We start from the raw sequence: 57671 nt of genomic DNA, 5'->3' as shown, positions 1-57671 counted from the left end.
ATCTACAAGTACGCCGACGGCAAGATCTTCGCCCGCACCGGCAAGATAAACCGCGAGATCGTCGGCCTGGAGAAGATCCCCGACAAGGTCCAGAAGGCCTTCGTCGCCGCCGAGAACAAGAGCTTCTACCAGGACAACGGCATCGACATCAAGGGCACCACCCGCGCCGCCTGGTCGACCATCACCGGCAAGGGCAAGCAGGGCGGCTCGACGATCACCCAGCAGTACGTCAAGAACTACTACCTGAGCCAGGACCAGACGGCGACCCGCAAGCTCAAGGAAATGGTCATCGCCCTCAAGGTCGACCAGGAGACCGACAAGAGCGACATCCTCGCCGGGTACATGAACACCAGCTTCTACGGGCGCAGCGCCTACGGCATCCAGGCCGCCGCCCGCTCGTACTACGGCGTCGACGCCACCCAGCTCACCACCGCCCAGGGCGCCTACCTCGCCTCGCTGCTCCAGGCGCCCAACCAGTACGACTGGACCTCCGCCAGCACCACCGGCCGCAAGCTCGTCGAGCAGCGCTGGAACTACGTCCTCGACAACATGGTCGGCGAGGGCTGGCTCCCCGCCGACGAGCGCGCCGGGATGAAGTTCCCGGTCCCGCAGAAGCCCCGGCCCGCCCCCGGCATGGAGGGCCAGACCGGCTACATCGTCGAGGCCGCCAACCAGGAGCTGATGCGCCAGGGCGTCAGCGAGGAGGACATCAAGGCCGGCGGCTGGACGATCACCCTCAACATCGACGAGAAGAAGCAGAAGGCGCTCGTCAAGGCGGTGAACGACGAGCTGGAGGCCAAGCTCGACCGCGAGGGCGACAAGAAGGACGCCACCGTGCAGGCGGGCGCCACCTCCGTGGACCCGAAGACCGGCGCGGTCGTCGCGATGTACGGCGGCGTCGGCGCCACCGAGCACTGGCTCTCCAACGCCACCCGCCGCGACTACCAGCCCGCCTCGACGTTCAAGCCGATCGTCCTCGCCTCCGCCATCGACAACGGCGCCACCACCCAGGACGGCCGGAAGATCGGCCTCGGCACCGTCTACGACGGCACCAGCAAGCGCCCGGTCGTCGGCAGCACCATCCCCTTCTCCCCGGAGAACGAGGACAACCGCAGCTACGGCCCCGTCACCGTGCAGAAGGCCACCAACAGCTCGATCAACTCGGTCTTCGCCCAGATGATCGTGGACGTCAGCCCCTCGAAGACCAAGAAGACCGCCCTCGCCCTCGGCATGAAGGACGGCCAGGACTTCGGCCAGACGCCCGCCATGTCCCTCGGCACCATGGGCGCCTCCACCCTCGACATGGCCGGGGTCTACGCCACCCTCGACAACCACGGCGTGAAGGTCACCCCGACCCTGGTGAAGTCCGCCGCCCACCGGGACCGCACGGTCACCCCCGCCCCCGCCATCGGCGAGCAGGTCATCAGCCGCGAGGCCGCCGACACCGTCACCAAGGGCATGACCGGTGTGGTGGAGAACGGTTCCGGCCTCCGCGCCGCCGGTGACTACCAGGCCGCGGGCAAGACCGGCACCTCCGAGAACAACCGTTCCGCCTGGTTCGTCGGCTACACCCCCGAGCTGGTCACCGCCGTCGGCCTCTTCGGCGAGGACACCAAGGGCAACCAGGTCACCCTCACCGACACCATCAACCCGGGCCGCGCCAACGGTGGCCGTACGCCCGCCGAGATCTGGGGCGCCTACACCACCGGCGCCCTCGGCGGCGGCTCCGACGCCACCTTCGACCTGGAGACCGACGGCTCGGCCCCGGTCGAGCCCGACCCGGACCCCTCCCTCACCACCCGGGCTCCCGAGGAGCCCACGGAGGCCCCGACCACCGCGTCGCCGCACACCACGACCCCGCCGACGACGGCTCCCACCACCGTCCCGCCGACCCGGCCGACGACCCCGGAGACCACGCCCCCGCCGACCACCGAGCCCCCGGCGACCGAGGAACCGACCTCCCCGCCGCCCACGACCGGTCCGCCGGACGGCGGAGGCGGCGGCGAGCAGAGCGGTACCCGCCCAGGACAGTGACGGCACGCCGAGGGCCGGACCCCGATCAGGGGTCCGGCCCTCGGGCGTACGGCCGTGGCGCCGGGTCAGCCGACGCCGACCTCCTTGGCCACCCGGTCGCCGAGGGCCCGGTCCACGTTCCGCCAGTAGCCCACCGCCCGCTCCAGGACCGGGGCGCTCACCCCCGCTCGGAGGTGTCCGGCGATGTTCGACACCAGCCGGTCGCGGGCCGCGTCGTCGAGGACCTCACGGACCAGGGTGCCCGGCTGCCCCCAGTCGTCGTCCTCCGCGTGGAGCGTGTACGCCTCCCGCACCAGCTCGCCCGCCGCCGCCCAGCTCGCGGGCTCGCCGAAGCGCCCGTAGTCGGCCGAGGGACCGCCGTACGAGTTCGGCGCGTACGGCCGGGCGGTCGTCGAGGCCTCGTACCGCATGGCCCCGTCCTTCGCGTACGAGTGGACCGGCGCGTGCGGCCGGTTCGGCGGCAGCTGCGCGTAGTTCGGGCCGATCCGGTACCGGTGGGCGTCCGGGTACGAGAAGAGGCGGCCGAGCAGCATCTTGTCCGGCGAGGGGCCGATCCCCGGCACCAGGTTCGAGGGCTCGAAGGCCGCCTGCTCGATGTGGACGAAGTAGTCCTCGGGGTTCCTGTTCAGCGTCATCCGGCCGACCTCGATCAGCGGGAAGTCGCCGTGCGGCCACACCTTGGTCAGGTCGAACGGGTTGAAGCGGTAGTCCGCCGCCGCCTCGAACGGCATCACCTGCACCTTGAGCGTCCACGAGGGAGCGTTCCCGGACGCGATCGACTCGTGCAGGTCCCGGCGGTGCACGTCCCCGTCCGTACCGGCCAGCGCGTCCGCCTCCGCCTGCGGCAGGAAGTCGACGCCCTGGTCCGTCAGGAAGTGGTACTTCACCCAGAAGCGTTCACCACCGGCGTTGATCCACAGATAGGTGTGCGAGCCGTAGCCGTTCATGTACCGGTACGACTTCGGGATGCCCCGGTCGCCCATCAGCCACGTCACCTGGTGCGCGGTCTCCGGCGAGAGCGTCCAGAAGTCCCACTGCATGTCGTGGTCGCGCAGCCCCGTCACCGGATGCCGCTTCTGCGAGCGGATGAAGTCCTGGAACTTGGTGGCGTCCCGCACGAAGAAGACCGGCGTGTTGTTGCCGACCAGGTCGTACGTGCCCTGGTCGGTGTAGAACTTCAGGGCGAAACCGCGCGGGTCCCGCCAGGTGTCAGGGGAGCCCTGCTCGCCCGCCACCGTGGAGAACCGGGCCAGCATCTCCGTGCGCGCACCCGGCTGGAAGAGCACCGCCCGGGTGAACTGGCTGACGTCCTGCGTCACTTCGAAGAAGCCGTACGCGCCGGAGCCCTTGGCGTGCACCACGCGCTCCGGGACCCGTTCCCGGTTGAACTGGGCCATCTTCTCGATCAGGTAGTGGTCCTGGAGCAGGACCGGGCCGTCGGGGCCGACCGTCAGCGAATGCTCGTCGCTCTCGATCGGATTCCCGGCGTTGTTCGTCGTGTAGGTCACGAGCGTCTTCCCGTCGGTGGGGGGTCAGGGGTCGGGCCGCTGCGTCCACCACCGAAGTCAACTCCGCCGACGGAAGATCGGCAACCGCTGGCCCGCACGTGCGTACGGGAGGGTGATCCGGGTACGCGTACGGGAGGCCGACCGGGCGCGCGTACGGGAAGACGGCCCGACACACGCGAGGGAAGGGGCCGGGTGCGCGTACGGGAAGCGCCGGGCGGTACGGGCGGGGCCCCGGTCCGGCGGGACACACGGCGGCGCGCGCCCCGCATCCGGGACGCGCGCCGACACCGTTCTCCGTTCCGTTCTCCCGGGCCTCAGGGGGTCGCGAGTTCGAACCAGACCACCTTGCCGCTCGACAGCCGGGTCGCTCCCCAGCGCCGGGCCAGCCGGTTCACCAGGAACAGGCCGCGCCCGCCCTCGTCGGTGTCCCGGGCGCGCCGCTGCCGGGGCAGCTGCGGCGAGTCGTCGCCGACCTCGCAGCGCAGCACGTCCGTCCGCAGCAGCCGCAGGGTCACCGGCCGCTCCGCGTACCGCACCGCGTTCGTCACGACCTCGCTGATCAGCAGCTCGACCGAGTCCGTCAGCTCCTCGAGGCCCCAGCGGATGAGCGCCCGCCGGGCCAGACGGCGGGCCCGGCCCGGCGCCGCGTCCTCCGGTTCCAGGAACCAGTACGCCACGTCGCTGGGCGCGATCCCGTCGAAACGGGCCGCGAGCAGCGCGATGTCGTCGTCCCGGTCACCAGGACCCAGCATGTCCAGGATGTCGTCGCAGAGCGCTTCGAGCGGCGGCGAGTGGTCGGGACCCGTCAGCTGCGCGGTCGCCGCCAGCCGCTCCCGCAGCTGCTCGATCCCGGTCCACACGTCCCGCAGCCGGGACTCGACCAGACCGTCCGTGTACAGCAGCAGCGTGGCTCCCGCGGGGGCGTCCAGCTCGACCGCCTCGAAGTCCACCCCACCGACCCCGATCGGGGCACCGGGCGGAACGCGCAGCACTTCGGCACGACCACCCAGATGGAGCAGTATCGGCGGCGGGTGGCCCGCGTTCGCGACCGTGATCCGGTGCGAGACCGGGTCGTAGACCGCGTACATACAGGTGGCCATCCGGTTCTCGCCGAGCCGCTGCGCCTGCTCGTCCAGATGGTGCAGGACCTCCTGCGGCGGCAGGTCGAGCCCGGCGAGGGTCTGCGCGGTGGTGCGCAGCTGGCCCATGATCGCCGCCGAGGTCATCGAGTGGCCCATGACGTCGCCGACGACCAGCGCGACCCGGCTGCCGGGCAGCGGGATCGCGTCGTACCAGTCACCGCCCACCCGGGCCGTCTCGGCCGCCGGGAGGTAGCGCGAGGCGAGCTTGACGCCGGTCGGCTGCGGCAGCGAGTCCGGCAGCATCGTCCGCTGGAGCTCGTCCGCGATGTACGCCTCGCGCCCGTACAGCACCGCCTTGTCGATGCCGAGCGCGGTGTGCGTGGCCAGCTGCGCGGCCACCAGCAGGTCGTTCGGTTCGAAACCGGCCCGCTCGGCGCGGCGCATGAAGACGGCCGCGCCGATCACCCGGCGTCTGCCGCGCAGCGGCGCCAGGACCGCCCGCAGCCCGCCGGGCAGCGGGTGCTCGACCCCGAGCAGCTCCGTCAGGGCCGCCTTCGCGGCGGCGGAGTCGCCGAAGACCGGCCGCACTCCGCGCAGCACCTCGGCCAGCGCCCCGCCGGCCCGTACCTCGCAGAGTTCGGCCGCGGGGGTCGGGTCGGGATCGGGTACGAGGACCAGTTCCTCGCCCTCCAGGTCGCTCAGCCGCAGCCGGTCGGTGCGGCGCAGCCGCAGCACGAACGGTGCCACCGGGCGTTCGTCGCCCACCGGCAGCGGATCGCGGAGGTAGACGAGGATCTCGTCGGAGAAGGTCGGCACGGTCGCCCGGCAGAGGCCCAGGACGATCTCGTCCAGGTCGATGCCGCGCGCGATGCGCCGGGTCGCCGCCCCGACGAACCGCAGCCGCTCGCCCTCGCGCCGCATGGTGGTGGCGCCGCCGGGCGGCTGCGGCGACACGGCGACGGCGACCGCGCCGGGTGCCGGGGGAGGCGGCGGGGCGTCCGCCGAGGGGATGGGGGCGGGCGCCGGGACCGCTGGTCCGCCCGAGGGGGCGGGCGCGTCGGAGGGCAGGCCGACCGGCGCCTCCTGGCGGGGGCGCGCGTGTTCCTGCGGCCGGGCTGCCAGGGGCTGCCGGCCTTCGTGGGAGGTGGGATGCTCCGTCACGCGTGGGGTTCCGTCCGTCCGGGCCGGTGGTGCGATGCACTCGCTCTTCTCGCCGATGCCGCGCCTTCAGCGGGACTAAACCCCTGTTGGGCGGTGGATGTGGACGCTCCGCGAGCGGCGGCAACGGCAGGGGTGGGAACACCCGGGCACACGTCCGGCACTGCTCTCCCCCTCATGGGTGACTTCTGGTCAGGTCCTGCGCTGCGGTGGAACCTTGACGTGCCGTCGGTCCGGTCCGACGCGCCGTCAAGCCGGTCCGGAGTGCCGTCGGATCCGCCTCCGCCGTGCGGAGGACGATCCTACGTTTGAACCCCGGGGGCGCATCAAGGGTCTCACGGTGCCGTGTGCGCCGGTGTGCGGTCCCAGTCGGCCGGCAACTGTGGAACTTTCCACTCCGGATCGGGCCGCCAGTCCTCCCAGCCGTCGGCGAACGGCGCGCCCCAGGAGTTGATCCGGTCCACCGCGAGCTGCCCGGCGGTCCGCACCCGCCCGGCCTGCTCGGGACCCATCAGTCCGGACCGCTGGGCCTGCGCGAACTCGTCCTCGTCCCGCCACAGCCAGCTGCGGTCCGGATAGACGGAGATGTCCAGGAAGTGGTCTTCGGAGTCGACCCCGCCGGCCCACCGGACCTGCGGCTCCTCCAGGTTCACGTACCAGCTGCGGAACCGCCAGCCGCGGTCCCAGAACAGCCACACCGACCACGGCTCGCCGGGCCGGGCCAGTTTCAGCACCCCGCTGCCCGACCAGCGCGCGCGCTCCGTGGTGCGGGCGGCGGTGTAGCGGGTGGCGAGCGGCTCGTCGTGGACGGAGGTCCCGTCCGTGAGCACCGGCCGGACGCACTCGGTGCCGGGTGCCATCCAGACCGCGAGCAGTCCGGGCGTGTCGCGCACGACCGTCACCGGTCGGCAGATGTGCACCGCTCCGGTGCCGTTGCCGCGATAGCGCCAGAGGATGTGATCCCCCGGCGCCCAGTGCTGGGAGCCGTCCGATCCTGTCATGCGCAGATCTTAGGGGTGAGCTCCCACGACCGCTGCGGTACAGATCACGAAGGGGCTGCTACCGGCCTGCCCCTACCCACTGGTCACTTGCGTTCGGTGAGCGCGGGCCCGCACGTCCGGGTTCACGGCCGGGTCATGCGCAGCACGTCCAGCGCCTCGTCGAGCTGCTCGACCGTGAGGTCGCCGCGCTCCACGTGGCCGGACTCGATCACCACCTGGCGGATGGTCTTCCGCTCGGCCAGGGACCTCTTCGCGATCCTGGCCGCCTCCTCGTAGCCGAGGTACTTGTTCAGCGGGGTGACCACGGACGGCGAGGACTCGGCGTACTCCCGCGCCCGTTCGACGTTGGCCGTGATCCCGTCCACCGTGCGGTCGGCGAGCAGCCGCGACACCCGGGACAGCAGGCGCACGGACTCCAGGAGGTTCTTCGCCATCACCGGCAGCATGACGTTGAGCTCGAAGTTCCCCGCCGCTCCCGCCACCGCCACCGTGGTGTCGTTTCCGGTCACCTGCGCGGCCACCATGAGGACGGCCTCGGGGATCACCGGGTTGACCTTGCCCGGCATGATCGAGGAGCCCGGCTGGAGGTCGGGGAGGTTGATCTCGGCGAGTCCGGTACGGGGTCCGCTGGCCATCCAGCGCAGATCGTTGGCGATCTTGGTGAGCGAGACCGCGACCGTACGGAGCTGCCCGGACGTCTCCACCAGCGCGTCGCGGGCCCCCTGCGCCTCGAAGTGGTCGCGGGCCTCGGTCAGCGGCAGTCCGGTCGCGCGGGCGACCTCCGCGATGACGGCGGCGGAGAAGCCGGGCGGGGTGTTGATGCCGGTGCCCACCGCCGTACCGCCGAGCGGGAGTTCGGCGAGCCGGGGGAGCGCGGCGCGCAGTCGTTCGACGCCGTACCGGACCTGCGCCGCGTAACCGCCGAACTCCTGGCCGAGGGTGACCGGCGTGGCGTCCATCAGATGTGTGCGGCCGGACTTCACCACCGTCGCGAATTCGGCTGATTTTCGCTCCAGCGCGGTGGCCAGATGGTCCAGGGCGGGGATCAGGTCGCCGGTGACGGCGGCGGTGGCCGCGATGTGGATGGAGGAGGGGAAGACGTCGTTGGACGACTGGGAGGCGTTCACGTGGTCGTTGGGGTGCACCTCGCGCCCCTCCGGCAGCCGCTCGGTGGCGAGGGTGGCGATGACCTCGTTGGCGTTCATGTTCGACGAGGTGCCCGAGCCGGTCTGGAAGACGTCCACGGGGAAGTGCTCGTCCCAGCGCCCCCCGGCGACCTCCGCGGCGGCCGAGGCGATGGCGTCGGCGCGGTCCCGGTCGATCACCCCGAGGTCGGCGTTGACCCGGGCGGCGGCGGCCTTGATCCGGGCCAGCGCCTCGATGTGGGCGCGTTCGAGCCGCTGGCCGGAGACGGGGAAGTTCTCCACCGCCCGCTGGGTCTGGGCCCGCCACTTCGCGTGCGCGGGCACCCGCACCTCTCCCATCGAGTCGTGCTCGGTCCGGTAGTTCTCGGCCTGGTCGTTCTCGGTCATGTCTCTCAACCTCCCAGAAAAGATGAGCACTTGTCTTGTTCCATGTATTCCCATCGGGCGTACCGGCCAGTAAAAACCGTGGGTAACCCCACTTCCAGGAGGCGCAATGAGGCGCACCAGGTACAGACTCCGCTGGCCCATCGCCGTCGTCGCCGCAGCGGCGGCGGCCCTCGGCTCCATGACCGCGGCGAGCCCCGCCGCGGCGACGGGAACCGGCACTTCCGCGGTCACCGTCGCACCCCTCCCGCCCGATCTGGAGGCGATCCGCGCCGCCGAGGCCACCAGGATCTACGGCGACCCGGCCGAGCGCCCGCTCGCGCAGCGCAAGACCGGCCTGATCTCCCTCGGGGACAGCGAGATCTCCGGCGAGGGCGTCGGCAGCTACGAATCCCCCACGAACGGCCCGACCAACTGGTGCCACCGTTCGCCCGACGCGGCCATCCACCGCACCGGCATCCCCGCCGACCTCACGTTCAACGTGGCCTGCTCCGGCGCGTACACCGGCAACATCCGCATCGGCGGCTCCAAGCAGTACGCCGACGAACTGGTCCAGAGCGACAGCCTCGCGATCAAGGCCCGCAACACCCGGATCAAGATGGTCCTGCTCGTCGCCGGAGCCAACGACGACCTCCAGTTCGGTCCCGTCATGACCGACTGCGTCACCCGCTACCTGCTCAGCCAGGGCGCCTGCGAACCCAAGTACGCCTCCGGCTGGCAGGCGCGCGTCGACGCGCTCGTGCCCAAGGTCGAACAGACCGTCCGGGACCTCAAGACCGTCATGCGCGACGCCGGGTACGCCGACGGCGACTACAAGCTCGTCGTCATGGGCTACCCCAGCCCGATCGGCCCCGACTTCAAGGACAACCCCGACTTCCCCGGCAAGCTGATCTGCGGCGGCCTCGGCTACGACTCCGACACCGTCTGGGGCCGCAACACCGCCGTACCCGCCTTCGAGCGGGGGATGCGCGCGGTGGCCGCCTCCACCGGAGCCGTCTACCTCGACAACTCGCGCCTCTTCCACGGCCACGAGGTCTGCATGGAGGACACCTGGGCGCGCGGCCTCTACATCGACCTCTCCAAGCCGGGCACCCCGGACGAGAACTCGGTCCGGCAGTCCTTCCACCCCAACGCGCGCGGCCACGCGGCCTTCGCGTCCTGCCTCACCCAGATCTACGGCTCGGGTGCCCGCGAGGCGAGCTGCGCCGACGTCAACTCCTCCGGGACCCCGACGCTCTTCCCGCTCGCCTGGGACGACGTCTACCAGCCGCTGAGGAACCAGGCGACGGGCAACTGCCTCGACGTCGACTCCTCCTCCTCGGCCAACAGCACCGCCGTCCTCGGCTGGGACTGCCACGGCGGGCGCAACCAGGGCTGGTGGTACGACTCCGCCCGGAGCACCGTCCACACCCAGCTGACCCAGGACCGCTGCCTGGACGTGCCGGGAGCCGTCTACCAGACGGGCAAGGCGCTCATCATCTGGAACTGCAGCGGCGCGGCCAACCAGAAGTTCGTGCGTGACGGCGCCACGATCCGTCCCGCCTCCGCGACCGGCCTCTGCCTCACCCAGAGCGCCGCGAAGCAGCCGGTCCGCCTCCAGAACTGCGACGGTTCCGCGAACCAGAAGTTCGTGTGATCCGAGCGGGCTCCGCGGACCGGGAGTCCGTGTGACCCGAGAGGGTTCCGCGAGTCAGGAGTCCGTGTGATTCCGGCGGACGCCGTGGCCCCCGCCCCCTCACCGGGGGGGGGGGGGGGCCACGGCGCGTCCGGGCCCCGGGGCCTCGCGGGAGGGTTGGGTCCGTCCCACGGAGGCCTCGGGAAGGCCGGTCGGCCCCGTAGGGCTCAGGGGGCCGTCCTCAGGCTCGTACGGGCCAGTTCGTACGCCGGGAGCATCGCCTGGTGCTCCGCCGTGTCGAACCCGCCGAGGTGCACGATCACCGTGCCGCCCGGCGCGGTGACGGCGAACGCCCGCTCCTTCTTCGACTCCTGGGTGAGCTCGTCGAGGACGGTGTACAGCACCTCCGCGGCGAGCACGGACCCCGCCCCCGTCCCGGCCGTGGTCTCCCGGAGGGCGATCCCGTAGGGCTGCTCCCCGGCCTTGACGAAGCCTTCGATCGCGGACGCGGGGTTCCCGCCGCGCACCGTCCAGACCCGTAGGAAGCCGATGTTCCCGGCGGGCTTCGCGTCGATCTCGCAGACCATCTCGGCGGGCCCCTGGCGGAGCAGCTCGGCGAGGTCCGGGTCCTCGGGCGCCTCGACGGCCCGGGGCTTCCACCCGGCGGCGATCCCGAAGCTCACGGGCAGCGGGCAGGCGCTGCCGTCGGCCCCGACCCGTGCGACGGCACTCGCGCCGGACGGCGTGGAGGAGGGCGTGGGGCGGGGCCCCGGGGTGGCCCCGGCGATGGGCTCCGGGCCGCCGCAGCCGGTGAGCAGCACCCCCGCGAGGAGCACGGCGAGGACGGGGACGGTCCGGGTGGGAAGTGTCATGCGCGCCAGGCTAGTCACGGCCGGAGAACCGCCCCCCGGCCGCCCCCGGAACCGTCCCCCGGCCGCCCCCGGAACCGTCCTCGGTACCGCCCCCGGCCATCCCCGGAACCGTCCTCGGCCAGGACGGCTTCCCGTCGTGGTCCGGGAGTTCGAAGGTCCGCCGCCGGGTGGCCGGACCGCACCGCGGAGCCCTCCGCGCGGCGAGCGCCCACACGACGGACGCCCCTCCGTCCCGTGGGACCGAGGGGCGTCCGTCCCGCCGTCGCGGAAGGCGGTGACGGTCAGCCGAGACCCGGGCCGCGGACCGGGATGTGGGTGAACGTCGGCTCCGGGGCCGGGTTCTGGAAGAAGTCGTTGCCCTTGTCGTCCACCACGATGAACGCCGGGAAGTCCTCGACCTCGATCCGCCAGACCGCCTCCATGCCGAGCTCCTCGTACTCGACGACCTCGACCTTCTTGATGCAGTCCTGGGCGAGCCGGGCCGCGGGGCCGCCGATGGAGCCCAGGTAGAAGCCGCCGTGGCTGCCGCACGCGTCGGTGACCTGCTGCGAGCGGTTGCCCTTGGCCAGCATGACCTTCGAGCCGCCCGCCGCCTGGAACTGCTCCACGTAGGAGTCCATCCGGCCCGCCGTCGTCGGCCCGAACGAACCGGAGGCGTACCCCTCGGGGGTCTTCGCCGGGCCCGCGTAGTACACCGGGTGGTCCTTCAGGTACTGCGGCATCTCCTCGCCCGCGTCGAGCCGCTCCTTGATCTTGGCGTGCGCGATGTCGCGGGCCACGACCAGCGGTCCGTTGAGGGAGAGGCGCGTCTTGACCGGGTACTTGGTCAGCTCGGCGAGGATGTCGTCCATCGGCTGGTTGAGGTCGATCGTGACGACCTCGCCCGCCTCCAGGTGGGAGTCCTCGGTCTCCGGCAGGAAGCGCGCCGGGTCCGTCTCCAGCCGCTCCAGGAAGACGCCCTCGGCGGTGATCTTCGCGAGGGCCTGACGGTCGGCCGAGCAGGACACCGCGATGGCGACGGGCAGCGAGGCGCCGTGCCGGGGCAGGCGCACCACGCGGACGTCGTGGCAGAAGTACTTGCCGCCGAACTGCGCGCCGATGCCGATCCGCTGCGTCAGCTCGAAGACCTTCTCCTCCAGCTCCTTGTCGCGGAAGCCGTGGCCGGTCTCGGCCGAGCCCTCGGTGGGCAGCTCGTCCAGGTAGTGCGCGGAGGCGTACTTCGCGGTCTTCAGCGCGAACTCGGCGCTGGTGCCGCCGACGACGATCGCCAGGTGGTACGGCGGGCAGGCGGCGGTGCCCAGCGAACGGATCTTCTCCTCCAGGAACTTCATCATGCTCGCCTCGTTGAGGACGGCCTTCGTCTCCTGGTAGAGGAAGGACTTGTTGGCGGAGCCGCCGCCCTTGGCCATGAAGAGGAACTTGTACGCGCCGCCGTCGGTCGCGTACAGCTCGATCTGCGCGGGCAGGTTCGAGCCGGTGTTCTTCTCCTCCCACATGGTCACCGGGGCCATCTGCGAGTAGCGCAGGTTCAGCTTGGTGTAGGCGTCGTAGACGCCCTTCGACAGGGCCTCCTCGTCGCGGCCCGAGGTCAGCACGTTCTGGCCGCGCTTGCCCATCACGATCGCGGTGCCGGTGTCCTGGCACATGGGCAGGACACCCGCGGCGGCGATGTTCGCGTTCTTCAGGAGGTCGAGGGCGACGAACTTGTCGTTCGAGGACGCCTCGGGGTCGTCGATGATCCGGCGCAGCTGCGCCAGGTGCGCCGGGCGCAGGAAGTGCTGGATGTCGTGGATCGCCTCGGCGGCGAGCGTCCGCAGCGCCTCCGGCTCGACCTTGAGGAACGTACGGCCGTCGGCCTCGAAGGTGGAGACGCCTTCGGAGGTCACCAGCCGGTAGGGCGTGGTGTCCTCTCCCAGGGGGAGCAGATCGGAGTACGCAAACTCTGGCATGGGGGCCATTCCTCACTCGGCAAAGACGGCGCACCGCCTCCGTTGGCCGTGCGCCCTCCAGCGTAGAACGCGGGCCGCGGTGCGTTCCTGTGAGGTAAGGCTCACTTGGGGTCCACCGGCCTTTCCGGCCGGCCGAGGGCGGGGCCGGGGCCCCAGGGCCGGGGCAGGTCGGGGTCGGGGTCGGGGTCTGGGTCTGGTACGGCTCTGGGTGCGGTGGGTGCGGTGGGTGCGGTGGGTGCGGTGGGTGCGGTGGGTGCGGTGGGTGCGGTGGGTGCGAGAGGTGGGGGAGGTGGGGGAGGTGGGGGAGGTGGAGGAGGGGGCGTGAGAGGTGCGGGAGGCGGGTGGTTCCGTGTGGCCGGGCCCGTGGGCCGTCCGGGCCGGCCTTCGCGCTTCGAACGGCGGTGCGCGCGGTGGGTTTTCCACAGGCGGCGGCCCCGCCCCCTGGTCGCGATCTATCGCGTTTCGCTAGGCTGGGTCCGTGGACCTCGAAAAGAAGCCCGACCCCGACATGCAGCCGCAGCCGAAGCGCCCGGTCTCGCCCGCCGAGACCGCCCCGGCCGAGACCGTCTTCGCCGATCCGCCGGGCTCGCTGCGGGCCTCGGACGCGGACCGGGACCGGATCGCGGACATCCTCAGGGACGCCCTGGCCGAGGGCCGCCTCGACGCCGAGGAGCACTCGGACCGGATCGACGCGGTGTACCGGGCGAAGACCGTCGGTGAGCTGGAGCCGATCGTCCGCGATCTGCCCGGCGCCCGTACCCACCAGGAGTCCGAGCCCGCGTTCGCGTACGGCCCGGACGACTCCGAGGGCCCGGCGGACAACCTCGTCGCGATCTTCTCCAGCACCACCCGCAAGGGCCGCTGGCGGGTGGGCCGCCGGACGAACGCGTTCGCGCTCTTCGGGAACATCGAGATCGACCTGACCGAGGCGATCTTCGCCCAGCGCCTGACCACCATCAACGCCACGTCGATCTTCGGGAACGTGGAGGTGCGCGTCCCGGAGAACATCAGCCTGCGCGGGAACGGCAGCGGGATCTTCGGCAACTTCGAGGTCGTGACCCTGGAGGGCGTCGATCCGCAGGCGCCCGTCGTCGTCATCAACGGCTACTCGGTCTTCGGGAACGTGGAGGCCAGACCCAAGCGCGGCAAGTGGATCACCAATCTCCAGGACCGGCTGCGCAAGCACCTCGACTGACGGCCGGGGAGCCCCCTTCGGGGTGACCGGAATTCGTCGTCGGGTCTCCGCAGTGCGGAACGGCGCGGTACGCGGTGCATAGGCGCGCGTACAGCGGGTAGGGCTGGTGCATCGCCGCTCGCTCGCGAAGCCGTCGTCAGGAGTAGACCGTGCTGCAACTGCCGCATCAGCCCCTCCAGGTCGCCGCCGTCCCCCCACAGCGCGCCCCTGCCCGGGAGGACGAGGCCGGGCCCTGGCACGGTGAGGCGGCCTGCCGCCGGGACGAGGCGGGACTCTTCTTCGCTCCCTCCAAGGAACCCACCGCCGCGCGGCTGGCGCGCGAGGCTGCGGCCAAACGGGTCTGCGGACGCTGTCCCGTGATGATCGAGTGCCGGGAGCACGCGCTGCTCCAGCCCGAGCCGTACGGGGTGTGGGGCGGGCTGACGGCCGCCGAGCGCCGGGTCGCCCTCGCCCGGCGCAGGCGCCGCGAGGTGGAGATGCGGAAGGCCACGGCGGGCGAGCGGATCGCACAGGCGGGCTGACGACGGGACCGGCACCCGGCCCGAACCCGGTCCGAGGGCGTCCGACCCGTACGGGAAGGGGCGCCCCCACCGCACATGGGGGCGCCCCTCTTCGTACCGTCCGGCTGTCTTCCCGGTCGGTCCGCCGGACCCGTTCGTCCGGCCGGACCGTCCCGGTCAGTTCGCCCGGTCGAAGTCGATCTTGCTGTACGCGCGCAGCTTCGAGAGCCGGTGCGTGGAGTCGATCTGGCGGATCGTGCCGGACTTCGAGCGCATGACGAGGGACTGCGTGGTCGCGGTCTCCGCGCGGTAGCGGACCCCGCGCAGCAGCTCGCCGTCGGTGATGCCGGTCGCGACGAAGAACACGTTCTCGCCGCTGACCAGGTCGTCGGTGGAGAGCACCCGGTCCAGGTCGTGGCCCGCGTCGAGCGCCTTCCGCCGCTCCGCCTCGTCCTTCGGCCACAGCTTGCCCTGGATCACACCACCGAGGCACTTGATGGCGCAGGCGGAGATGATGCCCTCGGGGGTGCCGCCGATGCCCATGAGCATGTCGACGCCGGTGCCCTCGCGGACGGCCATGATCGAACCGGCTACGTCGCCGTCCGAGATGAACTTGATCCGGGCGCCGGTCTCGCGGATCTCCTTGACGATGCCCTCGTGGCGGGGGCGGTCGAGGATGACGACCGTGATGTCCTCGGGCGAGGAGTTCTTCGCCTTGGCGACCCGGCGGATGTTGACCGAGACGGGAGCGTCGATGTCGACGAACTCGGCGGCCTCGGGGCCGGTGACCAGCTTGTCCATGTAGAAGACCGCGGACGGGTCGAACATGGTGCCGCGGTCGGCGGCGGCCAGGACGGCGATCGCGTTCGGCATCCCCTTGGCGTTGAGCGTGGTGCCGTCGATCGGGTCGACGGCGATGTCGACCTCGGCGCCGGTGCCGTCGCCGACCCGCTCGCCGTTGAAGAGCATGGGGGCTTCGTCCTTCTCGCCCTCGCCGATGACGACGACGCCGTTCATCGAGACGGTGGAGATCAGGGTCCGCATGGCGTTGACCGCCGCGCCGTCCGCGCCGATCTTGTCGCCGCGGCCGACCCAGCGGCCTGCGGCCATGGCGGCTGCTTCGGTGACACGGACCAGTTCGAGGGCGAGGTTGCGGTCGGGGGCCTCCGGGGAGACCACGAGCTCGGGCGGCAGGTTTTGCTGCTCGGTCATCGGAACGCACCTTTCTGTACGGCGACGGCCGGAAAAAAAGAGGGTGCTGTGACTCTATCGCTAGGCCGATAAAATGAGCAGAGGGGCCCACGTATGAGCGCGACACCCTGATGCGACCATGGTGTGCGTGGCAGCTAAGCGAGGCAGGCAGACGGTACGCGGGATGATCCAGTCCCTCGGGGTGATCTTGGTCGCCGCAGGTGTGATGTATTACTTCATCCCGCACGACGAGGGCGCCGACCCGGTCCCGGCGAAGGACTACCGGGTCGAACTCCTGACGGCCCAGCGGGCGGCGCCGTATCCGGTGCTGGCCCCCGAGGGCCTCGGCGAGGGATGGAAGGCGACGGTCGTCTCGTACAAGCGCGGGGACGGCGACGCCTGGCAGCTCGGTTTCCTCTCCCCGGACACCCAGTACGTGGCGCTCCACCAGTCGACGACCTCGCCGGGGACGTTCGTGCCGAAGGTCACCCAGCAGGCGAAGAACACCGGGAAGACCCAGACGGTGGCCGGTGAGGTCTGGCAGCGCTGGGAGGGGCCGAAGTACGACGCGCTGGTCCGGACGGACGGCGGTGCGACGACGGTCGTCACCGGCACCGCCTCGTTCGAGCGGTTCGCCGAGATGGCCGGCTCGCTCCGGGCGAAGAAGGCGTAGGGACCGCCGGAGGGACTTCGGTTCTTCGGTTCTTCGGCTCTGCAGTTCTTCGGTATTTCGGTATTTCGGTATGGGGAAGGCCCCGCGCTCCGAGGAGTGCGGGGCCTTCTCCGCGCCGTCGTGGCGCCGCCGTCCGTGATCAGACGGTGGTGATGACCTCGTCGTACGAGAGGCGCGGGGAGCGCGGGAACCAGGCGTCCTCGCCCGGCTTGCCGATGTTGACGACCATCAGGGGGGTGTGGTCGTCGTCCAGGAACTCCTTCCGGAGGCCGGAGAAGTCCAGACCGGTCATCGGGCCCGCGGCCAGACCGGCGGCGCGGACGCCCACGATGAAGTACGCGGCCTGGAGGGCGGCGTTCATGACGGCGGACTGCTCGCGGACCGGGCGCTCGCCGAAGAAGAGGTCCTTGGCCTGCGGGAAGTGCGGGAGCAGCGCCGGGAGCTCCTCGTGGAACTCGTTGTCGGCGGAGAGGATCGCGACGAGCGGGGCGGCGGCGGTCTTGGCCTGGTTGCCCTCGGACATGTGCTTCACCAGGCGCTCGCGGGCCTCGGGGGAGCGGACCAGGGTGACGCGCAGCGGGCTCTGGTTGAAGGCGGTGGGGCCGAACTTGACCAGGTCGTAGATCGCCTGGACCTGCTCGTCGGTCACCGGCTCGTCGGTGAACGTGTTGGCGGTGCGGGCCTCGCGGAAGAGGAGGTCCTGGGCGGCGGGGTCAAGAACGAGAGACATGCGGCGTACCTTCCGGACTGCACAAGGGGGCGCTCGTGGGGTTCAAGCGATGTCCTGGACAGTACGCCCCTGATTGGTGAAACTTCAACTAACCCATCCGGATAGTGATCCGTTTCACGTTCGAGTCTACGGCAGGCGCGGGAGGGGGAGGGGAGGGGGCGCCGATCTGGTGTGGGTGTGGGGCAGGGTGGTGCGAGGCGAGGCGAGGCGAGGCGGGGCGGGCATGGGTCCTTGTGCCCGGCGGGCCGGGGTCCTCACTTCTCGTGCCTGATGGGGAGGCACGGCCACTCTCCGCGCCCGGCCCGGACGGCGGCTGTCGCTCCACGCGCCCGCCGGGGCCCGTTCTCAGGCCCGGGGGCGGGCGGCTACGGTCCTTCGCGCCCCCGGCCGGGGCTCGGACTCCCCTCGCGGCGGCCGTCGCGGGGTACCACTGCTCCCGCCCATGGGACGGGGCAGCCCCTCGTCGTGCTCGGAGGGGCGGGACTACCCGCTCCTGGCGCCATGCCGGATGCCACCGACCCTTCTGGTGGCGGGTGGCGGCTGTCACGAGGCTTCGCGGGGCCTTCGCCGCTGACGCCGATGGCGCGGCACGGCCCCTTTCCGCGAACGGCGGCGCGGGGCAACCACCCCCTGCGCCATGCCGGGCCGCCACTGACCCCTCGCGTCGGGCGGCGCGGGGGCACTGCCTCTTGTGCCCAGTGGGGCGGCACGGTCACTTTTTACGGCCGAGGGCCCGGGGCCGCGCCCTTCGTGTCGTGCCGGGCGCCGCTGACTCTCGCGTCCGGCTGCGCGGTCACTCTTCCTGTCCGGGGCGCGGGGCTGCCGCCCCTTGCCTGATGCCGGGTGTCACCGACCCTCCCCGCACCAGGTGGCGAGGGCCAGTCCTGTCCCGTCCGGACAGGGTGGCGCTGTCCCTCTTCGTGCTTCGTGTCCTGGGGGGCGCAGGCTCGCAGCCCCCCACGTCCGGCGGGTCGAGGCATCGCTTCCCGCGCCCGGTGAGGCGGCACGCCCCTTCATCGCGTCCGGGGCGCGGGACCGGCCCTCTGCCGCACCGGCCCAGGTGGCGCGGATCATCGCTTCTTCCGCCTGGCGGGGAGGCGCATCCCCCGTAGGGCTTCTGGCGGGGCGGCGCGACCCCCGGGCGGTACGGCCCCCGCGGGGCTACCGCTCCTCCTGCTCCCCGTCGGCCTCGGCCGCGCGCTCCGCCGCGAGGGAGGCGTCGAGCCGGGCCCGCGCCCCTTCGAGGCGACGCCTGCACACCTTCGCCAGCTCCTCACCGCGCTCCCAGAGCGCCAGCGACTCCTCCAGGGACGTGCCGCCCGCCTCCAGCCGCCGGACGACCTCGATCAGCTCGTCCCGCGCCTCCTCGTACCCGAGCACCGCCCCGTCCGCGCCCTCCGCAGTCCCCGCGTCCGCGCCCTTCGCCATCTGCCGCTCCCTCTGTCTCCTCCCCGGCTCCGCGCCGGGGTGCTGTCTCACGTAGATCTTCGGCCGCCCGCTCCGACCGGCCCCGACCGGATCAGGCCCGATCGACCGGATCAGGTCCGACCCGGTCAGGCCCGATCGACCGGATCAGGTTCGACCAGGTCAGGCCCGATCGACCGGATCAGGTTCGACCAGGTCAGGCCCGATCGACCGGATCAGGTCCGACCCGGTCAGGTCGCGTCCGGCACGCGGCGGACCGCGAACTCGCCCTCCGCGACCCGTGCCCGCAGGTCCTCGCCCTCCGCGACCTCCTCGGGGGAGCGGACCACCGACCCGTCCGCCCGCTGGAGCACCGCGTACCCCCGCTCCATCGTCGCGGCGGGCGACAGCGCGCGGACCCGCGCCCGGGTGTGCGACAGCTCCGAGTCCGCCCGGTCCAGCAGATGCCCCAGGACCCGTCTGCTCCGGGCGAGGAGTGCGGCGACCTCGTCCTCGCGGACCTCGACCATCCGCAGGGGCCGCTCCATGACCGGCCGCGCGAGCGCGTGCGCGAGCCCGCGCTCCTCCCGGTCGAGGAGCCCCCGTACGGTCCGCAGGCCCCGGTCCCGGAGCCCCCGTACCCGGTCCAGCTCCTCCCCGACGTCCGGTACGACCTTCTTGGCCGCGTCCGTCGGAGTCGAGGCGCGCAGATCGGCCACCAGGTCGAGCAACGGCGAGTCCGGTTCGTGCCCGATGGCCGAGACCACCGGCGTACGGCAGTCGGCCACGGCGCGGATCAGCTGCTCGTCCGAGAACGGCAGCAGGTCCTCGACGCTGCCGCCGCCCCGGGCGACCACGATCACGTCCACCTCCGGGTGGGCGTCGAGCTCCCGGACCGCCCCCACGACCTGCGGAACGGCCTTCACGCCCTGCACCGCCACGTTCCGCACCTCGAAGGCGACGGCGGGCCAGCGCCGCCGGGCGTTCTCCAGGACGTCCCGCTCCGCCGCCGACGCGCGCCCGCAGACGAGCCCGATCCGGTGCGGCAGGAACGGCAGCGGTCTCTTCCGGTCCTGGGCGAAGAGGCCCTCGGCGGCCAGGCTCCGCTTCAGCTGCTCCAGCCGGGCGAGCAGCTCGCCGATGCCGACCGGCTTGATCTCCGACGCCCGCAGCGACAGCTGTCCGCGCGGCGCGTACCACTCGGGCTTCGCGTGCACGAGCACCCGCGCGCCCTCGGACACCACGTCCGCGACCGAGTCGAAGACCTGGCGGTAGCAGGTGACGCCGATGGAGATGTCGTACGAGGGATCGCGCAGGGTCAGGAAGACGACCCCGGCACCGGGGCGCCGCGACAGCTGGGTGATCTGCCCCTCGACCCAGATCGCCCCGAGCCGGTCGATCCAGCCCCCGATCAGCCGGGAGACCTCGCCGACGGGAAGCGGCGCTTCGGAGGACGTAGTCAGAGCCATGGACCGAGCGTAACGGCGCGGTACGACAACGTCAGGGGTGCGGGACGGGGGAGTACGGGATGCGGTCCCCACCCGTCACACCGCCCCCACCGAGCCGAAGCCGACGTTCCGGTCCCGGCACACACCGCCCTCATCGGACTGCCTGACCTTGTCCGGTTCCGTCATACCGACCCGACCCGACCCGACGCGACCTGGCCCGACCCGATCCGACCTGGCCCGACCCGACCTGGCCCGACCCGACCCGACCTGGCCCGACCCGACCCGACCCGACCTGGCCCGACCCGACCTGGCCCGACCCGACCTGGCCCGACCCGATCCGGCGCGATCCGACCTGGCCCGACCTGACCCGGCCTCGGCCGCCCCCGCCCACTTGGCCCGCCCCCTCTCGCCGCCCCCCCGCTCACCGCCCCCCCCGCTCACCGCCCCGCCACCGGTCGTCTCACCGTCCCGCCGGTGTCCTGCCCGCGCCCTGCACCGCCAGGACCACCAGACCCACGCCCAGCCAGACCACGCCGACGACCTGTGCCGCCGGTGAGGCACCCACGATCACCGCGACCAGGATCGCCGCGCCGACCACCGGCAGGACCACGTGCTTGAGGACGTGCGGCGGCCCCTCCGCGCGCCGGACCGCGAACCAGCCGACCACGCTCGCGTGCAGCAGGACGAAGGCCGTCAGCGCGCCGACGTCGACCACCGACACCAGATGGTCGAGGCCGTCGCTCCGCCGGGCCGCCCACAGCGCCGCGGTCATCGTCACCACCGCCGACACGAGCAGCGCGACCCTCGGCACACCCCCGTCCGTCCGGGCGAGCACGTGCGGCAGACGCCGGTCGCGGCCCATCGCGAACAGCAGTCGCCCGCCCGCCGCCTGCCCGGCGAGCGCGGCGAAGGCCGCCCCGATCGCCTTCGAGGCCGCCACCAGGTCGTGCAGCCAGTTTCCCACCGAGGCGTTGACGGCGTCGTAGAAGGCCGTTCCCTGCTTCTCCGGGTCGGCGGCCAGCTCGGCCGAGGAGAGCGGTTCGAGGAGGGCGGCCAGCCAGGACTGCGCGACGAACAGCAGACCCGCGAGGGCCAGACAGAACAACACCGCCCGCGCGACCTTCGCCGACCCGCCGGTGACCTCCTCCGCGAAGGAGGCGATGGCGTCGAAACCCAGGTACGACAGGACGGCCACCGACACCGCCCCGATCACCGCCGCGGACGAGAACGAGGCGTCCCCGACGAGCGGCGACCACCAGTCGCGCCGTGCCCCGTCCCGTACGAGCACCACCACCGCGGACACCACGAAGACCAGCAGCACCACGATCTCCATCGCGAGCACGGCGAGGCCGACGCGGGCGGCGGCCCGGACGCCCCACAGATTGAGCAGCGTGGTGACGACGACGGCGATGCCCGTCCACACCCACCGGTCGACCGCCGGGACGAGGGACTCCATGGCGATGCCCGCGAAGAGGTACGCGACGGCCGGGATCAGCAGGTAGTCGAGCATCGCCATCCACCCGGCGATGAATCCCGGCCCTTCTCCCAGGCCCTTGCGGGCGTAGGCGAAGACCGAACCGGCCTGCGGGGCGACCCGCACCATCTGCGCGTAGCTGAACGCGGTGAACGCCATCGCGACCGTGGCCACGACGTACACCAGTGCGACGGCCCCGCCGGACCTGGCGTCGAGCGTCCCGAAGACGCCGACGGGCGCCATGGGAGCGATGAAGAGCAGGCCGTAGACGACCAGATCACGGAACCCGAGGTTCCGACGAAGCCCCGAATGTCCGGCGCCGTCACCGTGCGCCGCCACCTGCGAATCCTCGGCCATGGGCACAGTTTCGGCCACGATGCCGATCAAACCCTTCACCGACGCGGCCTTACGATGGGACGCATGACTGCAACGCCCGCGCCGACGCCCGATTCCGCCGCTGCGACGAACCGCCCGAAGCGTGTCCTGCTCGCCGCCCCCCGCGGCTACTGCGCGGGCGTGGACCGTGCCGTGATCGCGGTGGAGAAGGCCCTGGAGCAGTACGGTGCGCCGATCTACGTCCGCCACGAGATCGTCCACAACAAGTACGTGGTCCAGACGCTGGAGCGGAAGGGCGCGATCTTCGTCGACCAGGCGACCGAGGTGCCGCCGGGCAACATCGTGATGTTCTCCGCGCACGGCGTCGCCCCGACCGTCCACGACGAGGCCCGCGACGGGCTCCTGAAGACGATCGACGCCACCTGTCCGCTGGTCACCAAGGTCCACAAGGAAGCCGTCCGCTTCGCCAACGAGGACTTCGACATCCTCCTCATCGGCCACGAGGGCCACGAGGAGGTCATCGGCACCTCCGGCGAGGCCCCCGACCACATCCAGCTGGTCGACGGCCCCGGTGACGTGGCGAAGATCGAGGTCCGCGACCCCGCCCGGGTCGTCTGGCTCTCCCAGACCACGCTCTCCGTCGACGAGACGATGGAGACGGTCGACGCGCTGAAGGAGAAGTTCCCGCAGCTGATCTCCCCGCCGTCGGACGACATCTGCTACGCCACGCAGAACCGCCAGATCGCGATCAAGGAGCTGGCCGGCCAGGCCGAGCTGGTGATCGTCGTCGGCTCGAAGAACTCCTCGAACTCGATCCGCATGGTCGAGGTCGCCAAGCAGGCGGGCGTCCCCGCCGCGTACCTGGTCGACTTCGCGACCGAGATCGACGAGGCGTGGCTGGAGGGCGTGACCAGCATCGGTCTCTCCTCCGGCGCCTCCGTCCCGGACGTCCTGGTGCAGGAGGTCCTGGAGTGGCTCTCCGAGCGCGGCTACGCCGACGTGGAGATCGTCAAGACGGCCGACGAGTCCCTCACCTTCTCGCTGCCCAAGGAGCTCCGCAACAAGGACCTGCGGGCCGAGGCGGCGAAGCTCCTCGCCACCGCGCCCGTCAAGGAGTAACTCCGCGCCGCAGCCCTTACCGTGGGGTCCATGAACGTCTTCGGAGTGGACATCGGCGGATCGGGCATCAAGGGTGCCCCCGTGGACCTGGAGCGCGGCGCGCTCGCCGAGGAGCGCTACAAGGTCCTGACCCCGCAGCCCGCCACACCCGACGGTGTGGCGGGCTGCGTCGTCGAGGTCGTGGAGCACTTCGGCTGGACCGGACCCGTGGGGGTGACCTTCCCCGGGGTGGTCACCGGCTCCACGGTCCGTACGGCCGCGAACGTCGACAAGTCCTGGATCGACGTCGACGCGGGCGCCCTGCTGGGCGAGCGGCTGGGCGGCCGGCCCGTGACCGTCCTCAACGACGCCGACGCGGCCGGGACCGCCGAGATGACCTACGGCGCGGGCCGGGGCCGCGGGGGCACCGTGATCCTGCTGACCCTCGGCACGGGCATCGGCTCGGCGCTCTTCGTCGACGGCCGCCTGGTCCCGAACACGGAGCTGGGCCACCTGGAGCTGAAGGGCCACGACGCCGAGACCAGGGCCTCGACCAAGGCCAAGGAGGACGAGGACCTCACCTGGGAGCACTGGGCGAAGCGCCGTCTGACCAAGTACCTCGCGCACGTGGAGATGCTGTTCTCGCCGGAGCTCTTCATCATCGGCGGCGGGGTGAGCCGCAAGGCGGACAGGTTCCTGCCGCTGATCGAGGGCATCAGGGCGGAGATCGTCCCGGCGGAACTCCAGAACAACGCGGGCATCGTGGGCGCGGGGATGACGGCGGGGACGGGCTGAGCAGGGGCTGAGCGCGGGCTGCGCACGGGCACGGTCTGATCAGGGGAGCGCGGGGGTACGGGGTACGGGGCCGGGCATCGCCGGGCCGGGGCCAGAAGGTGCCGGGCCGGAGGCGGAACGGGGGGCGGGCCTGGTCGGACGGGCCGGTCCCGGGGGCGGCGGCCCGCCCGGGGGACGGGCCTCGCGTCAAGAGCCCCGGGCGAGCCCCGGCCCGGCCCCGGGCCCTGGCGCTGGGCCCGGTGCCCCGCCGCCGGGGTGCCTCTCAGATCACGGGACGACGGCGCGGGGCCGTATTGCGGGCGGCCTCCCCGGGCCCGGCACCGGGAGCGGCTCCGGATCCGGGCCCGGCACCCGTACCGGCCCCGGAAGCACCCCCGGGGCCCTTCCCGGCTGCGGCTGGGGCTGCTGCTCCGGCGCTGGGCGACGCGGGCGCGGGGGCGAGCCGGGCGGGGTGCTGGCGCCGCCCCATCTCCCGCACCTTCCGGACGCTGGCGATGAGCCCGGCGACGAGCGTGCCGCCGTACAGCCACCCGGCGTGGACGGCGAGCGCCGTCACGACGGCCATGGCCTGCCCGCCGAAGCCGCCGGTGCCCCCGGCGACGGGGACGACGCCGACGGCGAAGGCGATGGGCACGCTGATGGGGGCGGTGACCAGGTCGGCGGCCCGTACCCAGAGCGCCGTGAGGGCGCTGACCGGCAGGAACAGCAGCCCGTAGACCAGCGGGGAGCCGTCGAACAGCAGCAGGTCGAGGAAGCCGAGCGCCAGCATGACGGCGGAGGCGAAGAGCCCCGCGCCGAGCCCGGTCAGCCGGGGTGCCGGAAGGCGCCGCAGGGCGAGGACGACGGGCGGCACCGGACGGCCGCCCGGCGGTCGCCCGGCGGCTCCCGGGGCCCCCGCGCGCTCGACGCGGGCGCCGCCGGGGCCCCGCCGGGTCCTGCCGGTCACCCGGTACACGGCGGCACCCTCCACGAGCGCGCCGGGCGGCGTCGCGGGGGTTTGCGGCCGTCGGCGGCCTTGCGGCTGACTTGTCCTGTGCTGCTCCACCCCCCCAACGTAGGTCGGGTAGGGGCGGGAACCGGGTCCGGGACACGCCCTTTGGGTGACCTTGCCCCTGAGAACGACCGAAGGTCGGCGTCACTGGCCGGTTCGACCCGCCCGTAAACTGGGGGATCGGCCCCCCGTCCACACCTTCAGGAAGTCGCCACCGTGTCGCTCACGATCGGAATCGTCGGTCTGCCGAATGTCGGCAAGTCGACCCTGTTCAACGCCCTGACCAAGAACGACGTACTGGCGGCCAACTACCCGTTCGCCACGATCGAGCCCAACGTCGGCGTCGTCGGCGTCCCGGACGCCCGTCTGACGAAGCTCGCCGAGATCTTCGGGTCGCAGCGCGTCCTCCCGGCGACGGTCGACTTCGTCGACATCGCGGGCATCGTGCGCGGCGCGAGCGAGGGCGAGGGCCTGGGCAACAAGTTCCTCGCGAACATCCGCGAGTCGGACGCGATCTGCCAGGTCATCCGCGCCTTCAAGGACGAGAACGTCGTCCACGTCGACGGCAAGGTCTCGCCGAAGGACGACATCGAGACGATCAACACGGAGCTGATCCTCGCGGACCTCCAGACGATCGAGAAGGTCCTGCCGCGCCTCCAGAAGGAGTCGCGGATCAAGAAGGACGTGGCGCCCAAGGTCGCGGCGGTCGAGGCGGCCCAGGCGATCCTGGAGCGCGGTGACACGCTCTTCTCGCAGGGCATCGTCCAGGGCACGGAGAAGACGGAGCTCCTCCACGACCTGCACCTGCTCACCACCAAGCCCTTCCTCTACGTGTTCAACGTGGACGAGGAGGAGCTGACGGACGAGGCGTTCAAGGCGGAGCAGAGCGCGCTGGTGGCCCCGGCGGAGGCGATCTTCCTCAACGCGAAGCTGGAGCAGGACCTCGCGGAGCTGGACGAGGAGGACGCCATGGAGCTCCTCCAGTCGGTCGGCGCGGAGGAGCCGGGCCTGGCCACCCTCGCCCGCGTGGGCTTCGCGACCCTGGGCCTCCAGACCTACCTGACGGCGGGCCCGAAGGAGTCCCGCGCCTGGACGATCAAGCAGGGCGCGACGGCCCCGGAGGCGGCCGGTGTGATCCACACCGACTTCCAGAAGGGCTTCATCAAGGCCGAGGTCATCTCCTTCGCCGACCTCGTGGAAACCGGCTCGGTAGCCGACGCCCGCGCCGCCGGCAAGGCCCGTATGGAGGGCAAGGAGTACGTCATGCAGGACGGGGACGTGGTGGAGTTCCGCTTCAATATTTAATTGAAGCTTCAATCAAACTTCCTGCACTGGAAAGGTGCATGTCAAGTGGGGTCCATCAGTCCGAGATGGGCCCCTCTAGCGCCTCATTGCAGCCCAGTGGTGCGTTTTGGTGCTGGGTGCTGCCCCAGAGGGCCGGAAACGATCACCCCTCAGCACTTGTGGCCACCCCTGGGATGCTGTCCCGTGCTGACAATGCGATCTCGGTGCTTCCTCCGGAGGCAGCTCGCGGCAGAGAGCGCAGGCTTGGCGCTCGAGGCGGGCGCGCCAGTCTGACCCTGCGCGGGCGGCGGGCGCGCGGCAGTGCTTCTTGACTTGATCGGTTTATTCGTCAGAGCGGAGTCCTTAGTTAGGCATACGCTGAGAGGTCTTGTCACAGGTAGGGCCGGATGTGGCCTGGTCGAGGAGCGGCAGCGTATGAGCGGGCAGGCACGGCGTCGTGAGCAAGTTCCGGAGCAGCTGAAGGCAGCAGCCCGGAGGTCTCCCAACTTCGGGCGGCTCTACGCGTTGCAGCCCCTGCTGGCGATCTACGGAACACAGGCCGAGCAGTCCGTCTTCACCAACCCCAACGTCTCGTATGTCGCCTCCGGCCAGTTCGGCGAGGTGCTTGCCGAGGAGCTGGTGCAGCGGGCCGGTGTGCGCGTAGAGGGAACCCGGCAGATCGACCGGCTGGCCGGACTCCAGCGCGCTGGCCTGCTCCCCGGTCGAACTCGGGATGCCTTCGACACGCTCCGCCGGGGGCGCAACGACGCCGCGCACAATCACCTCTTCGACACCAGTAAGGCCCTCAAGGCCGTCGAACTCTGCTTCCAGCTTGGCCAGTTCTTTTCCCGCGCGATCGACAATGTACGAGAGATCGATGCGTTCGTGCCGCCCCAGCTGCCTAGCGAGGTGGCGGGCGGATCCGCCGAGCTGGCCGAGCTCCGCGAGGCGCTCGGTCGCTACCAGCGCACCCTCGCTGAGTCCCGAACCCGCCTCAGCGAGGTCGGTGACCGGCTGGAGGCCGAGCGGCGCGGTCGGGAGGAGGCCGAGAGGCTGACCGAGGCTGCTGAGCGGGCCCGTGCTGAGTCTGAGGCGGAGGTAGCCCGTCACCGGGACGAGATCGAGCGGCTCCGGCGCGCCCACCAGGACCATTACGACCAGGAGCGTCTCAAGCCCCGGCCGGTCAGCGTCAATGCGCGTGAGGCGATCGTCGCCCGCGCCCAGCGGCCCGAGCCGCTCAATGAGGTGCAGGCTCGTGTCCGGATCGACGAGATGCTCACCCGGGCCGGCTGGACGGTCCAGGACTACGGTGACCTCAATCCACTCGCTTCCCAGGGTGTCGCGGTTCGAGAGTTCAGCCTGGCCACCGGCCGTGCCGACTACGTGTTGTACGTCGACGGCGCGATCGTCGGTGTCATCGAGGCCAAACGTGAGGGCACCCCCCTGGCCGGCGCCCTCGCGCAGAACGAGCGGTACGCGGGAGGTGTCCTCAAGGAACACTCCATGGCGGTTTGGCGCGAGAGGGAACCGTTCGCCTTCCGCTACGCCACCACTGGCGCCGAGACGCTCTTTCTCAACCTCCTCGACCCGCACGCTCGCTCCCGCTCGGTTTTCGCCTTCCACCGTCCGGAGACCTTCGCTGCCTGGATGAAGCGGGCCACCGAGCACCCGGACACCCCCACCTTCCGGGCCGCCCTGCGTACCGCGCTGCCGGCACTGGAGTCGCACGACCTGCGTACGGCGCAGGAAGAGGCGATCGTCGGCCTGGAGAGTTCACTTGCCCAGGACAAGCCGCGCGCGCTGATCCAGATGGCCACCGGTGCGGGTAAGACCTATACAGCGGTCACCGAGTCGTACCGGCTGCTCAAGCATGCGCGTGCTCGCCGCATTCTCTTCCTCGTCGACCGCAACAACCTCGGCCGCCAGGCCAAGGCCGAGTTCGACCGCTACAAGACGCCGGATGAGAACCGCAAGTTCACCGACCTCTACAACGTCGACTCACTTGGACGATCCGGTCTCCAGGAGACGTCCTCCGTCGTCGTCTCCACGATCCAGCGCATGTACGCGCTCCTCAAGGGCGAGCCGCTGGAGGACAGTGCTGAGGCAGAGGACCGCGAGGACACCTCTACTCTCGACGAGAATTACATGACCGACAGCCCGGTCACCGTTGAGTACAACCCGGCCGTCCCGATCGAGTCCTTCGACTTGATCGTCATCGACGAGTGTCACCGCTCCATCTATGGCCTGTGGCGCGGCGTCCTGGACTACTTCGACGCCCACCTGGTCGGCCTCACCGCCACCCCTACCCGGCAGACCAAGGGCTTCTTCGACGGCAACATGGTCTCCGAGTACACCTACGAACAAGCCGTCGCTGACGGCGTCAACGTCGACTTCGACGTGGTCACCATGGACTCCTCCATACGGGAGGACGGCGGTGCAAAGATCGATAAGGGGACGACGGTCCGTATCCGCGACCGCAAGACCCGCGCCCAGCGTTACGAGGAGCTGGACGAGGACTTCGTGTACACGGTCGGCCAAATCGGCCGCACGGTGATTGCCGAGGACGAGATCCGGGCCGTCCTCACCGCGTACAAGAACAACTGGCAGCGCTGGTTCCCGGGCCGGACCGAACTGCCCAAGACGCTGGTCTTCGCGGCGAGCGATGACCACGCGGACGAAGTCCTCAAGCAGGTCAAAGAGGTCTTCGGGCGGGGAGACGCCTTTGCCAAGAAGATCACCTATCGCTCCCGGGACAAGGGCGACGACCCCGAGCAGCTCGTCAACGACCTGCGGAACTCGCCGTTGCTGCGGGTCGCCGTCACGGTCGACATGATCGCCACGGGTACGGACGTCAAGTCCCTGGAGTGCGTGATCTTCCTGCGGGCCGTTCGCAGCCCTGTCCTCTTCGAACAGATGAAGGGACGCGGCGCCCGCACGATCTACGCCGACGACCTGAAGGCGGTCACCCCAGACCCGGCCGCGGACCTGGCCAAGGACCGTTTCGTCCTGGTCGACGCGGTGGGCGTCACCGCATCGCCTCTGGTCGACACCCGCCCGATGCTGCCGCCGGACGGCGGCAGTCTCAGCCTCACCAAGCTGATGGACAAGGCGGGTAGCCGCTCGCTGACGGCCGAGCAGGCCGAGACGCTCGGGCGCCGGCTGGCCCGGCTTGACCGCAAGCTCACGAAAGAGGAGCGGGAGCGGATCGAGCAGGCATCGGGCGGGATGCCACTGGCAGACATCGTCCGGAAGATCACCGACGCGGTGGACGTCGACACCCAGGACCGGGCGTACCGGGAAGGCGGCGCGGACCGCGCGCGACGGCTGGTCCACGACTCGGTCGAGACTCTGACCACACACCCGGAACTGCGAAAGCTGATCATTGGCATCAAGCAGCAGCACGACCTCACGTACGACGCGACGACCGAGGTCACGCTGAAGCTGAATGAGGTCCCGAGGGAGGAGCGGGCAGCGAAGGAGCTGGCGGAATGGCGCCAGCTCCTGGAGAGCCGCAAGCACGACGAGGCGGCGGCGGAGGCCATCGCTCTCCAGGTGATCCTCGGTAGCGGCTCGCGGGTGCGGCCGCAGGAGGCGCGGGCCCACCTGAAGGAACTGATGGCGGCCATCAAGGCCACCAGGCGGAACTGGACCCCAAAGGTCATCTGGGACCACTACGAGCTGCTCGGCGAGGCGGCCGAATCGCTGACGACGTCAGCCGGCTTGGGTGACCTCATGAACCTGGTCCGCTACACGCTCGGCGCGGACGACCAGCTTCGCCCGTATCGTACGGTGGTCGAGGAGCGTTTCGATGGCTGGCTGCTGCGGCAGAGCCAGGCGCGTGCGGAATTTACAGATGACCAGCTGTGGTGGCTGCACCGGATCAAGGACGCGATCGTGGTCGATCTGGGAATGGAACGTGAGGACTTCGGCCACATGCCGTTCTCCGAAAAGGGTGGCGGCCCAGGTTTCGCGAACACCTTTGGCGGTAGGAACCAAGCGCTGGAACTGTTGGACGAGCTGAATCGGGAATTGGCTTGAGCAAGGGAATGGGCGGGTTGCCGGAGGGGTGGGCTTGGGCTCGACTTGGAGGCGTTGCTCAGTGGGGAAGCGGAGGGACGCCGAAAGCTAAGGCTTCGGAATACTACGGCGGCACCATTCCGTGGGCAGTGATCGGTGACATGGATGATGGAGTGCTTCGCGAGACGGTACAGACCATCACGGATGCCGGCCTCGCCGCCAGTTCCGCGAAGTGGATTCCTGAAGGCGCCATTCTCATTGCAATGTACGGATCGATCGGCAAGTTGGCGATCGCCGGAATTCCAGTCACTACGAACCAGGCGATCGCGCATGCGGTACCTTTCCCTGAAGTGTTGGATGCGAAGTATCTGTTCTGGTACTTGCGCAGTCAACGCGGTCGGCTCATTTCGTCGGGAAAGGGAGGGACGCAGCAAAACATCAGCCAGACCGTGCTCAAGCAATGGCCGATTCCTCTGCCCCCGCTCGCCGAACAAGAACGCATCGTCGAGGCTCTCGAAGAGCAGATCTCCCGGCTCGACGCAGCAAGCATGATGCTGAAGAAGGTGCGGTCGCAAGGGTCTGCCCTGCAGAAACAGATGGTCAGTGCTGTCATTAGTGGGCGGAGACGAGCTGCAGGAAGTGAGGATGACGCTGGCAATTTCCTCTCGCGAGTGGATGATCAAGTTGCGCGCGTAGCGGGAAAGAAGCGTTGGGCCCAAATCCGGAATCCTGAAGCAACCGAGCTCTATGAGATCCCTGCCGGCTGGGGCTGGCGCACCCTGGGGTCGCTTTGTCTAGATATTCAGTACGGGACGTCGGCGAAGACGTCGCCGAAAGCGAACGTTGACGATGTTCCGGTGATCAGGATGGGGAATATCCAAGGTGGAGAACTGGATCTAGAGGACCTCAAGTTCCTTCCTGCTAGCCACTCGGATATCGAAAAAACCATCCTTCAAGATGGGGATCTTCTCTTCAATCGGACCAACAGTGCTGAGTTGGTAGGAAAATCGGCTGTATTTCGAAATGAGATGGGGCGCGCAGTATATGCCTCATACTTGATTCGATGTCGTTTCGCTGAAGGTGTTGACCCGGACTGGGTTAACAAGGTGGTGAACAGTAATTTTGGTCGTCGATACATTGCTTCGGTGGTGACGCAACAGGTCGGTCAGGCCAATGTCAACAGCGCCAAAATGGCGTTGATGCCAATTCCAGTCCCTCCGCCAGCCGAGCAGCGGGAGGCGCTGACGGTCTTGCGTGACTGGGAGTCGGCGCTGACCCGCCCGCAATCGGCGGCTGGAGCGGCGGTGAAGCGCGCCGAAGGGCTGAAGTCAGCGATCCTGCGGAAGGCATTCAACGGAGACCTGGTTCCGCAGGACCCCTCTGACGAGCCCGCCGCCACGGTCCTTGCTCGCATCGCCGCCGGGCGCGAGGCCGCCATGCCCGTCCGCGAAGCGGCCAAGCGGGCTGCTCGCCCGCGTAAGGCGACCACTGTTGCCGAGGCGACGAAGGCCGCACCCGCACCAACCCCCTCCCCCTCCGACTCTGTTCAGCAGGAGTTGTTCGACCAGTGACCGCGCTCGCATCCGATACCGCCGCCGAGACCACCGCGGACGACGCTGTCATGCCCTCCGCCCACAACGTCCCCCTCACCGAGACGCCGAAGTCCAAGAAGGCTGCCGCGCAGACCAACACGCTGGTCGCCAAGCTCTGGAACTACTGCAACGTCCTCCGTGACAACGGCATGTCCACCATCGAGTACGTCGAGCAGCTTTCGTATCTCCTGTTCCTGAAGATGGTCGACGAGATCGAGAACGACGAGTGGGGTGGCCGCGACCTCAGCGCCGTTGTGCCCGCCGACTACAACTGGAAGTCGCTCGTCAGCAAGCGCGGTACCGAGCTCGAAGCGCACTACCGCGCCATCCTGGAGCACCTCGGCCGTAAGCCCCGCACCACCATCGGCACGATCTTCGCCGACGCCCAGAACCGGATCACCAAGCCTGCACTGCTTGAGAGGCTCGTCGTCGAGCTGATCGGCCGCGAGGAGTGGACGGTCACTGGTACCGATCTCAAGGGTGATGCCTATGAGGGCCTGCTCGCCAAGGGTGCCTCGGACACGAAGACCGGCGCCGGCCAGTACTTCACGCCGCGAGCGCTCATCGACGCGATGGTGGACGTGACCCGGCCGGGCCCGGACGACACCATCACTGACCCCGCCTGCGGCACCGGGGGCTTCCTGATTGCTGCCCACGCGTACGTCACTCGGCACCACGTCCGGGACATGGACATCGACGCACGCAAGGCGTACGACAGCGGATCCAAGATCTGGGGCAACGAGCTGGTCACCGGTACCGCCCGCCTGGCTGCCATGAACATGCTCTTGCACGGCATCGGCAAGAGCGACGGCCCGAGTCTGATCGACGTCGGCGACGCGCTTGCCGAGAAGCCGAGTGGCCGGCACGCGAGTCTGGTCCTCGCCAACCCACCCTTCGGCCGGAAGTCCGCGATCACGGTGATCGGCCAAGACGGCGAGCTTGAGAAGGAAGACATTCAGTACGACCGTGACGACTTCACGGCCACCACGACTAACAAGCAGCTCAACTTCCTTCAGCACATCATGTCGTTGACGGCAGTCAACGGCCGGGCCGCCGTCGTCCTTCCGGATAACGTCCTCTTCGAGGGCGGCGCGGGCGAGAAGGTCCGCCGCAAGCTCCTTGACGAGTTCGATCTGCACACGATCTTGCGCTTGCCCACCGGCATCTTCTACGCAGGCGGTGTCAAGGCCAACGTACTGTTCTTCGACAAGAAGCCCCCGCGCGCCGACGGCAAGCCGCACACCACCGTCACATGGATCTACGACTTCCGCACCGGCCAGCACTTCACGATGAAGCAGCGCCCGCTGACCCGCGCTCACCTGGACGACTTCGTCGCCCGATACAAGGCCGGCGAGCCACTGACTGCCCGCGTCGGGGATGAGGATGAAAACGGCTGCTGGAAGGCTTACGCGTACGAGGACTTGATTGGGCGCGACAAGGTCAACCTTGACATCACGTGGATGAAGGACCCGGCCTTGGAGGACGCGGACAGCGACCTGGAGCCGGAGGTCATCGCCGAGGAGATCGTGCGCGATCTCCAGTCCGCCCTCGCCGAGTTCGCTGCCATCGCAAAGTCGCTAGGTGCGGATGTGGACGTACCAGAGGTGGAAGAGGTCTAACGACGGCCGGAACGTTCGTTGTCAACGAGCCGGAGAGCTGCAACGCCAAGTGCCTTACAGCTCTCCGGCGTTATCGTGCGATGACTGTCGGTCATTTCTCTGGGGATGGCGATGCTGAAGCCTCTACGATGCACCAACCTCGACGATGAAGCAGCGGCAGCAGGTGCCACGGCGGATACCTCTGGGTCAACCGCCCCACTCTCCCTGAGGCGGCGCAGACGGCAAGTCCTGCTACGTCGTTGCCTGCTCCGGTAGTGAACTGGCCTGCTGTCAACCGCTCAGCGTACGGCTCTGCAACCGGCTGGGGTTGTCGGCCTGTGTCTCGGAATCTTGGGCCGATGCCTTGACGCGAGCCTGGCCGACCCCTGTACGTACGGAGGAGCGCTCCAGAACCCTGTTGTAAGGGGGTAAAGGGGCGGATCTTGGAGCCGAAGCGATTAGATCGAGCCACAACCGACCGTGATCCGCAAAGCCGCTTGACTGGCCTCTGTGCAGTGCAGGGAACATTAGGAGTCCACGTCCCGAAGCTCCCGTCCTTCCACGCGCCGCACAGAGGTATGCATGGCCATCGCACACCCTCAGACCCGTCAGTTCGAGTCGTTCGTCACGAACCTGTCGTACGCGCGCCAGATGGTGCGAGCAGGACAGGCACTGGAGGTGCTCAGTCCCAAGGGCATCGACACCGGCGATTTCTATCGGGCCGCCTGGGTGCAGTCCATCGCTGCTCTCGAACACTGGGTGCAAGAAGAGGTGTTGCGCCGGGTGGCCGAGGAAGCTGCCAAGGACGACCCTGACATGCCGCGGAAGCTCCGCGACTACCCGTTGCCGCTCTACTGCCTGGAGAGGGTGCAGCGGGGCGAATCGACCACCTCAGAGGTGGTCGCAGAGAGGGTGCGCCAGGACATCGCCCGGCAGACTTTGCAGAACCCGGATGCCATTGCGAAGGTGATGGCGCTCGTCACCGATGTCAAGGTGTGGCGGGAGGCTGCGAAGTGGGTCAACCGGTGGAGCCAGTACCGCACTTCATACGATGAGAAGCGGCTGCGCGGTAAGTACATCCTGCTGCTCCGCCGTCGAAACCAGATTGCGCACGACGCGGACCTGATCGACGGCGACCTCAAGCAGCGCCGGCCGATCGGCGAGGCTGATGTCACGGACGCGCTGAACTGGATCGAGCGGATCGCGCTCGCGCTCGCGTACGCACTGGAGGGAGAGGCTTCCAGCCCCTCTGGGCTTCCAGCTCCAGACCCGACTTCGGTGGAGGCCTCGGAAACGACGGGTGGAGATCAGTTGCACGAGACTGACTGATCGTTGTTGAGCCCTGCGAACTCGTCCTAGGGTCCTTGTCAGTCCTCTGGTTTAGCCTTCGGCCATGCGACCGCCTCTTGAGAACGTTCTGCGCAATGTGCTCGTAAGGAACCTGGAGTTGATCGAGCCGGGGCTCCGTCCGGTTCAGATTGAGGAGTACCCGCTCCCCAATGCCCATGGCACGAGGGGCAGCATCGACATCCTGGCTCGCGATCGCCATCAGATGTGGGTGGTCATTGAGCTGAAGCGGTCCCGGTCCAGCGCACGACAGGCCTTGCACGAAGTCAACAAGTACACGGAGCTTCTCTACCGGGAGAAGAACCTCGCGCCGGACCGCATCCGCGCCGTGATCGTGGCCATGCCGGATGACTGGGATGAGCTCCTGGTCGCTGTCAGTCACGCGGCACGTGACTGGAGCCATGATCTTCGCGGGTACCGGCTTCTCCTGGACGGTAGCGGTGCTCCTGCAGGGGCCGAGCGGGTGGAGCTACTGCCTCGGGCGTTCGAGCCTCGGGTTACCCCCATCCATAACCTGTTCTTCTTCGCCTCGGCGGAACAGCGCGATCAGGGCTGGAAGATCATCAGTAAGGTTGCGGACGAGCTTGGGGCGCTCGACCTACTAGCGGCGGATCTGGACCGGGTGGCGGAGAAGCACTACATACCTGCGCCTTTCGGCCTGTACCTTGCGGTAGGCCGGGTGAACGAGGAAATCGTCTCGGAAGAACTCCTGGACGGTTACGACGGGCCAGAGCCTTTTGCCGCCGAGTATCAGGCTGAGTACCTCGCCCTGTGCGCCATCTGCAATCTCCTTGCGCGCAGCGAGATGCGCGGCATGAACATGGAATCTGCTCAGCCAGGACTGCTTAAGAATCTTGCCGAAAACCCCAACTGGGCCGTACGAGGCTTCCGAGGTACCGGCGCTTACGACGATACTGCTGCCTTCGAGCAGCAAGACCTGTTCCGCTTCCTCACCGGGGACGAGCGAGGAGACAGTCAGGTCCTCTATACGGGTACCGCCAGCCCGCAAGTAGCCAGCCGCTGGAAGGCGTTTCGGCAGGAGATTCGGCAGAGCCTCGCCGGCAACCATGAGTGGGAGTCACTGGTGGAGAGCTGGCTAGACGAAGTGAGCCCAAAGGTCGGTGACGGAGACATTGGGCTGCACGTCTACAACCCGTGCAATCTCCTACAAGCAATCATCCACGGTTGGCCCGACCGGATGGAGGAGCTTCTGCCGATGGTCATGGGTGAAGCTGTATCCCGACACGGGCTGCGCAGTTCAGTGCGCGGCGCCCTTTGTTGGAACGGGCGAGGCATGCCGCTCCCCGATGCAGTACGGCTCGTATACCGAGACCCCTTGTTCCTCATGAGTAACATGTACGCGGGAACGGTGTGGGAACGCGACCGCGAGCTCCTAGATCTCCTCGGGCTGCACTACGTACTCCTGGAAAGCACCGGCCCCGCCCGGTCTGAGGCATCTGAATCCGACGAGCACCGCATCTGGGTGCAGCACGAGCAGGGTGCTCGATTCTATTCCGCAGCCTCGCATCCTCGCGAATACAGGCAAGCGTTCGCCAACATCGCGGCTGATGGCGAGATCGTCTCAGTTGGGCAGTACATCGCCAGGCACTCCCGCGAGGCTGAGATCGTGGCCAGGGAGTACCACGCTTTCATCCACACAATGTAGTGGACGCCGATCGCAACCAGAGTGACTGTGCGCCTTGGAGATGCGTCGCTAATGAGGTGGTAGCGGAGAGGCGCCTGTCGATTTATGTGGCTGGTTTCTGTCTGCACCGTCCGCGTGTCACCGATCGCGCGGATTCGCTGAGAAGAGTGGATTGGTAGCGCGCTTCTTGCACACATGCGAGGCGGTGGTCACGATCTCAAGGACAGCAGTCCGGCAGATCGGGGGTGGCGGTTGGCGAGCGTCTTTCAGAGGTGCAAGAGGGATGCCCGCGACGGTAACTACCCCTGCTTGCGTCCAAGGTGCGGTCATGCGTGGACCGTGCGGTATCGGGAGTTGGGCGGCAGACGGGGGCGGCAGCGGGAGAAGTCGTTTCCGCGGAGGGTCGGCTTGGACGGTGCGGACGCCTTCGCTGCCGCTGTGGAGCAGGATAAGCAGACTCGCGTGCGCGTCGATCCTGCTCGCAGCGCTGTGCCCTTGTCGGTCTGGGCCGGGGAGTGGCTTGAGCGACGAGTCATCGGTGAGGCGACCCGTTGTAACTACGAAGGGTTCGTTCGCAACCATCTCGTGCCGAGTCTTGGTCGTAAGCCGCTGGCTGGGTTGGCGCGGCGGGACTTTGAGAGGTTCGTCAAGGACATCTACCGAGGCGGTGCAGGGCTGGCTGCGTCGACAGTGAACGACCGCATGGTGATGGTGGCCGCCATCATGGAAGCGGCCGTCGTCGATAAACGCATCACTGAGAATCCTGCCCGGGGCATCCGGGTATCCCGTAGGGATGCTGTGGCGGTGGACGAGGACGCAGTGCCGACGCCAGCTGAGGTTGATCTCATCGCTGCGCACATCACGCCACAGTTCCGCCTAGCCGTCTACCTTCAGTCCGGCACCGGCCAGCGACCCAGCGAGGCCCTGGCCTTCTCCACCGAGTGCAGGCGGTCTAGCTTCGTCAGAGTCCGATGGCAGGTGAGTGCCAAGGCGCACCACGAGGACTGCCCGACACCCTTCGTCCCCCTGAAACATCGGCTGGAGAAGGAGTACCGAGACATCCCCACCGCCCTGTTCGTCGAGCAGGAGATCGATGCTCATCTCCGCAGGTGGAAGCCGGTGCCCGTGGCTTTTAGCGGGCAGAAGGGCAAGCGGATTCGGCTCGAGACCTTCTTCGCCCCGCGTCAGCCTGGCGCCGGGGTGATGCCGTCCATCGCGTCCTACGGCTACCAGTTCAAGAAGGCATGCCTCTTGGCCGGCCTGGTCGATCTGGACGGCAAGGCCAAGTACACGCCTCGTAGCCTGCGGCACTTCTTTGCCTCCACTGCCCTGGCCAACGGTGTGCCGATCCACGAGGTGTCGCGCTGGCTGGGACACCGTTCGGTCAAGACTACGGTCGATATCTACGGACATCTGCTGCCCAGCGCGTGGGAGCGCTGCCGGGAAGTCTTGCAGCGCTCCATGCGGCCCGTGACCCCGGACGTGGTGTCCCTGTCGTCAGAGGAGGCGAGCTCGAGCGCCGGCAACCGAGCTGTGTAGGCGTACGAGAGCTGGCTGGCCTGCGTGGTGCTGGGATAGAACGCCCGTGCTGGGACGCCCTCTATAAAACCCGTGTTTCTGCAGGTGGGAGCTCTGCGCTACAGGTTCCGCTTCAACGTGTAGTCGTGCCACTACTGCACGCCGATTGATCAGTCAAGCGTGCAGGTCAGAAGGGGTCGACTCCTGATGGAGTCGACCCCTTCGTCGTCACCGTGCTGGATGGCCACTTCCGGAACCGTGTTTCCGCAGGTCGGATCTCTAGAGCGTACGGCTCCTTGAGGTGCGGGTGGCAGCGTGAGCCGTCTGCTCAGCTGTTCAGTTTCCGGCGCCGTCGTTGTTGGCGTCCTCGTCGCGTGCGCGAGGTCCCGCAGGCCGGTGCGGGCTGTGTCCGGTGCCCCAGAAGTACGGGGGAGCCATGTCGTACTCGCCCGGCTCGTACCGGTCCTGGTCCTGTTCGCCCGAGCCGCTCTCCGTCGCCCCCGGGGCGGACGTGCCCTCCCACCCCGCGTCGCCGAACGGGGGGCTTCCGGGAGCCGGGAAGCGTGGCGACCACGGCCCCGTGGTGCCGTCCCCGACCGAGGGCCCGGTCTCCGGATCCTCGCCCTCGCCCTCGTCGGGCGCGGGGAAGAAGGCCCTCACGATCTCCTCGGCGGCCTCGTACAGCCCCGTCGCTTCCAGATCCCGGATCACCCGCCGTACGAACACCGTGTACGCGTCCATGTCCGGCTTCAGGCCCACCGCCGCGAGCAGCAGGAGCAGTCGATCCGCGGCTCCCACCTCGGCCTCGCGGCCGTACGTTTCCGTTTCCTGGTCGTGTCCGTCCCACGAAGGGCTCCCGACGGTCGCTTCGCTGCGGGCGGCCACGGGCGGGACGAGCAGGTGGCGGAAGAGCTCGGGCACCTCCTCGTCGTTGGCCGCCGCCGTGATCTGGGCGAGCGGGCCGATCATGGAGACCGCCTTCTCGATCTCGTTCTCGTGGCGGGCCAGCCACCAGACCACCGCGCTGCCCGCGCTCTTGAGCACGTCGTCACCGAGGTAGCGCCGCTTGTCGCGCTCGCGCTGGCGCTCGTACTCCCAGATCTCCTCGTCCTTGCGCAGCTCGTCCAGCTTCCGCAGGCGCTCGCGGTCGGCTGGGGCGAGGGTCAGCGTCACATCGGCGGCCATGGCCCTCACCCGTCCGCTCCGGTCCGGGAGCGGGACGCCCAGCTCCCCCTCCAGGAGGTACCGCGCGAAGCTCGCCCGGCCCGGCTCCTCCTCGCGTACGACCTCCAGCGCCCGGCTGACGACCGAGGACGCGGCGAGAGCCGCGAAGGTGCCGTCGTACCGGTCGGCGTGGTCGGGGCCCGGCCTCCACCACACGGTGGCGGAGAAGAGGAAGTAGTAGCCGTCCACCGCGCTCGGCAGCCCCGCGTCGACCACCCGGGTCTCCCGGTACGGCTGCTCCGCCGGCACCACGGTCGGCTCGGGCCCCTCGTGGTCGTACGGGTCGGCCGGGGCCCGTCCTCCGCCGAGGAGCGTCATCACGAGCAGCAGGGAGCCCGAGGCGGTGACCATGGACATGAAGCCCCACAGCCAGGCTGACCAGTGCTGGAGGTTTCCGATCACGGCCGGTGCGAGGCCGCAGAGAGCGACGAACAGCAGGCTGGCGACGCGGTGTCTCATCATGTCTCTTCCGTGGTCCGTGGTCCTGCGCCCGGACGGTTCGTACGGGCGTACTGCGCGTGGTCGATGTGCTGCCAGAAGTGGGCGGCGACCGCCGCCCGGGACGGGTGGCGCGCGTAGCGCACCCAGTCGCTGGCGATGACGTAGAGGCGGTGGAGGGCCACCGAGCGGCCGTGTGCCGCCCGGACCATCACGCCGAGCGCCATCCCCCGCGTGCTGTCGCCCGCCACGGCGTCCAGCCAGCCGCGCACCAACGGGTCCCAGAGCTCCGTCGGCGGCTGGGAGAAGACCGCGTCCCAGCCCTGGAACAGAACCGGCCACGGTGGCGGATCCGGTGTCCGTTCGCTCCCCAGCAGTTCGGTGAGCAGCCGGAGAGGGGACTCAGCCTCTCGTGGGTCCCGGCGGGCCCGGTTCCGCAGGTCCTCGAGGAGCGGCCGGTAGAGCCTGCGGTCGCGCTCGACCAGGTCGAGAAGGGCCTTCCGGGCCTCGTGCGCGGCTTCCTCCCGCCGTAGGGCGAGGTAGCGGAGACGGACCATCGCCTGATGCGGGTGGGTCGGGCCGAGGCTCTCGAGACAGGCGGTGCTCAGGACGCGGATGAGGCCGTTCGACAGGGAACCGGACCGGACGCAGTCGTAGATACGCCTGCGGAACCATCCCCCGAACTTCTCGTGCCCGATGCCGAGTCGGAGTGCCGTCAGGGCCCGTGGTTCGCAGGACGACCCGGCCGCGCCGTCCGCCCAGCGGACCACGAGGTCGAAGAGGTGGTCGGGCCGCCCGACGGCCAGGGAGCGTTCGCCGAAGCGGACGACGACGTTCATCCGCTCGTCGGCGGTCAGCCCGTCGAGCCCCGCCGCACGGCCGATCCAGTTCCTGAGGTCGTCGCGCATCCCGGGGAAGTTCGCCCAGAAGTACGTCCGTACCGCTTCGGCGTAGGCCAACTGCCCGAAGCGGAGCCGTCCGTCCGGATCCCGTTCGATGCCCAGCGTCGTCAGCCGCTCCCCGAAATCCGTCCGTGCGAGCTCGGTCGTCCCCTCCTCCTCGTGCCGCACCGTCCTCATCAGACCGTGCCACGCCTTGTAGACGGTGTCGGCGTGGACCTCCTCGAACATCGCCGTCGCGAGCAGCAGGGCCCGCTCGTGCGCGGTGCGGACCGCGATCACCTGGCGGCCCGCCTCGCCGACGCGGTCCGTCACCGCGTGCATGGCCTGGTCGAGCCACCCCGCGAAGTCGGTACCGAACCGGCCGCTGTCGCGGGCGGTCCTCACCAGCCCCGCGAACCGGGCCAGTTCCCGCATCGGGGAGCGCTCGCACAGCCGCCGGAGGTCGGCGCTCTCCAACTCCGCGGGACGGAAGGCGATCCGGTCCATCCGGAGGTACCGGGTGACGACGGCGATCCCACGGGGACGCCCGAGCCGCACCACGTGCGGTTGGAAGTCCGGCGCGAGGGCGTGCCCGAGCTCCGACGGCAGCACGGCGACGAGGTGCGCCCCCGCCTCCTGCACCTGGGACCGGCGCAGGGACAGGAGGCGCTGGGCCTGTACGTACTTGGTCTCTTCGGTGATGGCGGAGAGGTCGAAGAGGAAGCGGTCGCCTTCGCGCGGGGCGAAGCGGTCCTCGCCCTCGTCCAGGGCGGAAAGCTCCTCGAACCGGACGTCCTCCTCGGGGGCACCGTTGTCCTCACCCAGCCCGTGCAGCAGCATGATGGCCGCCGCCCGACGGCCGCTGCCCGGCGAGGCTGTCAGGAACACCGTTGATCCGGGCTTCTCCAGCCGCTCGGCGGCGACGCGGTACTCCGGGGGCGGGACGAACCGGTCCGCCAGGTACACCCGGTCCTCACGGACGATCCGGAGGGACTCGGCCCCGCGTCGGACCCTCCGGTGCGTACCAGTGGAGTAGAAGTGGTTGTGCTGGGCCCCCGCGCCGTTGTTCACCGGGCCGCTCGGATCGTTGACGGTGACGTGTTCCCACGCCCGCTCCCACGTCCCCTCCGGTTCCCGCCCCTGCTCCGTCATCGTCCGTCGTCCGAACGCCGACGCTCGCGCTCGAAGCGCTGGTGGACCGTGCCGCTGTTGTCGCCCGCGGTGAACTGGACGCCAGTGTTGTCGCCCTCGAAGTGCGGAGCGTTGTACTGGTGGCCCCGGCCGGTGTTCACCGGGCCCTGCGGCTTGTTGACGAACGTGCCGGACAGATCTCCGTTGAGGTTCCCGATACCGCCGTCCACCCGCTGGTCGACATCGCGCGTCCGCATCCTGGTGTGTCCTGAGTCCCGGGCCGACTCTTCCTGGAACTGTGCCTCCTTGCGATCCCGCGCCGCCTGGGCGTCGCGGTCCGACGAGTCCAGCTCGGGCAGCAGCCGGACGAGCGTGTCGCCGAGCGCCGTCAGGTCCGACTCCGCGTTGCGGTGGTCGAACCGCTTGTACTGGCAGTCCGCCAGTTCCCACAGGTCCTCCGGGAGGACCGTGCGGTCGATCCGCGTGGCCTTGCCGACGAGCACAGGGATCACCAGGGCTCCACGGTCCAGTGCGGTACGGATCTCACGACGGGTCCAGTCCTGCTCGGCTTCGAGGGCGGGACGGCCGTCGGCCCCCCGCACCTCTGCCCAGCGCGGGCCGATCACGGCGAGGAGGGCCTCGCACTTCTCCATGGCCTTGACCAGTTCTGAGGGGAAGCGGTGTCCGGGCGCGATCGAGTTGCTGGCGAAGAAGATCCGGTCCTCACCGAACCGCTGGGTGAGCTCCCGGGCGATCATGGCGGCTGCGGACTCCTCGTCGCCCGTCCGGTAGTTGACGAAGACGTCGGTCATGAGAGTTCCTCCGTGAGAGGTGGATGACGGGTGTGGACTGGACGTGGGGACGCCCGGCCATGACGCTCCGGCCGCGCGAGGGCATGGCGCGCCCGGAGGCTGCGTGGAAGGGGGCGGCGCGGGTGCCGGGGCCATGGCTGTGGAGCCACCTGGGGCGCCGGTCGCTATGTGGCGCGCCAGCGGGGAAGGCCCCGTCAGGGGTTCTGGATCCCGGAAGGCCCGGGTAACCGGCCGGTCCGGCGAGCCCGATGGCTCAAGCCGGTGCGGTCCGTGGCGGTGGTGTCAGCCGTGTGAGGGAGCGAGAGCCCGCGCCAGCGCCGGCTGCAGGTCGTGGACGGCCCGGCTGCTCCGGAACCGGGAGAGTTCCCGTGCGAGCCGCCGTACATCGCTGTTCACCGTCGCGGAGGGCACGGTCGGCATCACTCCGAGGAACTCCCCGGCGATCGTGCACGCGTGCTCGACCTCTCCGGAGGCGGCGTGGGCCAAGGCCCTGCGGAAGCCGTAGCGGGCGCGGGTCCGCAGCGCGTGCGGAGGGAGGCGGCGGCACTCCCGGTCGAGGATCTCGGCGGCGGCCTTGGGACGGCCGAGGTCGTACAGGCACCAGCCGGTCGTCATCGCCGCCGGATCGCTCACGTGGGTGGTGCCGATCACAGGCTCGGTACCGCTGCGGGCGTCGTCGGAGGCGAGTAGTTCCCGCGCTCTGTCGAGACTGTGGAGGCAGTCACGCTCGTCGCCGGTGAGCGCGTGTCCCTGTGCTTCCCGCTGGGCGGCGAGCCCCCGGATGCGCGGGGGAAGTCCGCTGCTCTGGGCCTGGCGGGCCAGAGCGACGGTGCCTGCGGCGTCCCCGCCGTAGAACGTGACCAGGGCGCGTCGCACGAGTGCGTAGGAACCGAGGTGCGGATCGCCTCCGGCGCGCGCGAGTTCAGCTGCCTCCCAGGTCCAGCCGAGTGCCGCGTCGCTGTTGCCGGCCTCCTGGGCCATCCAGCCGGTGAACTCCGCGAACCGGGAGGCGAGCAGGAGCGCGGGGGCCCGCGTGGCGGACGCGGCACTGGCTGCCAGCCCGGTCACTGTGCGTGTCTGCGCCTCCAGCAGGGGAAGCAGGACCTTCGGCGCGGTGGACTGCCCGAGCTTGCGCAACTGGTCGAACTGCATCCGGAAGGAGGGAAGGAGCGGGTCGGTGGTGGCGGGGAGCGCCTGGCCACTGAGCGTGAGGCCGAGGTCGATCAGCGCCCCGGTACCCGCCGCGAGGACCTCCCGGCGCCCGACGGCCCAAGGGCTCGGGGTGGCGGGGGGCTCGGGTGCGTCCGATTCCGTCTCGGAGCGGATGGCCAGACGCTGTAGCTCGCCGTTCGCACCGAGGAAGGCGTCGCACCGCCGTGCCAGTTCGGGGGAAGCGGACCGCTCCCCCCGTTCGACCTTGCTGAGGTGTCCTTTGTCGTAGTTGAGCGCCACGGAGAAATCGGTCAGAGAAAGCCCCGCTTCCTGTCGTAAGCGGCGAAGTTCTGGGCCGAAAGGCTGAGTTGTGCTCACCATTGACCTCCTCTTGAGCGGTGACTGTGAGAGCTGTGCGCCCTCACAGGGGACTTCCGTCCGACGTTCACTGGACTGACGCGACAGTCGACGCAGTGAACACCCTTGGTGACGTCGGTGTTGCGCTTCGCATCTGGAAGTGAGTCTGGCACGAGGGGCGCCTCAGGAATCGAGGTTCGACGGGGTTGCCCGTTGCCTCTTCCGTTCTTCGTTGCTTGCGATCTGCTCCCCGTCGCGAACGGATTCGGTCACGAGCGGAACGGAGTGATCGAGCGGGAAGGGGGGGGCGGGGGCATGTGGTTTCCGGTCGGTGCGGGGCCGGGGGCCCGTGGGAGCGTCCCGTTTTCGGCGTCCGTCCCCCGCTTGTGCCCGGTCTGTTCGGAGCCTTGTCCGGCGCCTGCCCGGGGGCTGTCCGTGGTGGGTGGCAGGATGCGCGGGACGGGAGAGAGGGGAGCGGTGTGGGGCGTAAGGAGCGGGAGGTTGTCGCTCGGGGGGTGCGGTTGGGCGAGGGGGCTCGGGCGGCCGTCGGGGATCACGGGCGGGCCGTCGAGGCCGTACGGGAGGCGCTCCGGCCGCTCCATGACGCCGCCGTCCGGCGGGAGCTGGACGCCATCCCCCTCGCCCGGCTCCAGGACGCCGCCGGGGGGCGCCTCCGGCTGGGGAACGTCGAGAAGAGCGGCCTCGGCACCGTCGGCCGCGTCCTCGCCGAGCCGCCCTACCGGCTCCGGCAGATCCCCGGTGTCGGGCAGCGCACCGCCGACCAACTGATAGCCGCCGCACGCCAGTTCTCCGAGGCCGTGCACGAGACGGTCGCCGTCCACATCGACGTGGACCGGCCCGAGCCCGGCACCACCGCGCTGCTCGCCGCCCTGCACGTCCTGGTCGAGGCCGGTCCCGACGCCCGGCGCGCGGTGGACCGGGCCACCGCCCTCACCGGCCGTCTCGACCCCCTCCTGGCCGCCGCCCGGCCCGTCGCCGGACGGCTCCGGATGCTCCTGGCCGGCCGGGAGGGGCGGGCCCGCGCCCTGGAGGCCGTAGCCGAGCTGCGTGTCCTGACGGACGAGGCCGAGGAGTCCGGCCTGCCCGGTCTCTTCGCCCAGGCCTCCGTGGACCTGCTGCGCGGGTTCCCCTCCGACACCGCCGCCCTGGTCGACTTCGAGCTGCGTTCCGCCGAGTACTACGGGCTCCTCGCGGAGGTCTCCAGTCGTCTGCCCGACCCGGCCGCCGCCGAGGGCTTCCTGCCGGAGGAGGTCGCCGAGCGGGTACGCGCCCAGCGCCTCGACGACACCCACCGCAGGGTCTCGCTGCGCGGCTACCAGGCCTTCGGCGCCCGCTTCGTCCTCGCCCAGCGCAAGGTGCTGCTCGGCGACGAGATGGGCCTCGGGAAGACCATTCAGGCCATCGCCGTCCTCGCCCACCTGGCCGCCGAGGGGCAGAGCCACTTCATGGTCGTCTGCCCGGTCGGCGTCCTGGTGAACTGGACCCGGGAGATCGAGGCCCGCAGCACCCTGCGCGTCACGCTCCTCCACGGCCCCGACCGCCACCGGGCCTTCGCCGACTGGAAGGGGCGCGGCGGGGTCGGCGTGACCACCTTCGACGCGCTCCGGGGCTTCCCCGCCCCGGGCGGCGGCGAGGTCGGGCTGCTCGTCGTCGACGAGGCCCACTCCGTGAAGAACCCCGAGGCCAAACGCTCCCAGGCGGTCGCCCTGTGGACCGAGCGCTGCGAACGCGGCCTCTTCATGACGGGCACCCCCATGGAGAACCGCGTCGACGAGTTCCGCAGCCTCGTCCGGATGCTCGCCCCCGGGGTCGCGGACTCCCTCGGCGAGCGGGACTCTCCCGGCGGGCGGGGGCCGTTCCGTGAGCGGGAGCCCCTCGCTGAGCGCGACGCCCTCCCCCACTCGGTCGCCTTCCGCCGGACCGTCGCCCCGGTCTACCTGCGGCGCAACCAGAAGGACGTGCTCACCGAACTGCCCAGCCTCCAGCGGACCGACGAGTGGGAGCGGCTGAGCGGTCCCGACGAGGAGGCCCACCGCGAGGCCGTCCGCGCGGGCGGCTTCATGGCCATGCGCCGGGCCGCGTACGCCCGTCCCGCGACCTCGGCCAAACTGGACCGGCTCCGCGAGATCGTGCGGGAGGCCGCGGAGAACGGGCAGAAGACGGTGGTCTTCTCCTGCTTCAGGGACGTCCTCGACGCGGTCGGCGGGGTCCTCGCGGACGGTTCGGCCGAAGGCCGCGGTGGTGCCACCGGCGACGCTTCCACCGGTGGCTTCGCCGACGCTTCCGCCGACCGTTCCGCCGGTGGCGCCTCGGTGTTCGGTCCCGTGTTCGGTCCGCTCGCCGGGAGCGTTTCCGGTATCCGGCGGCAGCGGCTCGTCGACGACTTCTCCGCCGTCCGGGGCCCCGCGGTGCTCCTCGCCCAGATCCAGGCGGGCGGTGTCGGCCTCAACCTCCAGGCCGCGTCCGTCGTCGTCCTCTGCGAGCCGCAGATCAAGCCGACCCTGGAGCACCAGGCGGTGGCCAGGGCCCATCGCATGGGGCAGGTCCGGCCCGTACGGGTGCACCGGCTGCTCGCCATCGGGGGAGTCGACGAGCGCATGGTGCGGATGCTGGAGGACAAGACCCGGCTGTTCGACGCCTACGCACGCCGTTCCGCCGTGGCCGAGGCCACCCCGGACGCGGTCGACGTCACCGACGTCGAGCTGGCCCGCCGGATCGTCGAGGACGAACAGGCCCGGTTGAGCGCGGAGACCGACGCCTCGGGAAGCTGAGGGCCGGAGCCCCGGCCTTCTCGGGGCCCGGCTTCCCAGGACTTCCGGCTTCCCACGGGCTTTCCGGCTTCCCTGGGCTCTCAGGCTTCCCTGGGCTCTCAGCCGGGCCTGGCTTCCCCGGGCTCTCCGGCTTCCCCGGGCCGGGCTTCCCCCGGACCCTCGGACCCTGAGCACGAGAGTCCCTGAGTATTCAGGACTCCGGGAATCCGAGTCCCCGGGAATCCGGGTCCCTGGTACCCCGACCCCGGGACCCCGAATGCCCAGGGATCCGGCCCCGGGGTGCCGGAACTTCGACTCCTCGGTTCCTTGTCCCTGAGAGGCCCTGAGGCCCCCGGACATCCAAGCCCCCGAGTCCCAAGCCACCCCGGGACCCGTGAACCCCGAGCCCGCCAAGCCCCGAGCCCGCCAAGCCCCGAGCCCGCCAAGCCTCGAACCGCCGCGCCCCGATTCCTTCACCCCCTCAGTCCTCACCCCCTCAGTCCTTCACCCCCTCGGACCCCGACCCCCAGCCTCCCCGTCCGTCCGCCTGGCCCCGACTTCCCAGATTCGCGGGATCTCGGCCCGGTCCCACACCCGAGTTCCGGGCTCCTGACCCCCGGCCCCCGCACCTGCCCGCAGAGGGTGCAAATCGCCCCGTACCGGCCCCGCGTCCCTCCCCGCCCCCCGCCCCGACCCCGGGCCGTGACCGCTCGTGAACGCTCTGGTACCGGAGTGCCCGGCCCCCTCCCGTTCACCTCCGTTGTCTTTCGGCCGACGCCGGTCCACCGGGGTCACCGGGGCGTGGGCGGCCCCCGTGTCCCACGTATCCTCGACTGCTGGGGAAGGGGACGGGGGAAAGACCGCGGAGGTGTATTGGTGGAGTTCCGGCTGCTCGGCTCCGTTGCGCTGGTGACGGAGGGCGGGGACGTGGCCCTGGGGCCCGCCAAGCGGTCCAGTCTCCTCGTGATGCTTCTGCTGCGCCCCAACAGCGCCGTGAACACACAGCAGTTGATCGACGCGTTGTGGGAGGAGGAGCCGCCCACCCATGCCAAGACGGTGCTCCAGGGGCATGTCTCACGGCTGCGGGCGCTGCTCGCCGAGCACGGCGCGGAGGCGTACGGCGTCGAGCTGGCCACCCAGGGCTCGGCGTATGTGCTGCGGATGCCCGAATCGCTCGTCGACGCCCACCGGTTCGAGGAACTCGTCGGGCTCGCCGGGGTGCAGCGCAGACCCGCCGACGCCGTACGGATGCTCCGCGAGGCCCTCTCGTACTGGCAGGGGCCCGCGCTCACCGGGACCGTGCACAGCCGTCCCCTCGAAGCCGCCGCCGGGGGTCTCGAAGAGCTGCGGCTGGCCTCGGTGGAGGCGCTGGCGGCGGCGTACGGGGAACTGGGCGAGCACGCCAGGGCCGCCGCCGTACTGCGGACCGAGGCCGTCGCGCACCCCCTGCGGGAGTCCCTGGCCGCCGCGCTGATGCTGGCCCTCGGCCGCTCCGGGCGCCAGTCCGACGCGATCGACTGGTACCACCGCACCCGGCGACTGCTCGCCGAGGAGCTGGGCGTGGACCCCGGCGAGACCCTCAGCGAGGCGTACGCGACGCTGCTGCGGTCCGCCGAGCCGGTGCCCGCGCCGGGCCCCGCCGCCCCCGCCGAGGCCCCCGCGCCGGAGGGCCTGCCCCGGGCGCCGCGCGGTTTCACCGGGCGCGGCTCCGAACTGGCCCTGCTCGACCGGACCGTGCGCGGCGGCGACGGTCCGGTCTGTCTGGTCACCGGGCCCGCCGGGGTCGGCAAGACGGCGTTCGCGGTCCACTGGGCGTACGAGCGCCGCTCCGACTACCCCGACGGCCGGCTCTTCGCCGATCTGCGCGGCTTCAGCGACACCCCGGCGCCCGAGACCGCCGCCGTGCTGCGCGAGTTCCTGCTCGCCCTGGGGGTCCCGCCGCGCCGCATCCCGGAGGCCGTGGAGGCGCGGGGCGCGCTGTTCCGGTCCCTGACGGCGGGCCGCAGACTGCTCGTCCTGCTCGACAACGCGCGCTCGTCCGAGCAGGTCAGGCCGCTGCTGCCGGGCGGCGACCACTGCGCGACCCTGGTCACGAGCCGCGACCGGCTCGGCGGCCTCGTCGCCTCCGACGCGGCCCGGCCCGTACCCCTCGGGCTGCTGCCCCCCGCCGACTCCGCCGCGCTCCTGACCACGGTCCTCGGCGGGGAACGGGTCGCGGCCGAACCCGTCGCCGCCGCGCGGCTCGCCGGGCTCTGCGACGGGCTGCCGCTCGCGCTGCGGGTGACGGCGGCCCGGCTGGCCGAGCGGCCGCGCTGGACGCTGGACGCGATGGTCGGTGAACTCGCGGACGAGCAGGGCCGGTTGATGCTGCTGGACATCGAGGACCGGGGGGTGTCGGCCGCGCTGCGGCTCACCGTCCAGCAGCTGCCGGAGTCCGCGGCCCGGCTGTTCCGGGCGATCGGTCTGCACACCGGCTCCGATCTGGACCGGTTCGCTGCGGGGGCGCTCGCCGGGACCTCGCCCGCGCAGGCGTCCGCCGACCTGGACCGGCTGGCCGCCGCCCACCTGCTCACCGAGTCGGTGCCCGGCCGCTGGATGCCGCACGACCTGGTGCGCCTGTACGCCCGGCACCTCGCCGAGGACGCCGACCCGGAGGGGCTGCCCCGGCTCTTCGACCACTACCTGTACACCGGGCTCGCGGCGGACGCCGCCGCCGAGCCGGGCTCCCAGCCCTGCTATTCGCTGCCCGCCGACGCCCGGCGGCCCGCCGCCGCCCGCGAGTTCGAGGACCGTACGGCGGCCCTCGACTGGTACGTGGCGGAGCGCGTCGCCCTGGAGGGCGCGGTGACCGCCGCCGCGGCCCTCGGCCTGCACGACCGGGCCTGGCGGCTCGCCCTGCTGCAGTGGCCGCTGATGCTGATGCGGACAGGGGACGGCTGGACACCGCTCCTGAAGGCGGGGCTGGCCTCCGCCGAGCACATCGCCGACCTGGACGCGCAGTCCCGGGTGCGGGCGCTGCTGGGCTGGATCCTGCACGCGGAGGGCCGGGACGCGGAGGCGCTCGTCCACCTGGAGAAGGCGCCCGGTCTCGCCGCCCGGGTCGGCGACACGATCAGCGAGACCATCGCGTACGTCAACTACGCCGCCGTCCTTGACGCGACGGGGGAGCACGAGCGGGCCGGGCTGCTGATGGTGCACGCCGTCTCCCTCGCCGACCGGATCGGGCACCCGTCCACCCAGGTGCTGTCCCTCCAGCACCTGGCGGCGCACTGCCTGAGGGCCGGGGACTTCGAGGCGGCGCTCGCGCACACCCTGCGCGCGGGGGAGCTCGTCGCGCCGGAGTCGGTGGTCGTCCAGGCTCAGCTGCAGATCGTCAGGGGCGAGGCACTGGCGGGTTCCGGACGCCTCGAAGAGGCCGCCGACCAGCTGGAACGGGCGATCGCGGCGTCCGAGGCGGCGGGTTTCCCGGAGGGGTCGGCGCGGGCCGCCGCGCGTCTCTCGCGGCTGACAGCGGATCGTTAGCGCCGCGCAAGCGGGACGGCAGCGCGGCGCCGGAAGCTGAAAGAGGCCCACCACCTGGAGGGCTCGTACCGCGTCACGGGGGAGAACCACCATGCGTCACCACCACAGGTCCGTCGTCCTGGCCGCCGTCGCCGCCGCCCTCTCGCTCGGCCTCACCGCCTGCGGCGGCGGGGACGCGGCGACCGGCGCCAAGGACGCGGGCAACGCCTCCGCGCAGGCGCCCACGGGCGCCACCGGAGACGGGGCCGCCGCCGAGGGCGCGACGGACCGGACCGCGGCGAAGAGCGGCGGCTCGGGCGCCACCGGCGCTTCGACGGGCGGCTCCACCACCACCGGCGGCAGCGGCTCGAAGGGCTCCACGGGCGTCTCCACCACCGGCTCGTCCACCGGCTCCACCGGAGGCGGCTCGTCCACCGGCAAGGCCCCGGCCTGCGCCTACGGCGACATCAAGGTCACGGCGGCGAAGGCCGACGAGGTCCCGACCGAGCACATCGTGCTCACCGCCACCAATGTCTCGGGCCGCGCCTGCACCCTCCTGAAGTACCCGCTGCTCGCCTTCGGCCCGATCCAGACCGCGAAGGACGTCCCGGCGGTCGCCAAGAGCAGGCCCGCCGCCCCGGTCGTCCTGCGGCCCGGCGCCCCCGCGTACGCCAACGTCCGCGTCTCGCTCGGCGGGGTCCACGAGAACAACAAGGTCGTGAAGGAGTTCAACGTGAACCTCTTCGCCGCCGACGGCCCGGCCGAGGGCAGCATCGTGGTGAAGGCCCCGGCCGGTGGCGTGGCCGTCGACGGGACCACCGCGAAGACGGGTTACTGGACCGAGGAACTGCGCAACGGCGCCGACGAGTTCTGATCCGGCCGTTCTCGTACGGTCGGATCTCGGCCGCCGATCCCGGCCCGCGTGGCGAACGGCGTCCGGCCCGTGCGCGCTCCGGCTCCTCGTCCCCGTCTCCTTCCCGTTCCTCGCCTCCGTGGCGCCCGGGGCTCGTCCCCGCCCTGCCCAGGGCTTGCCTCCCGCCCCGCCCAGGACCCGCTTCGGGTCCCGTGCGGGGCGGTGGCGCGTAACGCCCCCGTGAATTACCCCGTGACGGGTGTGACGGGAGCGGCGCCAGAGGGCTCGGCTGCGCCGGGTGTCCGGAGAGCGGTGTCGTGCGGTGAAGCGCCAGGTGAGCGCGTTCCCGGTGGGGCGGGTACAGGGACGGGGGTGCCCGCCGGTGACCATGCGCCACGTCATGTCCGTTGTGTGGCACGGGTGTTGCGGACTGTCGGGCGCTCTTGTGGGTTTTCTATGGATCAGTCAATCTTTCGGTCATCAGCCGGTCAAGCGAGTCGGTGCGAACCTCGCATCGCCTTGTCATGAGCCTGCTAAAAAGTGACCACCATGCCCGTGCGCACCTCTGGTTCCCCCCACCGCACGTCCTCATGGCGCCACCCCCCACCACACCCCACATGCACACAGCGACACCCAGCCCCACGCACCACAAGCACCTCCCCCCACAGCACCCCCACACCCCCCCCACAGCGATGCCCCCACGGCAGAGCACCCCCACACGAGGAGGACACCTCACATGTCAGTGACGCGTGACGCACGTCGGAGAACCGCCACCGCCGCGGCCGTGGCAGCCGCGGCCCTCGCGCTCGGCTCGCTCGCCGCCTTCCCGGCCGCCGCCGCGCCGACGGCCCCCCAGGGCGTCATCGAGAACGCGGGAGCGCCCGGGACCATCGCGGGCAGCTACATCGTGACGCTCGAAGGATCGGCGCCCGCCGCGAGCGCCGAGGGCCGCGCGGTGGCCGCCAAGTTCGGCGCGAAGATCCAGCGCACCTACACCTCCGCGGTCAACGGCTACGCCGTCGAGCTCTCCGAGGCGCAGGCGAAGAAGCTCGCGGCCGACCCGGCGGTGACGTCGGTGGTCCAGAACCGGGTCTTCACGGTCGACGGCACGCAGCCGTCCCCGCCCTCCTGGGGGCTCGACCGGATCGACCAGAAGGCCCTGCCGCTGAACCAGAGCTACAGCTACCCGGACAGCGCGGGCGAGGGCGTCACGGCGTACGTCATCGACACCGGCGTCCGGATCACCCACGCCGACTTCGGCGGGCGCGCCTCCAACGGCTACGACGCCATCGACAACGACAACGTCGCGCAGGACGGCCACGGCCACGGCACCCACGTCGCCGGCACGGTCGCCGGTACGGCGTACGGCGTCGCCAAGAAGGCGAAGATCGTCGCCGTCCGCGTCCTCAACAACTCCGGCTCGGGCACCACCGCCCAGGTCGTCGCGGGCATCGACTGGGTGACGCGGAACGCCGTCAAGCCGGCCGTCGCGAACATGAGCCTCGGCGGCGGTGTGGACACCGTCCTCGACCAGGCCGTCCGCAACTCGATCGCCTCCGGCGTCACCTACGCGGTCGCGGCGGGCAACTCCAACGCCGACGCGAACAACTTCTCGCCCGCCCGGGTCACCGAGGCGATCACGGTCGGCTCCACGACCAACACCGACGCCCGCTCCAGCTTCTCCAACTACGGCACGGTCCTGGACCTCTTCGCGCCGGGCACCTCCATTACCTCGTCCTGGAACACCAGCGACTCCGCCACCAACACCATCTCCGGTACGTCGATGGCGGCCCCGCACGCGGCCGGTGCCGCCGCCGTCTACCTGGCGGGCAACCCGACCGCGTCCCCGGCGCAGGTCTCGGCCGCCCTCACCTCCGCGGCCACCCCGAACGTGGTCACCAACCCCGGCACCGGTTCCCCGAACCGGCTCCTGTACGTGGGCGGCGGCTCCACCAACCCGCCCACCGGCCCGAAGTTCGAGAACACCGCCGACTACGCGATAGCCGACAACGCGACCGCCGAGTCCCCGGTCACCGTCAGCGGTGTCGCGGGCAACGCCCCGGCCGCCCTCCAGGTCCCGGTGAACATCGTCCACACCTACATCGGTGACCTCCAGGTCCAGTTGATCGCCCCCGACGGCTCGGCGTACACGCTGAAGGCCTTCGGCACCGGCGGCAGCGCGGACAACATCAACACCACGTACACGGTGAACGCCTCCGCCGAGGCCGCGAACGGCACCTGGAAGCTCCAGGTCTCGGACAACGCCGCCGCCGACACCGGAAAGATCGACTCCTGGGCCCTGCAGTTCTGAGCCCGACCGGCTGAACGGTGACGTGTGAGGCACGAGGGGCGGTCGCCTACGGGCGGCCGCCCCTTCCGGCTGTCCTCCTCCTGCAATTGTTCCCCGCTGCCGCTGCCGCTGCCGCTGCCGCTGCCTCCGGCCCCCGCCCGAATGTCCTCACCCGAATGCCCTCCCCGCCCGAATGTCCCACCCGCCCCCTTTCGCCCACCCCGCCCGTCCGCGCCCTCCCTTCGGCCGCGTACGATGCGCGCTCGATCGTTTGTTCGCGCCGACCGCCCCGAATCAGGAGCCCGCCCCCGTGGAGCCGACCCAGCCGACCCCACCGCCCCAGCAGCCCCAGCAGCCCCAGCCTCCCAAGGGGGGCCCGCAGCAGGGGGGATGGCCCGCCCCGGCGCCGGGCCCGTACACCTCCCCGGGGATGCCGTACGCGGCGGGGCCCTACGGCGGTCCGCCCGGCACGGGCCCGTACGGGCAGCCCCGGCGGACCACCAACGGGCTCGCCATCGGCTCCCTCGTCTCCGGCATCGTCTGCTGCCTCCCGCCCCTCGGCCTGATCCTCGGGCTCGTCGCCCTCCCGCAGATCAAGAAGCGCGGGCAGGAGGGCAAGGGCCTCGCCGTCACGGGCATCGTGCTCTCCGTCGTCAGCTGTCTGCTGGTCGTCGTCGGCTTCGCCACCGGCGGTGTCCGTACGGCCTGGGACGGATTCAAGGAGGGGGTGGACGAGGCCGCCCACTCGAAGTCGCCGATGGACCTGCGGACCGGACAGTGCTTCGACGACCGGAGCGCGGAGAAGGCCGAGTACACCACCGGCGTCACCGTGGTCGACTGCGCCAAGCCGCACGAGGGCGAGGTCACCGGCGACTTCAAGCTCACCGGTTTCGAGGCGTGGCCCGGCGAGGACGCCATCGACAAGATCGCGGAGAAGCGCTGCGAGACGGTCAACGGCGCCTACGCGCTGGACACCTGGGCCGTGCCGCTCGACGCCTGGACGTACTACTACCTGCCGAGCAAGCAGAGCTGGCGGCTCGGCGACCGGACCGTGACCTGCGCGTACTTCGGTGACAAGAAGAAGCTCACCGGTTCGCTGCGCGCCGACGCGACCACGCTCGACGCCGACCAGGTGCACTTCCTGAAGACGCTCAACCCGATCGAGACGGTGTCCTACACGGAGCCCGAGGCGGACCCGGACGAGGACCTCGCGGCCAACAAGAAGTGGGCGGGCAAGATGCTCACGGCCATCGACGGGGCGCGGACCGGACTCCGCGGGCACGTCTGGCCGGGCGGGGCCAGGGCCCAGGCCGACGCCCTCGGCCAGCAGCTCGCGGAGGCGTCCGAGGACTGGGGCAGGCTGGCCTCCGCCGCCGACTCGGAGACGTACTGGGTGGCGTACGACGCCGCCTGGGATTCCCTGCCCGACGATCTCGGCGTGAAGGTCCGCACCGCGCTCCGCCTGACGGCCGAGCCCCCGGCGGACCCGGGCACGGACACCTCGGTCTGACCACGGGGGCCGGGTACGGCGACCCCGGTCAGGGATCTCTCGTACGGTCCCGGGCCCGGAGTTTCCCCCAGGGGGACGCGGGTCCGGGATTTCCCGTACGGGTCCCGGGTACGGGGTTTCCCCTACGGGACCCCAGTGCGGGATTGCCCGTACGGGGTTCGCCCTACGGGTCCCGGGCACGGGTTCCCGTAAGGGTTCCGGGCACGGGAACGGGGCCGGGTCTCCTCGCGGAGGCCCGGCCCCGTCGTGCGCGGACCGAGACGGTGTCCCGGGGACGGCGGCCCGTGACCGACCGCCGTTCCGGTGCACCGCGTACGGCGGGACGCCGGTCCGCGGTCAGGGGCCCGGCCGCCCGTGCGGGGCGGCCGGGGAGGGGATCAGCGGCGGGTGAGACCCCGGTCGATGGCGGTGATCAGCTCGCCGTTGGCGGTGTCCCCGTCGAGCGACCAGATCATCGCGCCGCCGAGCCCGTTCTGGCGCACGTACTTCGCCTTGGCGCGCAGCACGGTCGGGTCGTCGTACGTCCACAGGGTGGTGCCGTCGAAGAGCCAGGCGTGCCCGTCGCGGTAGCCCCGGTAGATCTTGTACGTGCCCGAGGCGGCCAGGGTCTTCAGGTGCTTGTAGTCCTCCGAACCGGCCGTCCAGGTCGCGGGGGCGGGGCCTGCGGCGGGCTGGCCGAGGCCGTCGCCGCCGCCGGTGACACCGGTCCAGCCCTGGCCGTAGAACGGCATTCCGACCACCAGCTTGTGGGCGGGGGCGCCGCGCCGCAGCCAGTCGTTGACGGTCTGGTCGACGCTGAAGTCGTTCCTGGCGTAGAGCGCGGACTGGTGGTTCGCGGTCGACTCGCCGGACACGTGGAAGTCGTAGCCCTGGAGGTTCACGAAGTCGAAGTCCCGCATGATCTTGGCGACTTCGAAGCCCGCGTCGATCTTGGCGGGGGCGGTGGGCACGTACGCGCTGAGGTCGTAGTGCTTGCGCTTCGGCAGGGAGCGCCCGTAGGTGTCGAGCTGGGTGCGGAACTCCCGTACGAGCTTGGTGAAGTTGGGCTTGTCCTCGGGGCGGATCACGTTCCCCGGGGCGCCGTCGGAGCCCGGCCACTCCCAGTCGAGGTCGACGCCGTCGAACACCCCGGCGGCGGCACCGGCGCCGCCGCGGGCACCGTCGACGGGCAGGTTGCCCTTGATGTACGTGTCGATGCAGGAGGCGACGAGCTTCTTGCGTCCGGCGTCGGTGCGGACCGCGTCGGAGAAGTGGGCGGAGCCGCTCCAGCCGCCCAGCGAGATCATGACCTTGAGCCCGGGGTGCTTCGCCTTCAGCTCGCGCAGCTCGTTGAAGCTTCCGGCGAGCCGCTGGTCGGCGGTGTCCCCGACGCCGTCCACCGAGGAGGCGGCGTCGACCGGACGCACGTAGTCCGCCCACGGGTCGGAGCCGGGGAGGTTGCCCATCTGGCACTTTCCAGCGGCGTCGACCACGCCGAAGGCGTAGTTGATGTGGCTGAGCTTGGCGGCGGTGCCGCTCGTCTCCAGGTCCTTGACCTGGAAGTTCCGGCCGTAGATGCCCCACTGGGTGAAGTAGCCGATGCGCTTGAGCACGGGCTTCTGCGCGGCGGGCTGGTGGGCGTCGGCGGCGGGGGCCAGGGTGGCGAGGAGGCCGAGGGCGGCCGCGGCGGCGGTGCCGAGGGTCAGCTTGGTCATGGCTCTGGGACGCATGGGCTCGTTCCTGTGCGAGGCGGGCTGGAGCGTGCGGCGTGCTGGCAGGAAAGTATTGGTCTGTACCAATCAGGTCAAGGGGTTCGGCGGCATTCGATCACGTGGCTACGGCATCGATCGGCGGGCCAAGCCCCTTGAGGACGGCGGAGGTTCGGTGGAAGAGGGGTCGGCGGCGAGGGGTGGGCCGGGGTGGATCGGGGGCGCCCCGGCGGCGGGGTCGGCCCGTGGTGGCGGGCTCGTCCGGGCGGGTCGGGGCCGGTGGATCCGGCGCGGTCCTGCGGTGTCTAGCCCGACGGGTTCCCGGGGGCAAGGGGTCGGACCCTTGCGTCATCACTTCGAGTGAAACTCTGGCCCATGCTTGCGGACCGCGACCGAGGGTTGTCACTCTGTAGCTGACAGTCAACCTGAGGGGAGTGTCCAGTGACGTTCGGTGAGCAGCCCGCCTATCTGCGCGTGGCGAGCGATCTGCGGGAGAAGATCGCCAACGGCTCGCTCCCGCCGCACACCCGCCTTCCCTCGCAGGCGCGCATCCGCGAGGAGTACGGGGTGTCGGACACCGTCGCGCTGGAGGCCCGCAAGGTGCTCATGGCCGAGGGTCTGGTGGAGGGTCGCTCCGGCTCGGGGACCTATGTGCGCGAGCGGCCGGTGCCGCGCCGGATCTCCCGCTCCGGATACCGCCCCGCGACCGGCGCCAACCCCTTCCGGCAGGAGCAGGCGGACGAGGGGGCCCGGGGCACCTGGGACTCGAACAGCGAGCAGGAGCCCGCCGCCCCCGAGGTGGCCGAGCGGCTCGGCATCGAGCCGGGGGAGCGGGTGATGCGCACGCGGTACGTGTACCGGGACGGCGGCGAGCCCATGATGGTCGCCACCTCCTGGGAGCCCCTCGCGGTCACCGGCCGCACCCCGGTGATGCTGCCCGAGGAGGGGCCGCTCGGCGGCTGCGGTGTCGTCGAGCGCATGGCGGCCATCGACGTCGTGGTGGACAACGTGGTGGAGGAGGTCGGCGCCCGGCCGGGGCTCGCCGAGGAACTCCTGGCCCTGGGCGGGGTGCCGGGCCATGTGGTGATGGCCGTGGAGCGCACGTACTACGCCTCCGGGCGCGCCGTCGAGACCGCCGACGTGGTGGTCCCCGCCGACCGCTACCGCCTCTCGTACCACCTGCCGGTCCGGTGAGAAGGAGCCCCGGGGCCCGCGCGGCGAGCCGCTGACCGCCCGGCGGGCCGTCCTGTGACTGGCCGTGGGCGGCCTGGCGGCTGACGGTCCGCTGCGCCGTGACCGACCTGGTCGGCGTCCGGCGACCCGCGACCGACCGCGTCGTGACCGGTCGTCGGCGATCCGGCCGTCGACGACCGACGCCCGGCACCTAAAGCGTGTTGCAGAAGGCTGCGGTGCGGGCATTTCCCTTGTATGCGTGGGGTGTTGAAGGCTGAGTCGTTGTGGGTGGAGACGTTCACGGGT

The 57671-nt window shown here is 70.6% G+C and carries 37 protein-coding genes (1 of these 37 running past the window's edge); 20 read left to right on the top strand and 17 right to left on the bottom strand.

Translation table 11 applies throughout. The features are described 5' to 3' along the window. Nucleotides 1–2034, top strand: the 3' portion of a protein-coding gene (locus ACIO92_RS28500; protein WP_402283305.1) for a transglycosylase domain-containing protein. The gene continues 177 nt to the left of window position 1, outside the view; 2034 of the gene's 2211 nt are visible here — the last part of the coding sequence; its start codon lies beyond the left edge, outside the window; it ends in the stop codon at nt 2032–2034. Between the two features lie 65 nt (nt 2035–2099). On the opposite strand, the gene ACIO92_RS28495 is transcribed toward ACIO92_RS28500, so the two are convergent. The 4 genes from ACIO92_RS28495 to ACIO92_RS28480 form a co-directional block, all read right to left on the bottom strand. Beyond that, nucleotides 2100–3542: a catalase gene (locus tag ACIO92_RS28495; protein WP_402283303.1), complete on the bottom strand. Its 1443-nt coding sequence runs from the start codon at nt 3540–3542 to the stop codon at nt 2100–2102. A gap of 314 nt (nt 3543–3856) precedes the next feature. After that, nucleotides 3857–5785, bottom strand: coding sequence for an ATP-binding SpoIIE family protein phosphatase (locus ACIO92_RS28490; RefSeq protein ID WP_366440090.1), 1929 nt, complete (start codon nt 5783–5785; stop codon nt 3857–3859). A gap of 332 nt (nt 5786–6117) precedes the next feature. Then, nucleotides 6118–6783 carry a DUF402 domain-containing protein gene (locus tag ACIO92_RS28485; RefSeq protein WP_366440091.1) on the bottom strand — a complete coding sequence of 222 codons (666 nt, stop codon included), beginning with the start codon at nt 6781–6783 and terminating at the stop codon, nt 6118–6120. Nucleotides 6784–6905: 122 nt separating this feature from the next. Beyond that, nucleotides 6906–8315 (bottom strand): class II fumarate hydratase, encoded by a 1410-nt coding sequence (locus ACIO92_RS28480; protein WP_401240825.1) that lies wholly within the window; start codon nt 8313–8315, stop codon nt 6906–6908. A 106-nt stretch (nt 8316–8421) separates the two neighbouring features. On the opposite strand from ACIO92_RS28480, the gene ACIO92_RS28475 reads away from it, so the two are divergent. After that, nucleotides 8422–9948, top strand: coding sequence for a ricin-type beta-trefoil lectin domain protein (locus ACIO92_RS28475; RefSeq protein ID WP_366440093.1), 1527 nt, complete (start codon nt 8422–8424; stop codon nt 9946–9948). 206 nt (nt 9949–10154) lie between these two features. On the opposite strand, the gene ACIO92_RS28470 is transcribed toward ACIO92_RS28475, so the two are convergent. Further along, entirely contained in the window at nt 10155–10799 is a 645-nt protein-coding gene (locus tag ACIO92_RS28470; protein WP_366440094.1) for a lipoprotein, read from the bottom strand. Nucleotides 10800–11080: 281 nt separating this feature from the next. Beyond that, nucleotides 11081–12748, bottom strand: a complete 1668-nt coding sequence (locus tag ACIO92_RS28465) for a fumarate hydratase (RefSeq protein ID WP_366440095.1) — start codon at nt 12746–12748, stop codon at nt 11081–11083. Nucleotides 12749–13226: 478 nt separating this feature from the next. On the opposite strand from ACIO92_RS28465, the gene ACIO92_RS28460 reads away from it, so the two are divergent. Continuing rightward, nucleotides 13227–13943, top strand: a complete 717-nt coding sequence (locus ACIO92_RS28460; protein ID WP_401240833.1) for a DUF1707 domain-containing protein — start codon at nt 13227–13229, stop codon at nt 13941–13943. A 149-nt stretch (nt 13944–14092) separates the two neighbouring features. After that, nucleotides 14093–14464 carry a WhiB family transcriptional regulator gene (locus tag ACIO92_RS28455; protein ID WP_351792731.1) on the top strand — a complete coding sequence of 124 codons (372 nt, stop codon included), beginning with the start codon at nt 14093–14095 and terminating at the stop codon, nt 14462–14464. 156 nt (nt 14465–14620) lie between these two features. Here ACIO92_RS28455 and glpX read toward each other — a convergent pair whose 3' ends face one another. Beyond that, a complete protein-coding gene (gene glpX, locus ACIO92_RS28450; protein ID WP_366440096.1) occupies nt 14621–15655 on the bottom strand; it encodes a class II fructose-bisphosphatase in 1035 nt (344 codons plus the stop codon). 127 nt (nt 15656–15782) lie between these two features. Here glpX and ACIO92_RS28445 point away from each other — a divergent pair, with 127 nt between their 5' ends. After that, entirely contained in the window at nt 15783–16307 is a 525-nt protein-coding gene (locus ACIO92_RS28445; RefSeq protein ID WP_366440097.1) for a DUF4245 domain-containing protein, read from the top strand. A 139-nt stretch (nt 16308–16446) separates the two neighbouring features. Here the strand turns inward: ACIO92_RS28445 and ACIO92_RS28440 are convergent, their stop codons facing one another. From ACIO92_RS28440 to ACIO92_RS28425, 4 genes are all read right to left on the bottom strand, one after another. Further along, complete coding sequence (locus ACIO92_RS28440) at nt 16447–17037, bottom strand: malonic semialdehyde reductase (protein WP_366440098.1); 591 nt, start codon at nt 17035–17037, stop codon at nt 16447–16449. 1161 nt (nt 17038–18198) lie between these two features. Beyond that, on the bottom strand, nt 18199–18465 hold the full coding sequence (locus ACIO92_RS28435) for an exodeoxyribonuclease VII small subunit (protein WP_366440099.1): 267 nt from the start codon (nt 18463–18465) through the stop codon (nt 18199–18201). Nucleotides 18466–18692: 227 nt separating this feature from the next. Next, on the bottom strand, nt 18693–19910 hold the full coding sequence (gene xseA / locus ACIO92_RS28430; RefSeq protein WP_366440100.1) for an exodeoxyribonuclease VII large subunit: 1218 nt from the start codon (nt 19908–19910) through the stop codon (nt 18693–18695). A gap of 439 nt (nt 19911–20349) precedes the next feature. After that, nucleotides 20350–21720: an APC family permease gene (locus ACIO92_RS28425; RefSeq protein ID WP_401240839.1), complete on the bottom strand. Its 1371-nt coding sequence runs from the start codon at nt 21718–21720 to the stop codon at nt 20350–20352. A gap of 54 nt (nt 21721–21774) precedes the next feature. Between ACIO92_RS28425 and ACIO92_RS28420 the strand changes: the two genes are divergently transcribed. Together ACIO92_RS28420 and ppgK are read left to right on the top strand one after the other, a co-directional pair. Continuing rightward, nucleotides 21775–22818 (top strand): 4-hydroxy-3-methylbut-2-enyl diphosphate reductase, encoded by a 1044-nt coding sequence (locus tag ACIO92_RS28420; RefSeq protein ID WP_401240842.1) that lies wholly within the window; start codon nt 21775–21777, stop codon nt 22816–22818. A gap of 30 nt (nt 22819–22848) precedes the next feature. After that, complete coding sequence (ppgK, locus tag ACIO92_RS28415) at nt 22849–23592, top strand: polyphosphate--glucose phosphotransferase (protein ID WP_366440103.1); 744 nt, start codon at nt 22849–22851, stop codon at nt 23590–23592. A gap of 262 nt (nt 23593–23854) precedes the next feature. Here ppgK and ACIO92_RS28410 read toward each other — a convergent pair whose 3' ends face one another. Then, nucleotides 23855–24547, bottom strand: coding sequence for a DUF6542 domain-containing protein (locus ACIO92_RS28410; RefSeq protein WP_401240845.1), 693 nt, complete (start codon nt 24545–24547; stop codon nt 23855–23857). Nucleotides 24548–24799: 252 nt separating this feature from the next. Between ACIO92_RS28410 and ychF the strand changes: the two genes are divergently transcribed. The 7 genes from ychF (at nt 24800) to ACIO92_RS28375 (ending at nt 37605) form a co-directional block, all read left to right on the top strand. Continuing rightward, nucleotides 24800–25888, top strand: coding sequence for a redox-regulated ATPase YchF (gene ychF, locus ACIO92_RS28405; RefSeq protein ID WP_402059842.1), 1089 nt, complete (start codon nt 24800–24802; stop codon nt 25886–25888). 414 nt (nt 25889–26302) lie between these two features. Continuing rightward, a complete protein-coding gene (locus tag ACIO92_RS28400; RefSeq protein ID WP_402059845.1) occupies nt 26303–29905 on the top strand; it encodes a DEAD/DEAH box helicase family protein in 3603 nt (1200 codons plus the stop codon). Next, a complete protein-coding gene (locus tag ACIO92_RS28395; RefSeq protein WP_402059847.1) occupies nt 29902–31455 on the top strand; it encodes a restriction endonuclease subunit S in 1554 nt (517 codons plus the stop codon). The genes ACIO92_RS28400 and ACIO92_RS28395 overlap by 4 nt, the downstream gene beginning before the upstream one ends. Nucleotides 31456–31505: 50 nt before the next feature. Then, nucleotides 31506–33095: an N-6 DNA methylase gene (locus ACIO92_RS28390; RefSeq protein ID WP_402283361.1), complete on the top strand. Its 1590-nt coding sequence runs from the start codon at nt 31506–31508 to the stop codon at nt 33093–33095. Nucleotides 33096–33656: 561 nt separating this feature from the next. After that, nucleotides 33657–34403 (top strand): hypothetical protein, encoded by a 747-nt coding sequence (locus tag ACIO92_RS28385; protein WP_402059850.1) that lies wholly within the window; start codon nt 33657–33659, stop codon nt 34401–34403. Nucleotides 34404–34467: 64 nt separating this feature from the next. After that, nucleotides 34468–36087, top strand: coding sequence for an endonuclease NucS domain-containing protein (locus tag ACIO92_RS28380; protein WP_402059852.1), 1620 nt, complete (start codon nt 34468–34470; stop codon nt 36085–36087). A gap of 417 nt (nt 36088–36504) precedes the next feature. Beyond that, nucleotides 36505–37605, top strand: coding sequence for a tyrosine-type recombinase/integrase (locus tag ACIO92_RS28375; RefSeq protein WP_402283295.1), 1101 nt, complete (start codon nt 36505–36507; stop codon nt 37603–37605). Between the two features lie 315 nt (nt 37606–37920). Here ACIO92_RS28375 and ACIO92_RS28370 read toward each other — a convergent pair whose 3' ends face one another. From ACIO92_RS28370 to ACIO92_RS28355, 4 genes are all read right to left on the bottom strand, one after another. Beyond that, nucleotides 37921–39270 (bottom strand): hypothetical protein, encoded by a 1350-nt coding sequence (locus ACIO92_RS28370; RefSeq protein ID WP_401240849.1) that lies wholly within the window; start codon nt 39268–39270, stop codon nt 37921–37923. Further along, the gene (locus ACIO92_RS28365; RefSeq protein ID WP_402283292.1) at nt 39267–41279 is read right to left on the bottom strand and encodes a hypothetical protein; all 2013 of its coding nucleotides are present in this window, start codon (nt 41277–41279) and stop codon (nt 39267–39269) included. Before ACIO92_RS28365 ends, ACIO92_RS28370 begins: the two co-directional genes overlap by 4 nt. Beyond that, complete coding sequence (locus ACIO92_RS28360) at nt 41276–42070, bottom strand: toll/interleukin-1 receptor domain-containing protein (RefSeq protein WP_366440106.1); 795 nt, start codon at nt 42068–42070, stop codon at nt 41276–41278. The genes ACIO92_RS28365 and ACIO92_RS28360 overlap by 4 nt, the downstream gene beginning before the upstream one ends. Nucleotides 42071–42352: 282 nt before the next feature. Then, entirely contained in the window at nt 42353–43603 is a 1251-nt protein-coding gene (locus ACIO92_RS28355; RefSeq protein WP_402283290.1) for a helix-turn-helix domain-containing protein, read from the bottom strand. A gap of 455 nt (nt 43604–44058) precedes the next feature. On the opposite strand from ACIO92_RS28355, the gene ACIO92_RS28350 reads away from it, so the two are divergent. The 5 genes from ACIO92_RS28350 (at nt 44059) to ACIO92_RS28330 (ending at nt 54504) form a co-directional block, all read left to right on the top strand. Next, entirely contained in the window at nt 44059–46371 is a 2313-nt protein-coding gene (locus ACIO92_RS28350; protein WP_402283288.1) for a DEAD/DEAH box helicase, read from the top strand. Nucleotides 46372–47226: 855 nt separating this feature from the next. Beyond that, the gene (locus tag ACIO92_RS28345) at nt 47227–49872 is read left to right on the top strand and encodes a BTAD domain-containing putative transcriptional regulator (protein ID WP_366440109.1); all 2646 of its coding nucleotides are present in this window, start codon (nt 47227–47229) and stop codon (nt 49870–49872) included. A gap of 91 nt (nt 49873–49963) precedes the next feature. Continuing rightward, nucleotides 49964–50725, top strand: a complete 762-nt coding sequence (locus tag ACIO92_RS28340; RefSeq protein ID WP_402283286.1) for a DUF4232 domain-containing protein — start codon at nt 49964–49966, stop codon at nt 50723–50725. Between the two features lie 715 nt (nt 50726–51440). Beyond that, a complete protein-coding gene (locus ACIO92_RS28335) occupies nt 51441–53015 on the top strand; it encodes a S8 family peptidase (RefSeq protein WP_366440111.1) in 1575 nt (524 codons plus the stop codon). A 409-nt stretch (nt 53016–53424) separates the two neighbouring features. After that, nucleotides 53425–54504: a DUF4190 domain-containing protein gene (locus ACIO92_RS28330; protein ID WP_402596788.1), complete on the top strand. Its 1080-nt coding sequence runs from the start codon at nt 53425–53427 to the stop codon at nt 54502–54504. Between the two features lie 377 nt (nt 54505–54881). Here the strand turns inward: ACIO92_RS28330 and ACIO92_RS28325 are convergent, their stop codons facing one another. After that, on the bottom strand, nt 54882–56213 hold the full coding sequence (locus ACIO92_RS28325) for a glycoside hydrolase family 18 protein (RefSeq protein ID WP_366440113.1): 1332 nt from the start codon (nt 56211–56213) through the stop codon (nt 54882–54884). A gap of 420 nt (nt 56214–56633) precedes the next feature. Between ACIO92_RS28325 and ACIO92_RS28320 the strand changes: the two genes are divergently transcribed. Continuing rightward, on the top strand, nt 56634–57386 hold the full coding sequence (locus ACIO92_RS28320) for a GntR family transcriptional regulator (RefSeq protein WP_351792672.1): 753 nt from the start codon (nt 56634–56636) through the stop codon (nt 57384–57386). The last annotated feature ends 285 nt before the right edge of the window (nt 57387–57671 follow it).

The sequence above is a fragment of the Streptomyces sp. NPDC087215 genome, from assembly GCF_044744885.1.
Taxonomy (GTDB): Bacteria; Actinomycetota; Actinomycetes; order Streptomycetales; family Streptomycetaceae; genus Streptomyces.
Note: the sequence above shows the minus strand (reverse complement) of the source record. Positions and strands in the feature narration are given on the sequence as shown.

What these genes read in the sequence shown, in the direction of transcription:
- ACIO92_RS28485 (WP_366440091.1), bottom strand. Translation starts at nt 6,783, where the DNA reads ATGACAGGATCGGACGGCTCCCAGCACTGGGCGCCGGGGGATCACATC.
- ACIO92_RS28480 (WP_401240825.1), bottom strand. Translation starts at nt 8,315, where the DNA reads ATGACCGAGAACGACCAGGCCGAGAACTACCGGACCGAGCACGACTCG.
- ACIO92_RS28475 (WP_366440093.1), top strand. Translation starts at nt 8,422, where the DNA reads ATGAGGCGCACCAGGTACAGACTCCGCTGGCCCATCGCCGTCGTCGCC.
- ACIO92_RS28470 (WP_366440094.1), bottom strand. Translation starts at nt 10,799, where the DNA reads ATGACACTTCCCACCCGGACCGTCCCCGTCCTCGCCGTGCTCCTCGCG.
- ACIO92_RS28465 (WP_366440095.1), bottom strand. Translation starts at nt 12,748, where the DNA reads ATGCCAGAGTTTGCGTACTCCGATCTGCTCCCCCTGGGAGAGGACACC.
- glpX (WP_366440096.1), bottom strand. Translation starts at nt 15,655, where the DNA reads ATGACCGAGCAGCAAAACCTGCCGCCCGAGCTCGTGGTCTCCCCGGAG.
- ACIO92_RS28440 (WP_366440098.1), bottom strand. Translation starts at nt 17,037, where the DNA reads ATGTCTCTCGTTCTTGACCCCGCCGCCCAGGACCTCCTCTTCCGCGAG.
- ACIO92_RS28435 (WP_366440099.1), bottom strand. Translation starts at nt 18,465, where the DNA reads ATGGCGAAGGGCGCGGACGCGGGGACTGCGGAGGGCGCGGACGGGGCG.
- xseA (WP_366440100.1), bottom strand. Translation starts at nt 19,910, where the DNA reads ATGGCTCTGACTACGTCCTCCGAAGCGCCGCTTCCCGTCGGCGAGGTC.
- ACIO92_RS28425 (WP_401240839.1), bottom strand. Translation starts at nt 21,720, where the DNA reads ATGGCCGAGGATTCGCAGGTGGCGGCGCACGGTGACGGCGCCGGACAT.
- ACIO92_RS28420 (WP_401240842.1), top strand. Translation starts at nt 21,775, where the DNA reads ATGGGACGCATGACTGCAACGCCCGCGCCGACGCCCGATTCCGCCGCT.
- ppgK (WP_366440103.1), top strand. Translation starts at nt 22,849, where the DNA reads ATGAACGTCTTCGGAGTGGACATCGGCGGATCGGGCATCAAGGGTGCC.
- ACIO92_RS28400 (WP_402059845.1), top strand. Translation starts at nt 26,303, where the DNA reads ATGAGCGGGCAGGCACGGCGTCGTGAGCAAGTTCCGGAGCAGCTGAAG.
- ACIO92_RS28390 (WP_402283361.1), top strand. Translation starts at nt 31,506, where the DNA reads ATGCCCTCCGCCCACAACGTCCCCCTCACCGAGACGCCGAAGTCCAAG.
- ACIO92_RS28385 (WP_402059850.1), top strand. Translation starts at nt 33,657, where the DNA reads ATGGCCATCGCACACCCTCAGACCCGTCAGTTCGAGTCGTTCGTCACG.
- ACIO92_RS28380 (WP_402059852.1), top strand. Translation starts at nt 34,468, where the DNA reads ATGCGACCGCCTCTTGAGAACGTTCTGCGCAATGTGCTCGTAAGGAAC.
- ACIO92_RS28370 (WP_401240849.1), bottom strand. Translation starts at nt 39,270, where the DNA reads ATGATGAGACACCGCGTCGCCAGCCTGCTGTTCGTCGCTCTCTGCGGC.
- ACIO92_RS28365 (WP_402283292.1), bottom strand. Translation starts at nt 41,279, where the DNA reads ATGACGGAGCAGGGGCGGGAACCGGAGGGGACGTGGGAGCGGGCGTGG.
- ACIO92_RS28360 (WP_366440106.1), bottom strand. Translation starts at nt 42,070, where the DNA reads ATGACCGACGTCTTCGTCAACTACCGGACGGGCGACGAGGAGTCCGCA.
- ACIO92_RS28355 (WP_402283290.1), bottom strand. Translation starts at nt 43,603, where the DNA reads ATGGTGAGCACAACTCAGCCTTTCGGCCCAGAACTTCGCCGCTTACGA.
- ACIO92_RS28340 (WP_402283286.1), top strand. Translation starts at nt 49,964, where the DNA reads ATGCGTCACCACCACAGGTCCGTCGTCCTGGCCGCCGTCGCCGCCGCC.
- ACIO92_RS28335 (WP_366440111.1), top strand. Translation starts at nt 51,441, where the DNA reads ATGTCAGTGACGCGTGACGCACGTCGGAGAACCGCCACCGCCGCGGCC.
- ACIO92_RS28330 (WP_402596788.1), top strand. Translation starts at nt 53,425, where the DNA reads ATGCCGTACGCGGCGGGGCCCTACGGCGGTCCGCCCGGCACGGGCCCG.
- ACIO92_RS28325 (WP_366440113.1), bottom strand. Translation starts at nt 56,213, where the DNA reads ATGCGTCCCAGAGCCATGACCAAGCTGACCCTCGGCACCGCCGCCGCG.